Raw genomic sequence first — 57,671 nt, 5'->3', positions numbered from 1 at the left:
TAGACACATCTTTAACTCGCTCAGCCTGAACAGAAAACTGTACGCTAATTAAGCAAAGAGCAATAATGTATTTAAACCCATTCATGATTTGTATCCTCTAAAATGGGAAAATAGAACTGCTAAAGAAGCGAGTTAACCAACCCGCACTTTGCGCTTCTTGAAGTTGACCTTTACCTGAGTATTGAATGCGCGCATTCGCAACTCGGTTTGAAGTCACCGTATTATCTGCTGTCACATCTTGGGGACGCACTAAACCTTCAAGACGAATAAACTCTTCACCGGTATTTAAAGTAAGCCACTTTTCGCCACGGATCACTAAGTTACCGTTCGGCAAAACTCGCATAACATTAACTGAAATATCACCAAATAAGCTGTTCGATTGATTCGATTTAGAATCACCTTTAAATGATGAATCTGAACCAATACCAAATTGGATACTATCACCACCTATATTCACAGGATTGCCGCCTAAACCAATGACTGGGTCAAGGCTTGCGTCGGTTTCTTTATCGGTTTCGGTTTTCGCCGCTTTGGTTGCCTGAGTCGATTCTTGCAGTTTAACCGTGATGATATCGCCTGCCCGCAACGCTTTTTTATCTGAATACAGGTCATTTGATAAATAACTATCAAATAATGAACCAGTGGGTACCATTTGCTCTGCTGCAGGCTCTGGGTACATTGGCGCATAGTAAGGGTCATCCTGAACCACATGGTTATTTTGTGTTGCCATACAACCACCGAGCAATAACGCTGTTGATGTGACTAAGATAATGTTACGCATGCTGCCTCCTACCCATTATAACTGTTGGTTAATGTAACTAAGCATTTCATCAACAGCCGAAATCACTTTTGAATTCATTTCATAAATTCGCTGTGTTTCAATGAGGTTAACGAGCTCTTCTGTTACATTCACATTTGAAGTTTCAAGTGAACCTTGTACAACAGTTCCTAAACCATCAATACCGGGATTACCTTGCACAGGAGCCCCACTTACAGCCGTTTCGGTGTAAAGGTTTTGACCCATAGGCTCAAGGCCAGATGGATTGATGAAATCACTGATAGTTAGCTGACCAATAACAACATTGTCAGCTTGGCCTGAGATACGCACCGACACTTCACCATCTTGTGATACCGTAATTGATTGTGCATCGTCTGGCACATTCATCTCTGGTTGCACAGGAAAACCGGCTCCCGCGGTAACAATGCGGCCATCTTCATCGGTGGTAAATTGACCATTACGCGAATAAGCGATATTGCCATCTGGGAGTAAGACCTCAAAAAAGCCCGGTCCTGAAATCATCCAATCCAATGAATTTTCAGTGGTAAGCATGTTACCTTGTGAAAAGTTCTTTTGGTTAGCAACCACTTTCGCACCCGCGCCTAACATCAAACCTGATGGCATTTCAGTGTCTTGTGAGGAACGACCACCTGGCTGATTAATATTTTGATACAGTAAATCTTCAAATACGGCGCGGCTTTTTTTGTAACCGACCGTGCTGGCATTCGCGAGATTATTTGAGATCACCGAAATATCGGTTTGTTGGGCGTCAAGCCCGGTTTTACTGATCCACAATGCAGGATTCATAACTCTACCCTCTCAGTCATCTTAAACAATGCGTAACAGCTGATCTTGACGTTCATCAATTTCTTCCGCTGTTTTCATCAATTTAACTTGTAATTCAAATTGGCGTTGATTGCTGATCATATCGACCATTTCATGTACGGGGTTAACGTTGGACATTTCAAGGGTGCCCGAAAGCACTTTTACATTATTTGAAATGTCGCAAAACCCACATAAATCATTTACCAACATGTCTGGCTTTGGCCTAAATAAGCCATCATTGCCTTTTTCTAGTTGATTGTTATCGGCTTCGATTACCTTTAAACGATCAACCACTTCTAAAAAGTTTGCAGGTGCCCCTTGTGGACGCACCTGAATTGACCCATCAGAACTAAATTCAATCTTCTCGATTGGTAAAGGCAAAATAATGGGGCCACCTTCGCCAATAACTTGACGACCATGACTGGTCATCAATGCGCCATCGGGAGTAATATTCAGCGTGCCTGTTTTGGTATAGGCTTCATTGCCCGATGCATCTTGTACGCTTAACCAACCCCGATCACTCATGGCAATATCAAGTTCTCGGCCTGTTTCAACAAAACCACCCGACTCCATGTTAGAACCTGGGCGCTCTTGCATTGCGAATACACGCGATGGCAAGCCTTCGCCAAATGCTTGCATTGAGCGTGCTTGTGCAAAATCAGCTTTAAAGCCAGTGGTGTTTGCATTTGCTAAGTTGTTTGCCTTTAATTCAAGGCCACGCAAGCTTTGCTTTGCACCAGACATGGCAATGTAGACCATTTTGTCCATAACATTGACTCACTAAAAATACGATAACTATGAAATGCAATAAAAGTGCCAAAGTAAAATTGACGCGGAAATAAGAAAAGGAAAATAAAAAAAGGCTGCCAATAGAGGGGGCAGCCTTTCGTGTCGGATTAAGCTTAGAGCCGCTAAAATTAACGGATCTGTAAGATATTTTGTTGTAATGTTGAGTTAACTTCTAAGGCACGTGAGTTCGCCTGGAAATTACGCTGTGCGCTGATAAGGTCAACCAGCTCATTCGTTAAGTTAACGTTTGATTGCTCAAGTGCTGATGAGTTAATTGAACCCAATGTGCCTGAGTTGGGCTCACCCGCAATAGGCTCGCCCGAGGTTAGGCTTTTCTTCCAAGAAGTGTCACCTGCTTGTTGTAAGCCTTGAGAGTTTGAAAAGCGCACCATAGCCACTTGGCCTAAGAATGAAGTATCGCCATTGCTGTATGAAGCAACTACTTTTCCATCTGCACCAATATCAATGCCCGCTAAACGACCGACTGTCGCACCATCTTGCTCAAGTGCTTTTACTTCAAAGTTACTAGCGTATTGCGTAGGCACTTTATTAGCGGTGCCTGCTTCATCACGCCAATTAACCGTGATTTCATTCGGGAACTGTGCGCCATTACCAAGTAGTGTCGATAAACCTGTCGAAGCATCTGAAGGCAAAATAATGTCATCAAATGTGGTTTCTGGAGCGGTTACGTTCGGTAAACCCGCCGCCGTGAACTCAAGTGTATCAATTGGCGTGTGTGCACCTGTGCCCGTTGCAGCACCTGAAGCATCAAACGCTTGACCATCCATTGTGGCGTACACTTCCCACGTATTTGGCGTTGCTGTAGGGTCTTGCTTTACAAAAAATAACTGTACAACATGCGGCTCACCTAATGAGTCATAAACAGTTGTTGAAGTAGACGAGTTATAGCTCGTGCTATCAGTTGGATCAAAGGTTGTCGTTGTTGGCGTATCGACACGTGCGTCTAAATTCATTGAGCTGTAGATATTACTCGTATGACGAGGCGAACCTGAAGCATCAGGAATTTGAATCGGTGAAGTAGTACTTAAACTTACCGACGTCGTATTACCCGTTGATGGGTCAACAGGGAAACCTTGCAAGTAGTTACCATTGGCATCAACAACAAAGTTATCTGCATTTAATTTAAATGCACCCGCACGCGTATATGTAAAGTCTTGTGATGCGATGTCATCACTCATCGCAAAATAACCTTCCCCTGTGATTGCTAAATCAAGTGAGTTATTTGTGAATGATAACGACCCTTGGTGAAACTGTTGTGCAACCGTTGCTGTTTTAACACCGTCGCCGTTTTTTGTTTTACCAGAACTAAATACTGACGATGCGTACACATCAGCAAACTCAGCACGCGACTCTTTAAAGCCCGTTGTGTTTACGTTGGCAATATTATTTGCCGTTACGTCTAAATCTTTTTGTGCGGCTGCTAAACCTGTTAATGCAATATTGAAGCTCATAACTCACCTCTAACCTATCTCTTAGCCTAAGCTAACCCAAACCTTTTTAATTATGCGATTTCAGCTATATCAGTTAGCCTAACCGCACCCTCTTTTGTATTTACGATAATGCCGCTGCTGCCATTAATATTGACACTTTCAATGTTCTTAAAGGTTGCCAGAGGCATGCTGCTGTAGTCTCCATTTACGAAGCCTTCAGCGCTAATATTGTATTCGCCTTCAGGAAGAACATTGCCCTCACCATCTTTACCATCCCACTCGAAACGGTGAGCACCGGCAGATTTCGATCCTAAATCAATAGTGCGAACTAATTGTCCCGTCGAATCAGTGATTCTTAACGTAAGAGATTCAACAGTTGTTTCTGCCACAACGGAACCTTTAGCTAAATTTTCGCCATCAAAGTCAATAGTCTCTGACTCAAGCAATGCTTGCTTACCCACTAACGTTGACGCTTGTAATGCCGAATTTGATGTCATGGATGCAGTGAGTGACTCAAATTTTGTGTTTAAATTTGAAATACCTTCTGCCATGGTAAAGTTCGTCATTTGCGCAATCATTTGATCGTTATCAGCAGGATTGCTCGGATCTTGAAACGACAACTGCTGCGTTAACAACGAAAAGAAATCTTCTTGAGACAGTGTATTACTGTCTTCTTTTGCTGTTGGCGTGTTTGTCTCATTCCAACGCAAGCTATCCATATAGGATGATGATGCAGAGCTGATGTCGTTACTCATAACTTATCCTCGATTACCGTTGTCCTAACAACAGTGTTTTACTTAACATTTGCTTAGCTGCATCAGCAACTTGCACATTTGTTTGGTAAGAGCGAGAGGCAGAAATCATATTAGCCATTTCTTCTACAACGTTGACATTTGGTTTATAGATATACCCATTTTCATCCGCGCTGGGGTGATTCGGGTTGTATTCTATTTGTAGCGGCTTATCGCTCTCTACAATGCCTAATACTTTAACGCCAACAGAAGAGCCCTGCGGATTACTTTGCGATGCTGACGCTTTTGTAAGTTCAGCAGCAAACACAGGATGGCGCGCTCGGTATGTCTGGTCTTGGCTTGAGCTAATTGTATTTGCATTCGAAATATTACTTGCTGTGGTATTTAAGCGAACATTTTGTGCGCTCATACCCGTGCCCGAAATATCAAAAACATTATATAAACTCATGATTAAGCTCCTTGACTACCGAGGGCTTTTTTAAGGCCTTTAATTTTACTACTCATAAATTGCAGGCTTGCCTGATACTCTAATGAGTTTTGTACATACAAGTTTCGTTCCACTTGTATATCAACAGAGTTACCATCACCTGTATCTGCTTGATTTGGCGTACGAAACATTTCTGAATTACCAACAAATCGACTGCCACCGGCAAGGTGTTTCTCATCCGTTCTTACCATGCTATTGCCGCCGTGCTGGTTGCTTTTTGCCGCTTTTAATGCGGATGCAAAATCGACATCTTTCGCTTTATAGCCCGGCGTATCAGCATTAGCGATATTTGTCGCTAATAACTCAGCGCGTTGTGAACGGATCAACATGGCATGAGGATGCACACCGAATGCTTTATCAAAACTGATAGCCATAACCATCTCCAAAAATTTGACTCTCCTTAGCTAATGCAAAAGGTAAGCCAAAAATTAAGCATGATTATTTTATAATTAAGGTGTTGATATATAATGAAATTAGCAACCTAAGAACTAGGTTGCTAAGGAAAGATTACTTTTTCTGGTAGATGATACCCGGATTACATCGCACCATATCAAAACTGTCACTAAGGCCAGCCATTGACTCTGAAGCGCCTAAAAACAGGTACCCTTTTGGATTAAGTGCTTGCGCAAATTGCGCGATAATTTTTGCTTTTACTTCGGGTGCAAAGTAGATCAATACATTACGGCAAAAAATAATATCAAATTTACCCATCAAGGCATACGAATCCAATAAGTTTAAATGCCTAAAACTGACCATTTTCTTTATTGGATCAACTACTTGAGCCATACCGTTACCACTGTCTTTAAAAAACTTTTGACGTCTTTCAACAGACAGGCCACGTGCCAAAGCCAGTGAGTCATATTCTGCGTTTTTGCACATATCAAGCATAGTATTAGAAATATCTGTGCCGATAATTTGTGCGCCCATTTTTAAAACGCCAGGTTGCTTAGATTGAAACTCAGCAACCGACATGGCAATAGAATACGGTTCTTGACCTGATGAACTTGCCGCTGACCAAATTTTAATTGGACGACGCAATTCTTTGAATTCAGGGAAAAGTTTAGTTTTAAGCAATTCAAATGGGTATTGATCACGAAACCACAAAGTTTCGTTTGTTGTCATTGCATCAACCACTGCGGCACGAAGCTGCCTCTCGTGAGGACTCAAGGTTTTACTTACCAACTGTGACAATGACTCAACATTAAAACGCGCCATCAATGGCGCCAAGCGACTTTTCACTAAATAAAGTTTGTTATCGCCTAGTACAATGCCACATTGTTGCTCTAAAAAAGAGCGGAACTGATCGTATTCGCTTTGTTGTAAGTGCTTATTTTCCAAAGTAATACCACCTATAAATAATTAATCACAATGAACCCACTTTTTAACGGCAGTCGCTAATTCGTCTGGGTTAAATTTTGCAATAAAATCATCGGCACCCACTTTTTCTATCATCGCTTGATTAAAAACACCACTGAGTGATGTATGCAAGATTACATGCAAAGGTGATAATTTTGGATCGGCCTTAATTTCTGCGGTTAAGGTGTAGCCATCCATTTCTGGCATTTCAACGTCTGAAATTAACAAGCCAACTCGCTCAGTAATATTATTTACACAATCAAGTTCTGCTATTTCACGTAAGCGTATTAAAGCTTCTTTACCATTTTTAGCGAGTTCAGTTTGTACACCGAGAGGTTCTAACGCACGTTTTACCTGATTACGCGCAACGGCCGAGTCATCAGCAATAAAAACGATTCGCTCCCCTAAATCTTTTTGGATTTCTCCCTCACCAATCACATCCGCACTTACTTCAGTGTTAACAGGGCAAATTTCGTTAAGGATCTTCTCGACGTCTAAGATTTCTACCAGTTCGTTTTCTATTTCAGTGACCGCGGTTAAATAAGAGTAACGCCCTGCACCTGAAGGTGGCGGCATAATTTTTTCCCAGTTCATATTAACGATGCGCTCTACGCCACCGACTAAGAACCCTTGCACTGAACGATTGTATTCCGCAATGATAATAAAACTATCTTTGATATTTTCAATGGCAGGACCGCCAACAGCCATTGATAAATCGATAACAGAAATGGTTTGACCACGAATGTGTGCAACACCACGAATATAAGCATTCGATTTTGGCATGTTTGTAAGCGGTGGACATTGTAGAACCTCTCTTACTTTAAACACGTTAATACCAAAGCGTTGTCGCCCTCTGAGTTTGAATAATAGTAATTCAAGGCGGTTTTGCCCAACCAACTGTGTACGCTGGTTTACTGAGTCTAAAATGCCTGCCATTTCAATCTCCTAAAGATAAACAACCAGAGCCGGAACAATAATTGCTTACTTTGTGTTAAAGCTACATAAGGTTACGAAGCGTCTGTTTTTTGACGCAAAATATTTATACCTTGTTTTCAACAATAAGCATAGTCGAAACAATATGAGTTTGTTAAAAAAAAGCCGAAGATACAGTGTTTTTTATTTTCTTTCTAGCTTGTTATTTGCCACGCATCTACAAGCTGAAGTGTATAATAACGAGCAACTTCAACAAATCGCTATTGATTTTGTCAGCGAGCAGATCCCCGATCTCGATACGGCACCGCAAGTAAGTGCATTACCACTTGATAGCCGTATTCCAGAAAGATTGTGTGAATCGCCATTAAATAAAACATTACCGACAGAACCTCCTTTTAATCGGCAGGTTACCGTACAACTTAAATGCGATGACATAAATAGTTGGACTCAATATGTGCATGTTCGCATTATTGAGCTGGAACCCGTTGTTGTCGTAACAACCAATTTAGCACGCGGTGAAGTAATTAGAGCAGAGCATTTGCGCTTAGAGATGAAACCTAAGCAGTTTGTAAGAACGCAATATGTTCAAGAAAAATCAATGCTTGTCGGCAGTCGTAGCAAGCGCAATATTCGCAGTGGTGTGCCTATTGTAATGAGCCATGTTTGCATGGTGTGTAAAGGCGACAATGTGACTATTTATGCTTCACTGCGTGGCTTGAGGATCAAAACAACAGGTATTGCGCTTGAAGATGGCACATTAGACGAATTAGTACGTGTAAAAAACAAAAAATCAGGTAAAGTATTAAATGCACGTGTGGATGGTGTTGAGTCTGTGCAAGTGAATATTTAATTTTTTATATTTATGCTAAAGTATCCGCTGTGCCCGCCGATATATAGGCATATGTTGGGTAATGTATAGGTCAAAAATTATGGTAAGCAATGTCAATAATGGTCAACAACAAACTTCTGTGTTGACGAATACCAAGCAAAAAAATCTTGATTTACAAAAAGATAACGCTAACGCGGCAGCGGCAAAATCGACAGCGCCAAAAGCAAGTGCAGATTCGGTAAGCTTAACGCCTCAGGCTAAACAACTTAAATCTTTACAAGATAAAGCTGAACAGTCGTCTGGCTTTGATAGCAATAAAGTGGCTGAGTTAAAAAAAGCAATCAGCGAAGGTAAATACCAAATTGATGCTGAAAAGTTAGCTAAAAATATCGCCGCATTTGAGTTTGATGTGTATGGCTGATCATAATCATTTAATCGCCAGCAAATTAACACAACAAGTCACTTGTTTAGAGTCTATTGCTGTGCTTTTGGATGATGAATTAACAGCCATTGCTGCAAAACGTGGTGAGGGGCTAAAAAGTATTGCCCAACAAAAAGTCTCTCTACTACAGCAAATTCAGTTAATAGATAAAGAAGTGCAAACGCTGGTTAGCAAAAATGACTCGCCAGATGATGAAGTAAACGAACTCATTTCTAAAGTAAACTCTCTTCTTGCAGCCTGTAAAAAGAAAAATGATGTGAATGCACATGCAGCTCATCAAGCCCAGCTTAGTGTTAAGCAACTAAAAGATATCTTGATTGGCGCACCTTCATCGATGACCTACGATCAAGGTGGCAGTGTGATTCAAGGCGATAAAAAAATAGTGCATAACCTTAAAGCATAATGCCCGTTACTCGTTTCTAGCTACTCGTTACCCGTTTCTCGTTACCCGTTGCTCGTTACCCGTTGCTCGTTACCCGTTGCTCGTTACCCGTTGCTCGTTGCTCGTTACCCGTTGCTCGTTACCCGTTGCTCGTTACCCGTTGCTCGTTACCCGTTACCCGTTGCCCGTTACCCGTTACTCGTTTCTCGTTTCTCGTTTCTCGTTTCTCGTTTCTCGTTTCTCGTTTCTCGTTTTACAAACTACCCAATTCAAAAAGAAAGCGCGATAATTATCGCGCTTTTCTTATTTAAGCTTAACTATTTATCTAAATATCAATTGAGTTATTGCCTCCCTCAATGAGTTTTTTGATTAGCTCATCTGACTCACTTTGGATATTACTGGCAGGCTCTGACGTGACTTCTGAATTGCCTGTAAATGCTAAGCTCTGACTTTCACTGTTGCTATCAAGGGCAAGTAAATTACTTTGCTCACTATCACTTAAGACATCTTCGATAGTCACGTCAAGCGCAGCAATGCCACCACTTGAGGTTGGCTCTGGGCTTGCATCTAATAGAACAAGGCTGAGATCAATACTTTCTGCAGTTTGCTCGTCAGCCTCAATGCTGTCAGCTCCTAAGGCCATTTCTTCAGGCCCCGCACCACCAGTGCTTGCGGGCTCTCCATTAATTTCAATATCATTGCCGTTAATATCAACAACGCGCACATTACCAATTGAATCTGTAATGCTAAAGCGTGCATCTGCTAGGCCTAAACCCAATATATCAAGCAGGTTAATATCAACGATACCTATTGACCACTGTCCATTTTGTACAACCGAGCCGCCTTCACTTAATAAGGTGATCCCTAAAGCAAGGGCGTTATCTAATTGCACGATAGCCCCATCTTCTGCATCCGTTGTGCCGTCAAAGCCAGTAATGACAAGCCCTAAGTTTAGTAAAGAGTTAACATCTATATTTTCAAGTGTCGGCGGAATCGTATCAATTTCTAATCCTGAAATTGCACCTGTTGTTACGCCACTACTAACAATCGTTGCGGTTACCGTGTAAGTGCCATCCACTAACGCACTGTCTGGTGTTACACTCCAAGTGCCATCACTTAATGAGGTAACCGTTTTCGTTTGTTGCGTAGTGCCATTATCAAACACCACTTCTATTTCACTGTTTGGTGCAATTGATTTACCCGTAATGAGCGGGGTGTCATCGTTGGTTAGCTGTAACCCATCATCAATGGTTATAGTCAATCCAGCATCAATAATACCTGAGGCTGTTTGCTCTGTAGTGCGGTCTTCAGCATCTGTGACACTTGCCGTTACGGTGTAAGTGCCATCAACAAGTTCAGATAATACTTCCACTGACCAAGTGCCATTACTGTTCACTAAGGTCGTTAGCGTTTGTGAAGCACCATCGGCACCTTGCACAATCAGTGTCACAGTTTGCCCTGTTCCCACAGTACTTGTGCCGCTTATCACTGGCGTTGTGTCTGCTGAGATAGCGGGTACATCTAATGTCAATTCAGGGGCAGAATTGTCAAAAGTGTCTGTACTAATAGTCGTGGTATTACCGGCGGCATCTGTCGCTGTTGCCTCTACATAAGCTAAGTTCAATAATGACACCGACAAGTTCAATACTTGCCAATCACCATTGGCATCAACGGTTGCTGTATATGGCACACCAGCCACTCCACCGACGAGGTAGTTTGTTATCGTAATAACACTGCCTTCAGGTAAGTCAGATGTACCAGATAAAGAGACCAACAGACCTAATAGGAAAGATGGCACAATGGTGAGCTCTGGGGCTACGGTATCAACTTCGCCACCTGTTTTACTGTCTGTTCCGGTATTACCCGCAGTATCCGTGATACTTGCAGTAACAGAATAAACTCCATCGGCCAACACTTGATCTGCTGCTGCTTGCCAGTCACCGTTCGCATCGGTGGTCGTTGTAACACTGTGCTGTGCTCCACCGGCTGCGATAAAGGTGACTGTAATAGTGCTATTGGCCGCATCAGACGTACCACTAATAAGAGGGGTTGAGTCGTTCGTTAAAGTTAAACTACTTTGATCAATGCTAACGACAGGTGCTGTGGTATCAACCGCAGATGTCGTTGAAGCGCTGCCATTGTTTCCTGCGGTATCCGTCACGACTGCGGTTACCGTATACGCTCCCTCAGCAAGTGCTTGAGTCGCTTCAACTTGCCAATTTAAACTTGCATCTAGTGTCGTTTCGACACTGTGACTTACGCCGGAAGAGTCTACAAACGTAACGACGACTCGATTGCCTGCCACTGCGCCAGTTGCACTGCCCATTATCACTGGCGTTAAATCGGTTGAAACAGCCACAGTGTCAATGACCACATTCGCAGGTGTAATATCAATCACACCCGATGCAGAGGCTGAGCTGGTGTTACCAGCAGTGTCAGAAACGCTTGCTGAAATCGTGTAGGCACCTTCAGCTAATGCTGTACCTAATGCAACAGACCAAGCACCTGATGCGCCAACAACCGCAGATGCTGTCACAATATCGCCCGCACTGTCGGTGACACTTATCGTCACCACGCTACCCTGTGGTGCATCACTTGTACCACTGATTGTTGGTGTGGTGTCATTCGTGATTGCTGGAGAGTCAACTGTTAACGCTGGCGGAGTGAGATCGATGTCACCTTGACGACTTGCCGTACCAGTGAGTCCATCTTCAGACACACTTGCTGTAACAGTATAGTTTCCTTCACTGAGCGGCGTTGTTAAGTCTACAGTCCATGTACCGCTGCTAATAGTGGCGATAGCTGTTTGGCTATTACCAAGTGCATCGACAACAGTAATGGTCACTTGAATACCGTCAGCTGCATCACTTGTTCCCGAAATGGTCGGTGTGGTGTCGTTAGTGACTGCAAGAGCATCAATCGAAATTGTAGGTGCATTGGTATCTAGCGTTGCCGTGTCTGTTACCGTTGCCGTGTTGTTTGCAGCATCGGTAATTGTCGCTGTAATAGTCAGTAAGCCATCAGCCAATGCTGTTGGAACATCTGCTGACCATGACCCATCAGCCTGAACAGTTGCAGTAAAGCTGTATGTATTCCCATCATTTACCACACTAATATTTACGGTGCTGCCTGCAGGCTCATTGGTGCTACCACTAATTGTTGGTGTTGAATCATTAATAGTCCCTAAACCATCAAGAACCAACTCAGGTGTAAGAGTATCAATTGACCCCGTTTCGGTGTCAGTACCAACATTACCTGCAACATCTGTGATAGTCGCTGTGACACTATAATTGCCATCTGGCATAGTACTCGGTGTTACTTGCCATGACCCATCACTTTGGACGGTTGCCGATAATGTTTGTATATCGTTGTTGCTATCTGTCACCGTAACAGAAACCTGAGTACCTGTGGCTTCTGTCGATGTGCCCGAAATAACAGGCGTACTTGAGTTACCAAGTCCCAGTGTATCTATCGCCACAACGGGGGCGACGGTATCAACCGTTATAGATGCCGTTGCAGTTTGCGTATTATTAGCATCATCCGTTATGGTCGCCGTAATAGTGTAACTGCCATCGGTAATATCAACCGGTACTATAAACTGCCAAGTACCATCTGATGCTACTGTGGTGGTAATGGTTTGTCCTGCAACCTCAACGATAACTAAGCCGCCTATTTCGTTACTACTACCTGAAATAGTTGGACGCGCGTCAGAGGTGCCATCAACCGCGTTAACAACTAAGGTTGGCGCAATGCTGTCTAACACACCCGATGTTTGCTCTGTAGTTAAATTACCGACCTGATCCCTTACCGATGCCGTTACTGTAAAGGTCCCTTCAGCTAGCGCTGTGGGCACATCGACAGACCAAGTTTGGTTACTTTGCACAGTTGCAGTAAAGGTTTGTGAATCACCATTGGCATCTTGAACGGTGATGTTGATCACCGTGCCTTCTCCCATATCCGTTGTGCCCGAAATGGTTGGGGTTGTATCATTTGTTAATGCATCAACAGTAACCGTCAGCTCAGGCGCCACATTATCAAATTCTAATGTGCTCACAGTAGCAGTGTTACCCGCCGCATCTGTGCCACTTGCCGTAACATAAGCCAGGCTAATAAGTGGGACAGTAATGTTGGCAAGCGTCCAATTACCATTTGCATCAGTCGTGGCGGTATAAGTCGCACCTATTAAGCCCCCTACTAAATGTTCAGTAATTGTGATCACACTGCCTTCTGGCAAATCTGATGTGCCCGATAAGCCAACTAAATTTCCTAATAAGAATGAAGGAATAATACGGATATCTGGTGCAATTGTATCAACTACACCACTGTCTGTGGCGCTGCTGTTATTACCGGTTGAATCGCTGATACTCGCTGTCACACTGTAGTTACCATCGGCCAATGCTTGCGCTGCATCGACACTCCAATTACCTGACGCATCGGTGGTCACTGTCACTGTGTGGCTGGTGCCATTGGCATCAGTAAAGGTCACATCAAGATTCGTATTGGCTAAGTCGGATGAACCTGTCACCGTTGGCGTGTTGTCATTGGTTAGCGCTGGCGCATCAATGGTGATGGTTGGCGCGGTCACATCAATTGTGCCAGTTTCGGTGTCGGAGCCTGTATTACCGGCGGCATCACTCAGTGTCGCAACAACGGTGTAGTTTCCTTCCGCCAGTGCTGAGCTCAGCTCGACTGACCAACTGCCATCAGCCTGCACAATGGCTGTGGCGCTTTGTGTCACCCCGTCACTGTCAGTCACGGTTAACAAGACTTGAGAGCCTGCTGCCGCACCACTGCTTTGGCCACTAATAACAGGGGTTACATCGTTGCTGTCAGCAATCGCATCAATACTAACAACAGGCGCGGTGATATCCACTTCACCGGTAGCACTTGCTGATGCTGGGTTACCAGCTTGATCGCTGACTGTCGCGGTAACGGTGTATTCGCCTTCCGCTAGAATCGTGCTGGCTGCCACTGACCAACTACCATCACTTTGCATGGTGGTGGTCACGGTGTGACTGTTGTTGTTTGCATCGGTGATCACCACGGTGACTGTGCTGCCTTGTGGCGCACTGGCTGTGCCGCTAATCGTCGGGGTGGTGTCGTTTGTAATACCCAGTTCGTTAATGTCAATCGCTGGCATGGTGGTATCAATAATACCGGTGCGTGTGGCGGTGCCAGTGTTACCATTTTCGAGCACTGAGGCGGTCACGGTAAACTCACCTTCTGGTAATGCGGTCATCGCTGTGACACTCCACGTGCCCCCACTGACGGTGGTGGTAATTGTTTCGACAGGGTTTGTCCCATCATCAATCACAACCGTCACCACACTGCCATTCTCTGCATCACTGGTGCCGTTGATGGTCGGTGTGGTGTCATTTGTTTCACCAATCACATTAATCGTGACACTTGGGGCCGTGGTGTCAAGCAGTGCACTGTCGCTTGCGGTGGTGGCGTTGCCTGCCGCATCGGTAATGCTGGCATCAATCGTGAAGGTGCCATTATCCAGTGGGCTAGGGACATCGGCGCTCCAAGTGCCATCCGCTAATACTGTCGCGGTGAAGGTGTAGGTGTTGGTGCCATCAGAGACACTTAAGTTCACCACACTGCCCGCAGGCTCGTTAGACGTACCGCTAATGGTTGGGGTGGTATCATTCACCGTTCCCAAGCTATCAATTGCTAAGCTAGGCGGTAAGGTATCAATGCTGCCGGTGCCTGTGTCTGTGCCAACATTGCCCGCAGCATCGGTGATGGTTGCCGTCACAGTGTACGCACCATCTGGCAAGCTGCTTGATGTGGCTTGCCATGACCCATCAGCTAAGACTGTCGCGGTCAAGCTGTGTGAATCACCATTGCTATCAACAATACTAAGGTTCACGACCGTGCCAGCAGGCTCGGTTGAGGTACCACTTAAGGTTGGTGTACTGTCATTACCTAGGCCATTGTCATTTACAGTAACAACGGGGTTGGTGGTATCGATATTGCCTGTGGCGGTAACGTTGCTGGTGTTGCCTGCATCATCACTGATGGTCACGGCAACCGTGTAGCTGCCTTCGGCTAGGGCTGTCGGTACTTCAACGCTCCAATCACCACTGCTATTTACGGTGGCGGTGAGTGTTTGCTCTGCCCCATTGCTGTCGGTGACTGTCACAGTGACGGTGCCGCCCACTTCATTACTACGACCACTGAGTACCGGCGTGACATCACTGCCCTCACCCACACCGGTTAAGGTTAGTGTTGGCGCAAGGGTGTCGATAACACCGGTCACGGTTTCTTCGCTTAAGTTACCAACCCCATCGCGGACACTGGCTTCAACGCTAAACTGACCATCGGCTAAGGCGGTGGTTGGGCTCACGCTCCAATTACCATTGGCATCAACAATGGCAGTCAGTGTTTCTGTTGCACCGTTGGCATCGGTGACAACCACGCTGACTTGTGCCCCTTCACCGGCATCGGTGGTCCCGCTAATAAGTGGGGTGTTGTCGTTTGTCAGTGCATCCACGCTCACGGTTAAGGTCGGCGGTGTACCATCAAAATCGGTTGAGGTAATCGTGCGTACATTACCAGCTTCATCAGACGCACTTGCGGTGATAGACGCTAAACTGGCCAGTGGCACAGTTAAGCCGGTCAATGACCAATCACCATTGGCATCAGTTGTCGCGGTGTATGTCACTACGCCACCACCTACCAAGTTTTGGGTAATAGTGACCGTGCTACCAGCTGGTAAATCAGAGGTACCGCTTAAAGTAACCAATTGACCCAGTAAGAAGGTTGGCACAAAGGCAAGCTCTGGTGGAATTGTATCAACTACACCACTGTCTGTGGCGCTGCTGTTATTACCCGCTGAATCGCTAATACTCGCTGTCACACTGTAGTTGCCATCGGCCAATGCTTGCGTCGCATCGACACTCCAATTACCTGACGCATCGGTGGTCACTGTCACTGTGTGGCTGGTGCCATTGGCATCGGTAAAGGTCACATCAAGATTCGTATTGGCTAAGTCTGATGAACCTGTCACCGTTGGTGTGTTGTCATTGGTTAGCGCTGGTGCATCAATGGTGATGGTTGGCGCGGTCACATCAATTGTGCCGGTTTCGGTGTCGGAGCCTGTATTACCTGCGGCATCCACAATGGTTGCAACAACGGTGTAATCACCTTCGGCGAGTGCCGTTGCTGCTTCAGCTGACCAACTACCATCGGCTTGTACAGTTGTTGTTACTGTTTGAACATTACCCGCACTGTCGGTGATGGTTAACGTAACAAGCGTCCCCGCAGGCACGCCTGTACTTTGGCCACTAATTGCTGGTGTTACATCGTTGCTGTCGGCAATCGCATCAATACTGACAACTGGCGCGGTGATATCTACATTACCTGTCGCATTGTCTGTGCCTGTGTTACCAGCAGCGTCTGTAACAGAAGCTGTGACTGTAAATGTACCTTCGGCTAATATAGTCGAAGCGGCAACAGACCAACTACCATTGGCTAATACTGTCGCGACAACTGTTTGTGTATTTCCAAGAGAGTCAGTAATAGTCAAGGTGACTAAACTGCCTGCACTTGCGTCTGTCGTACCGCTAATTGTTGGAGTGGTATCATTGGTGTCGTTAATATCATTTATGGTGATACTAGGCGCAGTAAGATCGACTGTTCCTGTGCGTGTTGCCGTGCCATCAATAGTATTAACTGTCACCGTTGCGGTAACTGTAAAACTTCCTTCTGGTAACGCATTGTTTGCTGTCACAGACCAAACCCCGCCGGTGACCATTGTGGTTAATGTTTCTACCGGATTGACACCATCATCAATCACAACTGTCACCGTGCTGCCATCAGCGGCATCAGTTGTGCCCGTAATCGTAGGAGTTGGATCGTTAATTTCACCAATAACATCTATCGCAATGCTTGGCGCAGAGGTATCGAGTGTAAAGCTTTCAGAGGCTGTTGCGGTATTACCCGCAGCATCTTCAACCGTTGCCACAACCGTGTAATCATCGTTTGTTAGTGACGGTGAAGTAACAGACCAGTCGCCATTTCCATCAACCACCGCTGATAAGTTCAGCGTATTTCCGCTTGAATCAGTTACAACTAAAGAAATAACTGTGCCAGCCGGTTCTGACGAAGTCCCACTGATTGTTGGCGTATCTGTATTGACCGTCCCTAGATTATTAATGGTTAATAATGGTGGCGTTGTATCAATACGACCCGTGCCTGAGTCTGTGCCAACATTGCCTGCTGCATCGGTGATCGTTGCAGTAATAGTATAATCGCCGTCAGGTAATACAGAGGCATCTGTTTGCCACGACCCATTGGCAGCTACAGTCGCGGTAAAGTTATGTGTATCCCCATTACTGTCAATAACAATAATACTGACCAGTGTTCCCGCAGGCTCGGTTGAGGTACCACTTAAGGTTGGTGTATCGTCGTTACCTAGGCCATTATCATTCACAGTAACAACCGGGTTGGTGGTATCAATATTACCTGTTGCAGTCACGCTGCTGGTGTTACCTGCATCATCACTTACTGTCACCGTGACGGTATAATCCCCCTCAGCAAGACCATTAGGAACTTCTCTACTCCAGGTTCCGTTGCTGCCAACAATGGCAGTAAAAGTTTGTACTGTGCCGTTGCTATCCGTGACAGAAATAGTAACCGTCGCACCAATTTCATTACTGGTACCACTTAACACCGGAGTGACATCACTGCCCTCACCCACACCGGTTAAGGTTAGTGTTGGCGCAAGGGTGTCGATAACACCGGTCACGGTTTCTTCGCTTAAGTTACCAACCCCATCGCGGACACTGGCTTCAACGCTAAACTGACCATCGGCTAAGGCGGTGGTTGGGCTCACACTCCAATTACCATTAGCATCAACAATGGCGGTCAGTGTTTCTGTTGCACCATTGGCATCGGTGACAACCACGCTGACTTGTGCCCCTTCACCGGCATCGGTGGTCCCGCTAATAAGTGGGGTGTTGTCGTTTGTCAGTGCATCCACGCTCACGGTTAAGGTCGGCGGTGTACCATCAAAATCGGTTGAGGTAATCGTGCGTACATTGCCGGCTTCATCAGACGCACTTGCGGTGATAGACGCTAAACTGGCCAGTGGCACAGTTAAGCCGGTCAATGACCAATCACCATTGGCATCGGTTGTCGCAGTGTATGTCACTACGCCACCGCCAACCAAGTTTTGGGTAATAGTGACCGTGCTACCAGCCGGTAAATCAGAGGTACCACTTAAAGTAACCAATTGACCCAGTAAGAAGGTTGGCACAAAGGCAAGCTCTGGTGGAATTGTATCAACTACACCACTGTCTGTGGCGCTGCTGTTATTACCCGCTGAATCGCTAATACTCGCTGTCACACTGTAGTTGCCATCGGCCAATGCTTGCGCTGCATCGACACTCCAATTACCTGACGCATCGGTGGTCACTGTCACTGTGTGGCTGGTGCCATTGGCATCAGTAAAGGTCACATCAAGATTCGTATTGGCTAAATCGGATGAGCCAGTGACTGTGGGCGTGTTGTCATTAGTCAGCGCTGGCGCATCAATGGTGATGGTTGGCGCGGTCACATCAATTGTGCCGGTTTCGGTGTCGGAGCCTGTATTACCTGCGGCATCCACAATGGTTGCAACAACGGTGTAATCACCTTCGGCGAGTGCCGTTGCTGCTTCAGCTGACCAACTACCATCGGCTTGTACAGTTGTTGTTACTGTTTGAACATTACCCGCACTGTCGGTGATGGTTAACGTAACAAGCGTCCCCGCAGGCACGCCTGTACTTTGGCCACTAATTGCTGGTGTTACATCGTTGCTGTCGGCAATCGCATCAATACTGACAACTGGCGCGGTGATATCTACTTCGCCTGAGGCCGTGTCGTTTCCTGTGTTACCAGCAGCATCTGACACCTCAGCGTCAATGGTATAACTGCCTTGCGCTAATGCTTGAGATACAGCAACTGACCAACTACCGTCGGCTCCCGTTGTTGCCACCAGCGTTTGCACATTGCCCGCACTGTCTGTAATTGTCAGCCTAACTTCGGTGCCGGTTGGCACACCTGAGGTTTGTCCGCTAATGACGGGGGTTGTGTCATTTGTCACAGCTTGTGGGTCGATGACCACTGTCGGTGCTGTGATATCAATAAGACCTGTTTCGGTGTCTGTACCTTGATTTCCGGCTGCGTCTTGCACTGTTGCAACAACGGTGTATTCACCTTCAGCTACCGCATCTAACGCCTCTACAGACCAACTACCATCGTTGTTAACGGTTGCAAAGAGTGATTGCTGTACGCCTTGGCTGTCTGTGATCACTATACTGACAACAGTGCCCGCAGGAACTCCTTCTGCCATACCACTGATCACAGGTGTTACATCTGAACTTGGTGCAAGTGCATCCACCGTGATAGTAGGTGCGGTAGTATCCACAACACCAGTCGCGGTATCAGTGGCTGTATTACCTGCCGCGTCACTTACTGTTGCTTCAACGGTGAATGCGCCTTCGGCAATAATCACATCAGCCTCAACTGACCATGAACCATCTGCTAAGGTAGTCGTAATCAGGGTTTGCGTATTACCGTTACTATCTGTCACCAAGAGGGTAATTTGTGAGCCTGCGGGTACGCCCGTTGTTTGACCAGACAACACGGGCGTTACATCATTTGTGTCGGCAATATTATCAATGCTGATTGTTGGGGCTGTTAAATCAATAATGCCTGTTTCGGTGTCTGTTGCTTGATTACCTGCACTGTCGGCAACCACCGCGGTTACTGTATATTGACCCTCGGCTAAGTCTGTACTTGCCGCCACAGACCACGAACCATCTTGTGCCACCGTCGCTGAAACAACCTGCGAATCCCCATTACTGTCTGTAATGGTCACGGTTACAATACTACCCGACACTAAACCCGATGTTTGGCCTGAAATTAATGGCGTAACATCACTGGTATCTGCAAGTGCATCAATAGTGACTGTCGGAGGGGTTATATCAATTAAACCCTGTGCACTGGCATCGCTGGTTAAGCCATCCACAGTGACCGACGCCGACACAGTGAAACTCCCCTCACTAAGTGCTTGTGTTGGTTCTACACTCCATACGCCATTTTGCACTGTCGCAGTAACAGACTGGCTATTGTTATCACTGTCTTCAATGATGACTGTTATTAGCGTGCCATCAGGGGCATCAGACGTACCGCTAATTGTCGGTGTTGTATCATTGGTATCATTAATGGCATCAATCGCAATACTCGGTGCAGAGCTATTAAGAATAAAGGCGCTGTTAGCTTGCGCTGAATTACCCGCCGCATCGGTCACAGTAGCAGTAACACTAATATTACCATCTTCTAACTGAGCAGGTACATCGCCTGACCAGCTGCCATCGGCATTCACAATTGCTGTAAATTCATAACTTGCGACACCATCAGTGACCACCACAGTTACGATGCTGCCCGCAGGTTCATTTGTTTGACCACTGATCGTTGGCGTGGTGTCATTCACTGTGCCCAGATTATCAATCGAAATGGTCGGCGCAGTGATATCAATCACCCCAGTATCCGTTACTTGAGTTTGATTACCTGACTCATCCGCGACACTGGCTGTGACTGTAAATGCGCCCTCAGCCAAAGGCGTATCAGGGCTGATAGACCACGTACCATCAGCAGCTACAACAGCCGAAAGAGTTTGCGTCGTTCCATTGCTATCTGTAACAACAACCGACACAACCGTGCCAGCAACTGCATCTGTAGTACCCGAAATAAGTGGGGTTGTATCATTTGTAAGCGGATCGAAATCAAGCGTTAATAGCGGACCCACACCATCAAAGTTACCAATTTCGGTATCTGTGCCTGTATTACCCGCATTATCAGTGATACTGGCCGTCACTGTAAATTGCCCTTGCGCGACTGCACTGGTTACAGGCACAGACCAATTTCCATTGGCATCTACTGTGGTGGTATACACTTGGCTATTATTTTGCGAATCAACCACTGTCACAGTCACTGTACTGCCATTCACGGCACCTTGTGATGTACCCGAAATCACTGGTGTGCTGTCGTTTATTGAGCCTATCGTATCAATTGTCACGCTAGGAGCCGTAATATCAATCACCCCTGTAATTGAGTCGCTTGCTGTATTACCAAATTGATCTGTCAGCGTTGCATCAACGGTAAACTCACCCTCAGCTAACGCTTGCGATACTGTAATGGTCCAATTACCATTTGCATCAACCTGTGTGGTAAAGGTTTGAGCCACGCCAGATTCAGGCGTAATCACCACGGTGATTTGATCTCCCGCTGTCGCGTTTAATGTAGACCCTGAAATAGTGGGGGTTATATCATTTGTCTCACCGACAGCGTCTATTAAAATAGTCAGTGAAGAACTATCGATTTGACCTGTTTCAGTGTCAGAGGCTTGGTTGCCTGCATCATCTGCCACCAAGGCTGTTACGGTATACTCACCTTCAGCAAGGCTTGTAGGCACATCTGCACTAAAGCCACCATTACTGTTGGTTACCGCTGTAAATGTTTGACTATTACCGTTGGAGTCAGTGACCACGAGCGTGACTGTTGTTCCAGCATTAACACCTTGTACCGTACCTGTAATGGTCGGGGTGTTGTCGGCACTGCTCCCTAAGGGGTCAAGATCAATAATTGGCGCGGTTAAATCGATATTACCCGTTGCGGTATCAAGCGCTTGATTGCCAGCTTCGTCTGCCACCGAAGCAGTTACCGTGTATTCACCCTCTGCTAGGCCGTTTGGTACATCCGCACTAAAGCCACCTGCGCTGTTGGTTAAGGCCGTGAACGTTTGGCTATTGCCATTAGAGTCAGTGACCACAAGCGTGACGGTTGTACCCGCATTAACGCCTTGCACCGTCCCCGTGATAGTCGGGGTGTTGTCTGCACTGCTTCCAAGGAAGTCAAGAGCAATAATAGGAGCCGTTAAATCAATAACGCCTGTTGCTGTATCAATTGCTTGATTACCAGCAGGGTCACTCACCGTGGCGGTGATTGTAAACTCACCTTCTGCTAAGACCTGATTTGCACCGACTTGCCACGTGTTGTCAGCATTTACAACCGCAGTTAAGACCTGTTGATTGCCATTGCTATCAACAAGCGTAATAGTGACTAAAGTGCCGGGCTCAACGCCCGAAACAACACCCGATATAACGGGTGTAACATCATTTGAATCCGTAAATTCGTCTATCGCAATGCTCGGAGCGGTTAAATCAATAACACCTGTTTCAGTATCTTCAGCACTATTACCCGCTTTATCCTGTGTTTGTGCAACAACCGTAAATTCACCTTCCGCTAATTCATCAGTGACTGTAACTGACCAGCTACCATCGGCATTAGTAATTGTTGTGAATGTTTGTGTACTGCCTGCACTGTCTGTCACACTTACCGTGACTGTCGTTGCTGCATCAAGTCCTTGCGTCGTGCCTGATATTGTCGGCGTTGTGTCGTTACTATCAGCCATTGTATCAATGTTGATAATAGGCGCGGTCAAATCGATAGTACCTGTTGCAGTGGCGGTGCTGGTATTCCCGGCTTCATCACTGACACTTGCTGTGACAGTGTAATCGCCTTCGGCTAATTCGCTGGCAACATCGACCTGCCAGTTACCTTGCGCATCGGTTGTAGCTGTTAGTGTTTGCGTTACTCCATTGCTGTCTGTCACAAGCAATGAAACGGTAGTACCTGCGGGTACATCAAGTACTGACCCTGAAATTGTTGGCGTTGTGTCATTGGTATCATTAAGGGGATCAATGAAAATAGTTGGATCGGTTAAGTCAATTTCACCAATTTCACTGGCTGTGGCCGTGTTACCCACCTCATCCGTAACGGTTGCCGTGACGGTAAATTGGCCTTCGACCAGAGGAATGGTGGCCTCTACAGACCAATCACCATTTGCATCAGTAATAACCTGTATTGTTTCTGTCGCGCCATCACTGCCTATAAAGGTCACGGTGACCACTGCGCCCGGGGCAACATCTTGGGTCGAACCCGATACACTGGGGGTTGTGTCATTGGTATCAATAATAAAGTTAATACTGACTGTTAGGTCAACATTACCGATTGCAGTAGCTTGCGCTTCGTTACCTTGTGGGTCTAGCACGGTTGCTACAACAGTAAAATCCCCCTCAGGAAGAGGTTGAGTCATTTGAATAGACCAACTTCCGTCAGCTTGTGTAATTGCTAATAAATTAAATACGCTACCATCACTTGCTGTAACAGACAGCATGATAGTTGTGCCCGGCGCAACTCCCTCAGTTTGACCACTTAGTAATGGCGTGGTGTCGTTGCTATCTGCAATAGAATCGATCGTGATTGAAATAGGCGAAAACGCCACTGTCCCAGAAGTATTAGCCGTCGCAGAATTTCCTGCCGGATCTGATACTGTTGCAATCGCAGTAAAACCGCCTTCAGGTAATGCTGTGCTCGCCTCCACACTATAGCTGCCATCAGCTAACACAAACGCTGTAAGCGATTGTGATTGGCCATCACTACCCACAACTTGAATAGTCACTTGTGTGCCTTCTGGCACACCCTCAACACGACCAACAAACACAGGCGTGGTGTCATTCGTATTGGCAATGGCAGTTAAGGTGATGTCTGGTGCCGTTAAGTCAATCACCCCTGTTGCGCTATCCTGTGCTTGGTTTCCTGCCAAGTCGCTGACAGTTGCAGTCACCTCAAACGGCCCTTCAGCCAGTTCACTTGGAACATCGAGAGTCCAATTACCATTAGCATCGGTGAGGGCGGTTAAAGTCTGTACTTGGCCATTTATATCGGTTACCACAACCGTCACAACGCTACCTTCAACCACACCGACTACATTACCGGTTATGGTTGGCGTGGTGTCTTGCGTATCATCAATTGGGGTAATATTTATTATCGGGGCGGTTACATCAATAATACCAGTGGTGCTTGCTTTTGCTTCGTTACCCGCTGCGTCTAAAACAGTGGCTGTGACGGTAAATTCGCCTTCAACCAACGCAACTGGCACATCAATTGTCCAGCTACCGTCGTCAGCAACAATCGCTATCACGGTTTGAATAGCGCCATCGGCTGCAGTAATCACCACCGTGATCTCACTGCCAACAGTCACCCCACTCACATTGCCTGAAATCGTGGGGGTTGTGTCATTAGTTTCACCAATTGGGTCTATGTTTATCACCGGTGCCGTTAAATCAACGAGTCCATTTTCTGTATCGGTGCCTTCGTTACCTGCCGCATCTACAGCCGAAGCCAATACGGTATATAAACCTTCAGCAAGCGCTTCTGTGGTAATACTCCAATTACCTTGCTCATCAACTTGGGTGACAAATGTTTGTACTTGGCCTGCGCTGTCTGTCACCGTAATTGTGACATCATCACCTGCGCTAATGCCTGATACAGAGCCATTAATCACCACCGTTTGTGACGCAGAGTCGGGCAATTCATTAATGGTAACAACAGGCGCGATGGTATCGATATTCGCACCAATCGTGTCACTCACAGGGTCGCCATTCGGGTCAATAGCAACCACTTCAATCACAATAGGGCCATCAGGCAGTGGATCCAAAGGTGGAGTCGTAAAGGTACCATCGGGTTGAACAACCACCGTAACCACTTGGTTATTACCATTCACATCGGTGACAGTCACGGTGACTGTTTCACCAACAAGATTTTCAGTGGTTCCTGTGATCACAGGTTGAGAGTTATTTATAACACCTGGGTCATCAATACTAACCGTTGCCGTTAAGGTGTCTGTTGGGACAACACCATCGGTTGTATCACGCGGCGAAAAAATACCACTGCTATCGCTATTAAAACTATCATCAAATGCGAGACTTGAAGGGTCAATGCCCTCTGCAATACGTGCTAATTCTACAAATGAAGTACCGCCACCTGAGGTCGCTCCCCCTGTACCACCAGCGGCAGTGGCTTCTAAACTATCGAGAATATCGCCACCGCCTTCAAGCGCATCTAAAAAGTCGCTTATGTCACCACCTTGCTGCGGGTCTGGGGTTGTTTGATTTGGTTGATTCAAGCTTGCAATGGCGTCGTCAATACTGTCATCAAACACCGTATTTTCAGAGCTATCTTTGACCTCTTTTGCGAGTAGGTCCGGCGTAATGGTGACCTTTTTATTAGCAGGAATAGATAAAGACTCACCTTGCACGTCAATTAACAATGTTGACTTATCCGCAGTGATAACGGTATCACCCACAGTGATAACATCACCCACACTCAGTGCTTTAATTGACCCATCGGCTTGAATAATACCGGCAGAGCCTTGTACATCAATAACTAATAATTGGTTCGCATCCATTTGCTATTCCTCAACATATTTAAATTGCACGCGTATAACGTAAATCTAGTAGAGAAACAGCACTTAGTTACTGGACTATGGTACAGGTTTTACATAAAGCTAATACTATAGAACTAAAGTACGGGTACACGAAAAATGTGATCAAACACCCGCAAAATAATACAAAAGAAGTATTTGCAGTATCTAAATTTGTTGACTAAAACTAACTTAGCGTGAATTAAATTTAGTCGATAAAAGAGGATGATATGACTATTAGCGAAAAGTTCACTACCAAGAAACTCTCTGTATTTTTCACTTTTATTATTTGCTGCAAACGGCAGCTTTTTTAATGCTAATGCAGAACAAGTTTCAGTGATGCCGCTAAATTATGTGGCAGATAAAGCAATTTCAACCAACCCTGAAGTGCAACAAGCTTGGCATGCATTTAAAGCATCTATGCATGGTATTGATGCGGCACGTTCTGGCTATTTACCCACAGTGGATGTGTCGGCCAGTGCTGGGTACGAAAAGCGCAATTACGGTATTGAAGAAGAATATAACCGTAACACTGCCGAATTAACGCTCGGGCAAATGCTTTACGATGGTTTCAGAACCTCAAATAACGTAAAACGTTTTGAACGAATCCAATTAATACGTTATTTCGAGTTATTAGATCAAGCCGAAAAAACAGCACTCGCTGCAAGTATCGCTTATTTAGACGTACAAAAGTTTACCGAGCTTGTTTGAACTTGCTGAAATTAACCTTAAAGAACATGAATCGGTTTATCAGCAGATTGAACAAAGTGTGGGAGCTGGCGTTGCGCGTGCTGCCGATCTTGAACAAATTAGTGGTCGTCTGTCATTAGCGCAGTCAAACGTGATGACAGAATATGAAAACTTGCATGATGTCAGTGCACGCTATTTGCGTATTATTGGCGAGCTTCCGACTCAAGGTACGGTAAAGGCAAAGTTGAGTGATGACGCAATCCCCATCACAATAAATCAAGCCCTTGATATCGCCTATAAAAACAGCCCAAATTTTTATGCATCGCTTTACAATATCGAAGCACAAAAAGCCAATGCAGACTCGCAAAAATCTGCCTTTCATCCGAATATTGATTTATCTGCACGCTACGGCATGCAAGACCGAGACGAGTTAGGGTTAAACGAAACCCGCTCTGAGGCACGTGTTGGTATTGACGTGAGATACAACCTCTATAACGGCGGACTCGATAGCGCAAATCTAGACCAAGCCTATCAAGAAGTGAACGTTGCTAAATATCAACGCGATCAAACATGTATAGAAATAAGGCAGAACTTACAAATCGCCTACAACAGTGTACAAGTTCTACAAAGTAAAATACCTTCGCTCGCTAACCATAAAGAATCGTCGCAAAAAGTTAAATACGCCTACAAAGACCAATTCGATATTGGTCAGCGCACATTGCTCGATGTACTTGATGCAGAGAATGAATCATTTCAATCTAATCGCTCTTACACTGCAGCCCTTTACGATAGACAAGCAGCCATACTAACGATGCTAGCCGAAATGGGGAAATTACTTGAAACCCTCAATGTAAAATCAGATAAATTCCCTGCAATCAGTGAGCTAACCGACGACCCTATCGCACTCAGTGCTGACAGTATTTGCCCTAAATTTGATGTTGCAGCGACCTTGAGTCGACAAGCCTTTTTACAAAAAAAGAAGCAACAAGATAACGCGTATATGAGTGTGACAGCCATGCCGAGTTATCTCACCATTCCAACAACACCCGCAAGCACCTTCGTTGACGATGACAACGACGGCGTTGCTAACGAAAATGATGATTGCCCATCAACTCCTGCTTTTACGGAGGTCGATGAAAGAGGCTGTACAAAGTACCGTAGCAACACTAGCAATGTCGAAATAGGTATTCCCTTTCTTGCCGACTCTAGTGTTGTACGCCCTGAATATATGCAAGAAATTGCAAGACTGGCAGACTTCTTAAAAGAACACCCCAGTAAAAATGTCGAAATCCAAGGCCATGCTTCATTAGAAGGCCCTGCTCTTTACAATAAAAAACTGTCAGAAAAACGTGCTTTTTCGGTCGCTGAAATACTCATTCAACAATACGGTATCTCACCAACAAGAGTGAAGTCATTAGGCTATGGAATTGATCAGCCAAGAATAAATGAGATTTCTGTTCGCGCAAACGCAGCAAATCGTCGCATTGAAGCGGTAATAACCGAAAAAGGTAATCGCCCACCCGCCATGAAAGACGGCTGGTCTTAAACTTTAGGTTTATTAATAATGGACATTTTATGCAAGAGAACGATGTACTCGACCACGGCGGCAGTCTTGTAGACTGCCTAGAAATTTTATGCCGCTATCATGATCGAGAGTTTTCTCGTGAAACACTGCTTAGTGGGCTTCCCCTTGAGGATGGCTTATTAACGCCATCGGGTTTCTCGCGAGCAGCAAAACGTATTGGTTTTAAAACCAAGGTTGTGCGCAAAGCACTTTGCGACTTAAACGTTGCTTTGTTACCCGCCGTATTAATTTTGCAAGGGAATGAGGCTTGCGTCATTACAAAACTCGACACTCAAAATGATAAAGTCGAAGTGATCTACCCCGAGATGCCAGACTCTGCTGTGACATTAAGCCTTGAAGAGCTTTATAAAACCAGTACATCGATGATCATTTATGCACAACCCGAGTTTGCCTTTGATGCGCGCTCCCCCGTACTGCAAAAACTGTCGAAAGACGGCTGGTTTTGGGGTGTCATTAAAGAGTGTCGAAGCTTATACAAAGATGTCATTATTTCTGCCATTGCTTTGGGCATTCTTTCCATTGCAATGCCATTGTTTGTCATGAATGTTTATGACCGCGTTGTGCCTAACCATGCCACTGAAACGTTATGGGTGCTTGCCACAGGCGTACTAATTGCCCTTACCGCAGACTTTATTCTCAGACTCGTGCGCAGTTATTTTGTAGAGCTGGCAGCCAGTCGTATTGATGTCAAAGTGTCGGCAGTGATCATGGAACGCGTGTTGGGTATGAAGTTAAAAAACCGTCCTGCGTCAGCAGGCTCGTTTGCCAGTAATATTCAATCATTTGAGGCAGTGCGCAGCTTTTTTAGCTCCATTACTTTAATTGCCCTTGTCGATTTACCTTTCGTACTGCTTTACCTCACAGTCATCGCGATTATTGGCGTTGAATTAAGTTTACCTATTATCGTTGGGGCACTGCTATTAATGAGTTACGCGCTGGCTGCCCATCGAAAACTCGAGAGCCTCTCAGAACAAACCATGAAAGCAAGCTCTATGCGCAATGCTGTTTTGGTTGAAAGCTTAACAAACATTGAAGATGTCAAAAGCTTTCACAGTGAATGTAAAACCCAGTCAAACTGGGAAAAATCAACGATTTTTATAGCCCGAGTCAATGCCCAAAGTCGCTTAATATCATCTTCTATAGCCAATGCTGGCTCGTGGGTTCAGCAATGTGTTGGTGTGGTGATTATGTTAATAGGTGTACACCTAATTATCGAAGGTGATTTAACCCAAGGGGGGCTAATTGCCGCTTACTTATTGTCGTCACGTACTATGGCTCCTATTAGTCAATCTGCGGCTGTACTCGCGCAATTTCATCATGCCGCAATTGCAATGCACTCGTTAAATGAAATCATGGAAAAAGACGTTGAGCGCCCCACAGGCAAACATTGGTTAAGTCATCCAGTGTTGCTTGGCGACATAGAATTTAACGACGTACGCTTTAAATATACCGATGAAAGCAACGAAGCGCTCAGTGGTGTTAGCTTTAAAATAAAAGCCCGGTGAAAAAGTAGCTATTTTAGGGCGCAATGGCTCAGGGAAAAGCACCATAGAAAAACTAATTTTAGGTTTGTATGAGCCAACAGCGGGCACTATTTCAATTGATAATAACGACATCCACCAAATAGACCCCCGCAGAGCTTAGGCACAACATTGGGTATGTGCCCCAAACCATTTCATTATTTTTTGGTTCGTTAAAAGACAACATCACCCTCAGTGCGTGGCACGCTAAAGATGAGCAAATACTTTCGGCATGCCAGCAAAGTCAGTTATTTGAACTTATAAACTCTCACCCCGATGGGTTCGACATGCAAGTTGGTGAGCAAGGCCGATTACTCTCTGGGGGTCAACGTCAGGCGGTTGGTATTGCCCGAGCACTGTTAAATAACCCGCCAATACTGTTGATGGATGAACCAACTTCGGCGCTTGATCACAACAGCGAAACTAAGATCATTAATAACATCAAACGCAGTTGCCAAGAAAAAACCTTAATCGTTGTAACTCACAGAACCTCGTTACTCGAACTGGTCGACCGTGTCATTGTGCTCGATAACGGTAAAGTGGTTGCCGATGGCCCTAAATCTCAAGTGTTATCAGCGTTAAATCATCAAACAGTAGGAAAAGTATCATGAGCGATAACAACCTACCTATTGAACAGCGCTCGTTTGAGCGCTTAAACAAAGCACTTGAAAAACAAAAAACAAAACGCCCTTCGATCTTTTCAAAGTTATTTTCAGGTTGGTTATCACCCCCAACCAGTCAAGACTGGGTTGTAGATGCACAATGGGAAAAAATGCAACAGCAACCTGCTAGCGCTAAAGTACTGCTTTATATTATTTGTTTCAGCCTGTTAGCCTTAATTATGTGGGCCGCATTTGCGCACCTCGACGAAGTAGCTCGGGGCGAAGGACGCGTTATCCCGTCGCATAAACTACAGGTCGTGCAGTCTTATGATGGCGGCATGATTGAGCAAATCTATGTCAGAGAAGGCCAAATAGTTAACGAAGGCGATGTATTAATAAAGATAGATCCAACACGCTTTATTTCTTCATTTAGAGAAAACCAAGCAAAAATACTGTCGTTAACAGCAAAGGTAGAACGCCTTAAAGCGTTAACCCAAAAAAGACCTCTCGCGTTTGATCCAGAAATTATAGAAAAAGCCCCTGAGGCAATCGCCCACGAACAAGCCATGTTTGAGAGCAGTAATCAAGAACTCGAACAGCAAGTTACTATACACAAGCGGCAATTAGAGCAACGCCGTCAAGATTATGCCGAAGCAAAAGCAGCACTTCAGCAACATACTAACTCGTTAAGTTTGGCCAATCGTGAGTTGTCTGTCACCCGCCCATTATTACGCTCTGGTGCCGTTTCTGATATTGATATTATTCGCCTAGAGCGCCAAATAGTAGAACACACAGGCGAAATAAACAGAACCAAAGCCGCCATAAACCGCACCATGTCAGCCATTAACGAAGCTAAAAACAAAGTGACCGAAGTTGAGCTTGCCATGATCAACCGCTGGAGCAACGAGTTATCAGAAGCTTTACTTCGTCTTGATGCTGTAAAAGAAACCGAATCAGGGCTTGCCGACAAAGTAACACAAACCGAAATTCGCTCCCCCGTGAATGGCACGGTTCAACGTTTACTGGTTAATACCGTCGGGGGCATTTTACAACCGGGCAGTGATGCTCTTGAAATTATTCCACTTGATGATCAGCTCGTTGTCGAAGCAAAAATTTTACCGAAAGACATCGCTTTTTTACGTCCAGGCCAAACTGCGATGATCAAATTCAGTGCCTATGACTTCGCTATTTATGGCGGCTTAGAAGCCGAAGTAACACATATCAGTGCTGATACCGTCACCGATGAAAGAGATAATACGTTTTACATTGTGCAGTTAAAAACGAACCGCAATCATTTTTCAGAAAACCTGACCATTATTCCGGGCATGACCACTCAGGTAGATATAATAACCGGCAAAAAAACCGTACTAGAATACCTTTTCAAACCCATTTTACGTGCAACGTCTTTAGCGATGACCGAAAGGTAAGACGAGATAATTACAGCATTTTTACGGAGTATTCATGCGCCGCAGTATTTTTATTACACAAGATAAATTGCAATCGCCTCATTGGCAAAGTGCGTTTCCAGATTGTGCCGTTCATACCTCGTCGCCCAAGCAATTAATTGCAGACACATTAATTTGGTTGTTAGCCGATGGACCTGAGTGGCCGTCTCTCGTTGAGAAGTACAGCGCCCAACGCATACCCGTTATCGTAATGACCACACAACTTGATATAGCCCAGTTGTGTCAAGCACTTCAACTTGGTGCACGTGGCTACATAGAGGCATTTGCGAGTAAGGTGATTATCGAGCAAGTAGCAGAAACCGTGTGTTCAGGCGGTATTTGGTTACCGGGGCAGTTACTGTCGAATCTGGTCGGTGTTTTGTCAAACCAACCTATTAGCTACCAACATCAATGCGATTTGAGCTGTTTAACTAAACGTGAAAAACAAGTTGTTGATCACGTTGTCACTGGCGCAACCAATAAACAGGTTGCGCAAACCTTACATATTACAGAGCGGACTGTAAAAGAGCATATGAGCTCTATTTTTAATAAATTAAAAGTACGCGATCGTATGCAATTAATGTTGGCCGTAAAAGGCCATTAACCAACACGTTCCTCAATTGCGACTAAGCCATCAAATCCTAAACTGTGCAGTATGGCTTGGTCACTCGGGTTTTTAACTCCCTCTGCAACCACTTTAATACCTAAAGAATGAGCTAAAGAGCATACGCCACGTAAGAACGTTTGGTTATCTTCACTAAAACTAATATTGTGGCAATAAACCGTGTCAATTTTAATCATCTCAAGGCCAAGTTCTTGTATTTTAGTGAGCTTAGTAAACTCAGCCCCCACTCTTTTCAGCGCAACTTTGGCGCCAATACAGTGTACTTGCGAACAAAAGCTTCTAAACAAACTAAACTCTTTCACTGCAAAACCCGCTCTTACCTCAAAACATAAGCGTTTAGCTAAATTCGGGTAAGCAGAAAGCCCTGTTAAAATAGAGGCCACTGCCATGTCATCTCGCAAAGTATCGGCGCTCAGCTCTATGGCAAGTATTGATTCATCCTCACTATCACCATATTCAAGGATCATCAGTTTCATTAAACTCCAATCAAGCCTTGCTAATAAGTGCAAGCGATGTGCCCATTGGTAGTAAAATCCAAAGCGGTATTTTTCACCGTTTAACAGTAAACTCAATGAAATTTGCTGCTGGAGTAACGAGCCACTAAAGCTACTGACCGGGTATAAGGCAATTTCAAGTTGATTCTCTTTAAGTGCAGTTTCGATTGTTGTGCGCCATTGGTCGGCATCAATATGTTCTTGATGGACCGGCACATTGTCGTTAATGCATGCATTACATCCTGGCTGGGCAATAGCAATTTTTAATAGCTGATCAACGCGTGTTAGTAACTCTCCTCGAGTATCATCGGCTTTAATAAGGCTACAACTATGAGACACCCCAAGCTCCACTTGAGCAAACTCTGCCACTAACTGTTTGTGTATATTTAGCACATTATCGCTGAGTGTTTTTAGCTCGCTGACATCACTAAATAACACTAAAAAATCGACATGCGACATACGTGCAATTTGGCTCTCACGAAAACTGTCTTCATTTGATTCTAAAAACACCACTAACGACTCTGAAAAACGGCGTAAAAATGACACCATTTCAACTCGCCCCACTTGGTCAGATAATGCATCAAGATTAATCACTCTAAACAAAAATAAAGCACCGTGTGCTTGTGAGTTTTGTAAAAAGGTATCGAGTGTTGCATTAAAATACTCACGATTAGCAAGCCCCGTTAAATCGTCGTGCTGACTTTTAAAGCGCATTTCTTCTAGGCGTCGGCGGTCTTCTTTGACTGTGCGACTAAAGCGAGATGATAATTGGTTCATTGACGTGACAAGCTTGGCAAATTCGTAGGTTCTTGGCACTTTTGATTTAATAAAGCGCTTTTCACCCAGCGCCACCGCTTGTTTCATTACATCGCTCAATGGGCTTAATATTTTTGATAAGAAATAAGCACCAGCAATGCATGCAGACACCGCAACCGCTAAAAAGCTATAAAATAAATTTACGGCGCTCTGCCACAGTGCATCTTGCGTATATTCGCTGTGGCTTTCGACATATAACGTACCAAATTGTTGCCAGCCATCGCTAACTTGTGCGATGCCCGGCGCCACATTTAGCGAATATAAATGCCGAAACCAACGGGGGGCATTTAGAGTTAGCTCACCACTGTATGTGCGTTTTATTATGGTGTCGCCTTGGGGGTCTTTGAGCTCAATACGATGGTAGTAACCGGTATCAAAAGTAGCCGAAATAAGTAACTCTATTTCCACCGGATCTTTATTCATTTGACTCAGCATTAATGCCAACGAGTTAGCATTATCGACATTTTTCATTCTAAGCTCAGTGGTAAAGTATTCTTTTGCCGAGCTGGTACTAATCAGCAAACTACTTACAAAACCAATAATGATCACCGTTAAAATGGCAATCCACAATTCCTGTTTTAAGGTAATGGTTTTATTTCTTTTGCGTTTTAACACTTTAAATACGCTCACCATTTAACTCCTTCTTTACGCGTTTGCTCTAAAATATGACGCCAACGCGATAGTCTCGCGGTTGGATCTGCCACACTTTGCGTCGAATTATTTGCCCAAAGGCCTTTACTATTAAAACTAAAAACGGGACTAAGATCGGTGCGTTTGGCTGCAGGCAGCACCTTAACAATCAAACTGTCTAAAATAAGGGGTTGGGTATTAGGCTGAGTAAAATAACCGAGCACCATATGCGCTTGGGTTTGCCGAGTACCGGGGAGTTGGGCTTTAACATAAATAAGCCTAAGTTTGTCGTCACTGATACCCAGCGCACGTAAACTTACATACTTGGCAATCGCATAATCTTCACAATCCCCCAACCCTTTGCCCATGGTCTCGAGAGGGGTCGCCCAATAGTCGTTTTGCTTCCAAAGTTCTATATCAGTTTGATAACGAAGTGTGCGGGCAAAAAAGTCATTCACAACTAAAATTTGCTGCTGCTCGGGTAAGCCTGCAGCATGTTGCAGCATGCCCTGCCACTGTCTGGCGACAGTCACTCGGTTAGCACCATAACGCTGTTGCATTTGTTGGATAAAGGTTGAAAACTCAATCACCAAACGCTCAGCAAGCGCGACGCTTGTTAAGCATAAAACCAAAAAAAAGAGGATCGAAAAAAAGCGATAGCGCCAAGCAAAGCGGCATGCACTCACAATGCCTTTACTGAGCATAGGCCATGCCAAAGAACAGAACAGCTTGGTTTAAGTAACGTGTTATCACCAGTATGCTTTTATTAAAACCTACAGTCTTAAAAGCATAGCACCCAAGCTGCAACTATGAGAATTTAACGGTTAATAATAAGTCACTTTTTTTACTTCACGCGGCTTAATTTCACCAATATATAGGTCGTGAACGCGTTTCATATCTAGCTGTAATTCGGTTGCATACGTATCGCCTACAGCGTAGCTTTTGATCACCTGAGCGCCTTTGATCACCCCTTGCACTTGGCTTTGCAATTGATCGTTGTGTGCAACACTATTTTGCACCGTGGTGCCGGCGGAAATTTTTTGCCCATAAACTTGCTCAGCCAGCTCTCGGTAGGCTTCAAGCTTAGAGGCTTTAATTGCAAGCAGCGCTCGTTGCGATTCACTGCCGCCTGGCTGCGCACTAATAGGCGCGTAACCCACCGCTTTTAGTATTGGGTAGTCATCTGGTTCAATGTAAGTATACTCAACATGCTTATCAAAAATACTGCTACAGCCCGTTAATGCTGCGCAGGTAACAAGCCCAATAAATAGAAGTGCTCGCATAATTTGCTTCCGCTTAAAACTCATTTGTCACAAATATGCACGTTTAATGCCACTTCTGGTACATTCCTTGCTCGTTTAGGCTAATCAATAGTTATCGGTGCTAGGTGTCAGCATGAAACGTAAAATTATAGCCAGTTTACAAGGTATCGGATTAGCCTTCACAATTGTGTTTTCAAACAATAGCTTAGCTCAATGGTTTGAGTCTACAGGGCATGCCGTAGTGAAAAATGGCGACACGAGTCAGGCAAAATCAGCCGCCATTAAAGATGCGATCACCCAAGCATTGGTGTTTTCAGGAGCCCGTGTAACGTCTGTTCAAACCCTTGTTGACGGGGTTTTGACACAAGATCAGTTGAAGATCAGCAGTCATGGCGAGATCCAAAAAATAGAGTTAATCAGCGAAGACCGTCATAACGACACCTATGCCATTACACTTCGCTTAGATATATTCCCTCAAGCCGAAGAATGCCCTGCAAATCAATACACTAAGTTTATCGCGGTTACACAAAGCCAATTAGTAAATCGTGAACAGGCAAGAATGGGCCAAATTTTTGACGTTAATAAAGCGATCAGTGAGCAACTGTATGCCAGTTTAAGTAATACGCAAATGGCAGCCAAGCCAACAGCCTATTACAACGTGCCTCTTAGGGTTGATCACTTTTTTACCCAACAATACGATTACAGTAATGCCCTACTTGAAGAAATAACCAGTCGCAGTAATTCGCAATACGTGTTGCTTAGCCGTATTCGCGACCTGTCGGTTAATCAAAAGCTCAACAACGACTATGCATTTTGGCAGGACGACAGCTTTAAACGTGCTTACAAAGTCGATTATGTTTTATTTGATGGCACAACCTATGAAAAACTGTGGGAGAAAAGCTATCAAGCAGAAGGGGTCTGGCCGTACAAAAAAACCGATATCATCGATGTTTACAGCGATAGATTTTGGGCAACCGATTATGGCCAAGCAATCAGTGATGTAAACCAAACTCTGACCTACGACTTGCAAGCAGCCATGGCGTGTTTGCCCACTCAAGGCAAGATCTTACATATTGAAAACGACACGCTCATTATTAACTTGGGCAAAGCTCATGGCCTGCAACAAGGCCAAATTTTAAATATTGCGCATCACAACTACATTACAGATGCACAAGGTAATAAGCTGCCACACAAAATTACCACTTTAAACCAAGTGAAAGTAACACAGCTGTATCAGCAGTCAGCGGTTGCTACCAGTATCGATAAACAACCTTTGCCCGCGATTCAAATTAACGACATTATAGAATTAGCAGGCGCTGAGTAAGCGTTCATGTAAGCCCTTATGAGCATTTAGCCATGCGGCTAATTGCTCTACCCCAGCGATATGTGGGTAATGTTTTCGTGTAGCAATTACAATTTGACGCTGCTGATTAGGCGCAATAGACACATAGTTGATACCCGCTCTGGGTGAACACGCCAATTTTGGCACAAAGGTCACGCCATCATCCATCGCCACCAGCGCAAGCAAGGTTTCTAAACTGTTTCCTTTATATTGATTAGACACTTCAACCCCTGCCGAAAAGCAAAACTGCTCAGCTTGCTCTTTAAAACAGTGCCCTTCATTAAGCATCAGTAACTCGCCGCCATTTAACTGTTTTAATGCAACCTCATTATGGCTTGCCAGCGCGTGCTGTTCAGATACCGCAAGTAAAAAGTCTTCTTTGTACAAAGCCGATTTGTGATAACTCTCTAAGTCTGGCACATCTGCAACAATCGCAATGTCTATTTCGCCCTTGTCGAGGGCGCTTAATATTTGTGCTGTTTGCATTTCTATAAACGAAAACTGTGTTTTAGCGAATGCATGCTTCATTGAGGTCAGTAAAGTAGGTAATAAATAAGGCGCTATGGTAGGAATAATACCCACATTAATTTTACCTTGAAGGGGGTCATGTGAACTCGCGGCCAGTTCTTTTAACACTTGAGTTTGCTCAAGTATTACAATAATTTGGTCAACTAGCCGCTGCCCTTGCGCTGTTATAGTAACGTGCTTGGTTGAGCGGTCAAAAATAGTCACGCCAAGCGCTTCTTCAAGCTTTTTTATTTGCCCACTTAACGTAGGCTGGCTGACATAACATGCATCGGCCGCTTTACGAAAGTGCTGAAATTGGGCAACGGCTTTAACATATTCAAAGTCTTTTAAATTCATATCCGTCTCAAAATGATTAAGCATTATTACTGATTGGTATTACCTATCGTATCAATACAAACAAACGATTGGAACTATTAAGAGCAAAACGTCACAATAGTACTCAACAAATCAAGAGGAATTAAAAACAATGTTAAACAATATCGAAGGTCAAAAAGTACCAAACGTTACATTTGCAACACGTGTAGGTGAGCAATGGCAGTCAATCACCACTGACGACATTTTTAAAGGTAAAACCGTGGTGTTATTTGCCTTACCAGGTGCGTTTACACCCACTTGCTCATCAACTCACTTGCCTCGCTATAACGAGCTTGCAGCCGTATTTAAGAAAAATGGGGTAGATGACATCGTATGTATTTCGGTAAACGATACATTTGTAATGAACGCATGGGCACAAAACCAAGAAGCACAAAATATTACCCTGCTTCCAGATGGTAATGGCGAATTTACTGACGGCATGGGTATGTTAGTAGATAAAAACGACTTAGGTTTTGGTAAACGTAGCTGGCGTTATTCAATGCTTGTTAAAGATGGCGTGATTGAAAAAATGTTTATTGAGCCACAAAAGCCAGGTGACCCATTTGAAGTCTCTGATGCTGATACCATGCTTGATTACATCAACCCAGCGCAAGTTAAACCAGAACCTGTGAGCATTATTACTAAACCTAATTGCCCATTTTGTATAAAAGCAAAAGCATTGCTAGACAGCAAAGGCCTTGTGTACGAAGAAATTGTATTGGGGCAACATGCGTCACTTACGAGCTTAAAAGCCTTGTCTGGTCGTGAAACTGTTCCACAAGTATTTATTGGTGGTCAGCACATTGGCGGCTCAGACGACTTAGAAAAACATTTTGCATAAGCAACGCAAAACTTCCTTTAAGGGCTACTTTGTAGCCCTTTTGTATTTGCGCTATTTAATCGTTATAAACCGCGCTGAATAAACCTTAAATAAAACCTTTAACGATTCTGCCCATTAGAAATCGCGGCCTATGTACCTTACGAACTTTTCCCCTGCTATTTTTAGCACCTTCATACCTAAACATTACTCATATTTATATTGGATATACCTACATTTTTATTACTTCTTTGTTACAAAAAGTACAAAAAAAATCTAAAATAGCCACCGCTTCACACAGTAAATACCGTCGACTCTAAATATGACTAAATGGAACACACAATGAACAAACTGATACTAGGACTCCTGCTCTCCTTGGTAGGATTCAGTAGCCAAGCTTACGCTGAAACAACAGCCGCTATTGACCTACTTAACCACCCCGTCGGCATTATCTGTGTCGCTATTTTTATTTTTGCCTATGTACTCGTTATTCTTGAAGAAAAAATCCATTTACGAAAATCAAAACCGGTTCTTGTCGCTGCCGGTATTATTTGGACCTTAATTGCCTGGCAATACAGTGCCCAAAACATGTCTGACTTAAGCACCAATGCATTTCGTCATGCGTTGCTTGAGTTTTCTGAGTTAATGCTCTTTTTACTGGTCGCGATGACGTACATTAACGCGCTTGAAGAGCGCCGCCTATTTGACGGCCTGCGTAGCTGGTTAGTCGCACGCGGTTTTAGTTATAAACAATTATTTTGGATCAGTGGCGTACTCGCTTTTTGTATTTCGCCTGTGGCAGATAACTTAACCACCGCATTGCTGCTATGTGCCGTGGTAATGAAAGTAGCAACCGATGATAACCGCTTTATTGCAATGTCGTGCGTTAATATTGTTATTGCTGCCAATGCGGGCGGTGCATTTAGCCCATTTGGTGACATAACCACACTTATGGTCTGGCAGGCTGATGTTGTTGCCTTTTCTGAGTTCTTCGTTTTATTTTTACCCGCGTTAGTCAGCTATATTATTCCTGCTTTAGTTATGTCTTTCTTTATTAACAATAAACACCCACAAACAGCCGATGAAGATGTGGAACTAAAACGCGGTGCTATCCGTATTTTATGCCTATTTTTACTTACCATTCTTACGGCTGTGGTACTTAAAACAGCGTTTGGTTTACCCCCTGTTGTAGGTATGATGATGGGGCTTGGTTACTTACAATTCTTTGGTTATTTCTTACGTGTAACCCTACCGGGTTCACTGGCAAGAAAACGTGCTATGGCAGAGCGTGAAGGTGATAAACAACGTTTAGAGCGCTTAGGAAATGTGGTGCCATTTGATGTATTTAGCCGCGTATCTCGCGCAGAATGGGATACCCTACTGTTCTTCTATGGCATTGTAATTTGTGTGGGTGGTTTAGGGTTTATCGGATACTTAAGCTTGTTGTCTGATTTGCTTTATAACAACTGGTCAGCAACAGGTGCAAATATAATCTTAGGTTTAATGTCGGCAGTGGTAGATAACATTCCTGTGATGTTTGCAGTACTGCAAATGATGCCAGATATGTCTCATGGTCAATGGCTATTAATTACCCTCACCGCTGGCATTGGCGGCAGTCTATTGTCAATTGGTTCAGCTGCGGGTGTGGCTCTTATGGGGCAAGCGCGTGGTATATACACCTTTAATAGCCATTTAAAATGGACACCGGTTATTTTGCTCGGCTATTTTGCAGGGGTGGTCACACATTTATACCTAAATACAGGTTATTTTAACTAACTCAGTAATACGCCCTCGGTAAAGCGCCGAGGGCTTACCTCTTTATTTGCCGCTTAAAAGCACGAGGCGACAGCCCGAACCAGTGTTTAAAACTGCGACTAAACACCGAGAACTCTGCATAACCAAGGTTCAATGCCAAGGTGGTCATCGACATATTACTCATTTCGAGGGTACGTAACGTAATTGATTTTCGTGTTTCATTTAACACTTCCCGAAAGCTTGTTCCGGCTTCTTTGAGCGATCGCTCTAACTTTTTAGGGTGCATACCAAGGTTTAAAGCCACGCTGTCTTTATTGCATTCACCTGTCGGTAATAACATTGTAATGCTGTGCTTAACTAAATCGCTAATAGGTAGCACTACAGATGCACTGTTTAGTTGAAATTGCTGATTAATAATGTCGGTAATTAAATTATCTGGACGAATTGGTTTTTTCATCAAAATATGCGACGAAAACAATAAGGCATTATTTTGAGCCTGTGGCACAACTTCACATTGAAACATCTTACGGAGTATTTTTTGCTGTTCGTGGCTAATGGCTTGCTGTAAACAAATACACTGAAGCTCAAAATCAGCCCCCGCCATATCACGTAAAATACGGTAAATAAGCGCAATGCTTAATTGCACGACTTGTGTGCTGCGGCTTAACTCGTTTATCACTAAACTTATTTGCAGCTCGCATTGTTTTGCCGTCAAATGTGTTAGCGCTAGCTGCGCCCCTTGCACATGCATAAATGAATATTTACGTGCAATACTCAGGGCTGTCGCAATATTTTCTTGCTGCGCCATATGTGCGCCAATTAATCCTAACGCGCGGATCCCTTGGCGTAATCCCAACTTAAAACCAAATAAAGGGTCGGCCAGCTGCAGCGCCGTTAGCTCTAATAAGTGCGATACTTTTTCGTATACAACCATGTTATCAGCGTCACGCAAGTGGCTAGGTAAAAAACCCGCTTGTTTTAATAAGCTAATAGGGTTTGCACCCAGCTCATTCACCAACTCTTGATACCCAGCTAACGAACCTGCACGTACACAATAGTCCATGTTAATGCTCTTATTACTTTGTTATGTCGCAATTTATCATGTTTTTGTCGTAAAAAGTCAAGATATACCCTGCCAGTTTACTTAGTGTAGATAGCACACAAGGTGAAAACCTTTCCCGTTCAATTGAGGATACACATATGAGCCAAATGAATTCGGTCGCTATGCAAAATGGCCAACTACATGTAAAACAAATAGCCATTCCAACACCTGGGCCTGGACAAGTACTTGTAAAAAGTCTTGCGTGTGGAATTTGCGGATCAGACATTCATATTACTCGCCATACGAGCGATGTATTTGATATTTATAAGAACCTTGGCATCATGGATAAAAGCGCAGGGAACGATCAAGAAGTATTACTCGGCCACGAATATGCCGCTGAAATTGTTAGCTACGGTCCAGATACAAAAGGCGAGCTTACTGCGGGCACTCGCGTAACATCGGTGCCTATTTTAATGTCGGCAGGCGGTGCAGGAGTTGGAGTAACACCCGGTATATATGGTGCTTATTCAGAGTACTTTATTGTTGATGAAGCGCTATTATTACCTATTCCTGATGGCGTGCCGTCAGAAGCGGCCGCCATTACAGAGCCTCTTGCTGTGGGCTTGCATGCCGTTAATCGCGCAAACATGAATAAAGATGATGTCGCCGTTGTCGTAGGTTGCGGACCTATTGGTCTTGCCGCTATTGCCGCTCTAAAACTGCAAGGCGTAAAACATATTGTTGCCTCTGACCCGCAAGAGAGTAAAAAACAAATCGCCCTTGAGTTTGGTGCAACACACTACGTAAACCCCATGGCCGATGACGAAGTAACAACAGCGGCCACACTCGCAGGCGATCACAAGGTAGTAATTTTTGAATGTGCAGGTGTAAGCCGCCTACTAAACGACTATATTTTGCGTGCGCCAGCCAAAGCAAAAATTATTGTAACAGGCATTCATACCGCACCACTCGAAGTGAACTTTGCGTATGCAACCGTAAAAGAGCTCGACCTTATTTTCTCTTATTACTATCAACCTGAAGAGTTCGCGCAATCACTTGAGAATATTGCCTCAGGCAAAATAGCGTGGCAAAAAATGCGCACCGGCAAAGTCGGCATCGACGGTGTACAAGGCGCATTCGACACCTTATTTAAACCAAACGACCACATTAAAATTATCATCGAACCATGGCGCACAGGTGCATTAGAAAAGGTAACAGATTAGTCATCACAATGACTAAAACGGGGGGTTATTCGGGTTGATATGCAACTTGGTAGCCCCTAAAACCAGCAAACAGATATTCTAAAAAACCGATAAGTAAAAACCCTTGTTACCCGCTTTTATCCATGGCGTTTAGAAAAACCTAACTCAATCACTTTAAATAGCTAAAGTCCTATTATACGGTTTAGCTACCCGCTTGCAGAATGGCAAGAAAGCTCTAACTTGGAGTTCTGTAAATAACTGTACTATATAGTGATTTAATAAAACGATATTTAACCTGTTTTTATTAAATTTATTGCAATGCTTTTCTAAATTATGTGTAATGGTACAGTAATTGTATGCGTTGCAGGGAGAGCTAATCGCTAAACAATTTATTTAAACCTCTCACCTGCCAAAACTGGTTTCATGAATTAACTAAATTAATCACTCTACATGGTTAGAAATAGGCAATTTAATGTAACCACTAACAAGCTTGTTTTAAGCCTTAATCTCAAAAGATGGATCCAGAATGAGAATAGAGAAAATAGAGTTTAATGGTTTCAAAGCTGATGACAGAATAGCTACTGTTGATATGTCAGCAAAAAATGTAACTGTAATTTTCGGTGATAATGGTTGTGGAAAAACAACATTTTTAAAAGCAATTAATTCATTTTTATCACAGGATGATGAAGCTCTTTTAGCAATAGGTATAAGATCAATTAACTGTGATGTATTTGATGGTCATAAAGAAACAAGAGTCTCTGTTGTATTATCAGAGCATGGCTATGATTGGGCTAGTTTCGATGAGAGCCCTCTATCTAGCTCTAAATCTTTATCTTTAGGTGTAGAGAGGGGTATTAGCACACAATCCATGAAAATTGAGCCTGACGTTCTACTTGATTTTTTTATGCACCCCAAATGGCAGAGCCAATTTTTTGGTCGAGAAAGAGGTATTAGTTATTCCCGTAAAATGATAATTGAACTCTCTGAGGAATTATCTTATTTCCTTAGAAGAAAAAATGCAGTCAGAAATAGAAACAGAAGACCCGAAATAGATTTCAACAAAAGTCACTTGTACCTACAAAGTATAAAAATTGAAAATATTGAAGAGTTATTACTTCAGCGATACAGAATTGCAAGATTCACAGCAACTAAAAAAATACAAAGTGCTTTATTTGACACTTTGTCTGTAGCAATTGACGTTGAAAATAGCTCACCGCGTCAATTTCACCCAGAACGTCAAAACCTCGGCCCCCGAATTTTAGAAAGCAAAGACAGAATAATAGAGGCTTTAGATGATGGCGAGGATAATAATTTCAAAACTCGCATAGTTAACATTTTAGGTAAAATCAACCAAAAAGGAGAACTAGAAAAAATATTAGAACACTCATTACTTAGTGAATTATTCCAAAATATGATTGATGAACTGGAAGTCGAAAAGTTAATTTTAAGCGCTATAAATTTACTTGTTGAACGCTTCAACGCTTATTTAATTGGTGACAAAAAACTTGTTGTGAATGGTCAAGAGGTTTTTGTCCGAATTGATGGTGAGCGACATTCCGTAAACGAATTATCTAGTGGTGAAAGACATATTCTAACTTTCTTAGCATTAGTGTTATTTGAGGGTCAAGATAGAAATTTCTTAATTATAGATGAACCTGAAATCTCGCTAAATATAAAATGGCAAAGAGAGCTAATGTCAATTTTTTCAGAGCTACTACCCAAAACTCAGATAATTGTTGCTTCTCACTCTCCTGCACTTGCAAAAAGAAATCCAGACTATCTTTCTAAGCTTTTGGTTAGGAGATCTTAAGTGGAGAGTTGTTTTTATGAAATCGATGAAATACTCAATGAAGCAATTATCACTGGAGTACCAGCTTTAATTGTAGAAGGTATAGATGATATTTCAGTCTATGATAATTTAGCACCTGATGTCGAATTTAACTATGAAGTATATTCAATTGATAATATTGATGGCTTTGGTGAGGGATGTGATCAAGTTATACGTGCAATAGAAGAGCTAAATTCTTTAAAAAGTGAAACCCATAGATTAGATGAGCACATCTTAGCAATAATAGACAAAGATGTTAGAGACTTCAGGTTAGAGCTACCTGAACTTGAGCCAATTTTAGTATTAAATTATTATTCAATTGAAAGTCATTTTATAGCTAAAGAAATTGTTCAAAGAATTCTGAGTATATGTTGTAAAGCGAATAGAGATCTTATTACAGATGAGCTTTGTAAAAAGGTCATGGATGAAGTATCAAATAAATTACTCGATCTTTATTACTTTTCACTCGAAGCACTGAAAAAAGCTTTAGAGCCTGAATATGAATCATGTTTTTCTTATTCATATAACTATGGCCGAACAAAAGATCCAAAAATTAGACAAGAACTTGAAAATAAAAAAGAGGCTTTAAACTTATTTGCGAATGAGAAAAACCTTACTAACTCGTTAGAAACTTTAAAAAGAATTACCAAAGGTAAATGGTTACTTGATTTATTTGCAATAGAGCTATTAAGAGCAATTAATGATTTGCAGTCAAAATGCCATGATAATGAAATATCTAACTGTAAGCCTTGTAAAACTGGAGCTTATGATAAATGCCTGTATCGGATTAATGACGGTTACACCAATAAGTCGTTAAAAAGTCTAGCATTATCTCAGCCTTACTTCGAGGATTTAACGTATATAGTTGACAGAATAAAACAAATCAAAAAGAGTAGTTTGCACTCTTAATGACAGAGTATCATTTCAAGTCATGGTGCCTTCAGTGCCATGACTACAATATATAAAGAACTCCTTTCATCAATACTTGGCAATATCAACAGATAAACCTTAATTTATTTAATCGGGCATGGCCCCTGCTACAAATATGCTACAAATATGCTACAAATATGCTACACATAAAATGAAACACAAAGAGTTAGAATGGCAACTAATTGATTTTATTGGTAGCCCCTACAGGAATCGAACCTGTAACTGCCCCTTAGGAGGGGGCCGTTATATCCATTTAACTAAGAGGCCACGTTTGCGCTGGTTTTTCTAGTGACGGTCACTAGCGGTATGCAACTCGTAAAATTATAACGGGCTAAGGCTTTGGTAATCAAGAGATTATACCAACCGACTACGGTTTTAGCCGGTTGGTATTAATTTTTGTTAGTTTAGCTGGGCTGTTGCCGACTGTATCGACTCATTTTGCAGCACAAAGTACGGGATTACTTTGTTTGAGGTGGCGACAACTTGCTTGGTGGTTAAGTTGATCACGCGGGCATTCACTTCAACGCCACTGGGGCGATAAATTAAGGTACCCGCTAACACATGGCTTGCAATTCGGCGCTTGGTTAATTCGTTGATATCGCGTGAAAAAACAAAATCACCTGTTTTATCAATAACCACACTATCGCGCGTCTTAAAATCAATAACACCGTAGCCAAATTTTTGCAGTTGATGATACAAGGTTTCTGCCACTTGATTACCAAGTTGGTTACTTTGTTGTAGGCTTTCATTTAAATCGACAAACGAGGTCACGGCTATGCCAAGCTCGGACTCTTGTTGCATGGTGTCGGCTATATCAAGCGCCATTTGTTCAACGTAATTACCTAACGTTTTATAATGCTGATAAGGCTTAAATTGACGACTATTGGTTTGTAACTCTGATTCATTTTGCTGCTGAGCAAGTAGCATCATGGTGTTTATATCATAGTTAGTTGGTGCGTTGCTCGCAGTCTGGTTGCTTGGCTCAGGCGCTTGGCTAAGTAACTCACACCCAGATAAACTGAGTGTCATAGCGGCGGTTAATGCAACAAGTTTAAACTTGCTCATAGCTTACCTCACTCACTCGCTTGTTTAAGCATAATACCGTCGGTACGGTTGCTACTATCAAGAGCATCAACCACTGACTGCGGAATAAAGCCTTGTGCCGAGCCAACCACAGCTTTGCTGGCAAGCCCAATAATACGTGCATTTACCAACACACCACCTTGGTGGTTTACTAACGTGCCTGCAAGTACGTAATTAAAGTTTTGATCTTGACTCAACTCTAAATAATCACGGCTAAACACAAAATCACCGCTTGGGGTTACACGAATGTAGTCTGTGGTTTTAAAATCAACAACAGGCACACCAAACGTATGCAGTTCGTGCATGAAGCTTTCGGCAATTTGATTACCTAGTAAGCTCGATGTGTTGTATTGATCATCTAAAAAGATGAAACTCGATACGGCAAGGGGTGTTTTATCACTAACGTATTGAAGATTTTGTGCCATGTCTTGCATTAATCCACGTACATAATGATTTATATTTTTGCGCGTAGGGGCTGCGGTAAAGGTGGTGTTATTTTTAACGGCCTGACTACTTTGATAAACCGACACATTTGTTTGTGGTGCGGCAACCGCGCGCTCACTGCGGGTAAGCTGTGGCTCTTTGGTGTCTATCGTTTGTGAGGGTGACATCATTTGTGCGCAGCCGAACCCTAATGGTAAACATAAGCTGAGTAGTAAACGTCTCATGAGTGGACTCCTAATTAGTATTCACTGCGGTAGATCATGCCACCGCGCTGCTGAACTTTTTCACTTCCCCACATTACATTAATGGGGATCTCGGTACTGGCTGCAGACACGATCCGCTGATCGGCTGCATCCACTAAACGGGCATTAACAATATAGGCATGTTGTTGCCGCGTTAAGGTGCCGGTGATCACAAAGTCAATATTCTGACGTTGGCGCAAATTTTTTGTATTTCTGCTTAACATACTATCGGCAGATGATTGTAAATTTAAATTATTTTCTAATCGGTACTCAATGGTATGGTAACCAAGCTGAGCAAATTGCGTCATTAAGCTTTCTTGAATTTGTTGACTAAGCCCTGCCCCCTGACCTTCTGCAAGGCCCGAATCAAGTGCATCAGCCAAGTAAAAGCTGGTTACAGCAATGCGTGCATTACTTTTAAAAGCCCCTTGAATTCGGCTTAATTGCGAACTTAAATCAGCCACATACTGGTGTACCGTATAAGGCGCCATTACGGCTTTTGGTGCTGCTGTACTTACCACAGGTTTTGGCTCTTCAGAGAGCTTACAACCCGCTAAGCTTAAAAATATTAATGACACTAGTAGACGCATAATTGCCATCCCATATCGAACATGGTTAATTAAAAGCAATAACTGTGCCTACTTAGTATAAATCGTTTTAGCGACGTGATAAGTCGAGTGGTTCGCCTAAAAAAGGCGCAGTTAAACAGTGCTGTTGTAGCTGTTTAGCAAGGTAACAAAACACGGTTGCTTCGTTGTAGTTGGCAAACGGGCCAACACGCAGTGCATACCGTGTTTGTGATTTTGTGGGGCGTTCTAAAAATACAAACTCTAGTTTATCAAATGCACCGGGATACTGTTTTTTCATTATTAACACTTGGCGCTTAATTTGGCTTGGGTCTAAATACACTCCAAGCTGAGCCCCAGCAGGCGCCTGAGCATTTCGCGCTACGGCATCATTGTAGGTTATTGACGCGTTATCGGAATGAGTTTGATCACTCTCAGATGCTTCAGAGAGCGTTTGCACGTCTGGCTTACTATTGAGTTCGGCCGTCATAATGCGTAAATCATTTTCCATTTCGGTTAAACGGGCAATACTTTGCTGCTGTGATTGATATTGAGCCGCAAATTGCTGTATTTGTTGCTCTGAATATAGCGGCTCTGGTTGCTGTTGCAGCAACATACATGCAGGCAACAGACTCACACTGGCAGTAATTAATAAGTGTTTGAACAACGTTGAAATTGGCATATTTATCATCAGCTAAAAAAACAGAGCTTAAGCACAGCAAATAAAATGCCAGCTTTTAGCCTTTATATCAGCACGCTATAGGTAAATGCGATTATCGGTATAATTACTTACCCAGCAATCAAGCCCTTGACGCTTAATGGCTTCACAATCAGCGGTTGCGTTTTTAAGGTATTTATAGCCACCAAATTTTAAACGGTAATAGGTGTTTTGATTAACATCAGCCACTTCAACATTTAATAGCGGTTTGCCCTGAAATACCTCGGGGGCTAAGGCTTTCATTTTTTTAAATGTAATGGCTAAGTTTTTTTCTGAATTTACTGCAACAAGCTGTAATGCAAAACTGTATTCAGGTTTAACCTGTTCGCTGCTCTTACGCTCGTCTGATTTAGCCATAGAATCTGGCTCTTCTTTAGTAGGCAGCCCAGCTGCAGGTAACGCGCTATCTGTGCTCTCTGTGCCATCTGTGCTTAGCTCAGGCAGCGATTGCACGTTTGCTAATACGCTTTGCTCATTGGCCTGAACATTCATTGACTGAAATAGATGACTAAACGACAAAAAATTAAATAATGTGGTAGGTAATGAATGGTTACTACAACCCGATACAACAAACAGCACCATTAGGCACGCGCTGTAACGCAACGGTTTTAAGCAATATTTCATAAGCAGGATTCTTAAACGTACCATTATATATTTGCTTCTTAATCTGAGAAGACCGTTTGTTAGTACTTACCTGCCTGTAAAAAGCCTGAAATATCGTTTAGATATTAAACAAGAAAACACTAACAAATTGCTTTTTTATTATTATATTTTCAGTACAGTGCTTCTACTAACTGCAATAAAAACTTAGTAGCACCCTCAGCTTAAGTTTTCATATACGACAACCTAAAGCAGTAAAAATCCGTTTCATTATAGGTATTTTTATGAGTATAGCTTAATTAGCTATTCTACAGTGGGTAACTAAGCACTTTTCTGTAATAACTATCTTAGCAATCTGCTAATACAAAGGTATATCAGAAAAGTCCTTAATTAGGTAATAATCGACAATTGTGCATGACATGTAAATAACAAAAAAGTGCCATATAGACACTTTTTTTACATCATTTTTAACTAATCAAATAGAATTGATTATTTAACCAGCGTTTTTATGAAGTCGGTGAGCTCATCTTTAAATTCATCGCGTCGTAATGAAAACTCAACAATCGCTTTTAAATAGCCTATTTTGCTTCCACAGTCATGGCTTTTCCCTTTCATTGAGTAGGCATCAACGGTTTCTTTTTCCATTAACATTGCAATCGCGTCTGTTAACTGAATTTCATCGCCTGCCCCTGCTGGGGTTTTTGCAAGAAGTGGCCAAATGTTTTTACTTAATACATAACGACCAACCACGGCGAGGTTTGAAGGCGCTTGATCAATTGGCGGCTTTTCAACCATATTTAAAATAGCGGCACTTTCACCTTGTTTAATTTTCGCATCACCTAGGTCAACCACACCAAACTTATCAACTTCGTTAAGTGGCACAGGCTCAACCATAATTTGGCTTTGACCAGTACTTTCAAAGCGTCCAATCATCTCTGCAAGGTTGTCTTTTTTTAGATCGCTCGCCACATCGTCAATAATCACATCGGGTAAAATAACCACAAACGGTTCATTACCAATGATTGGCGCTGCACAGTTGATTGCGTGGCCTAACCCCTTCGCTTCACCTTGGCGTACTTGAATAATAGTGACATCTTTAGGACAAATAGACTGTACTTCTGCGAGTAGTTGACGTTTAACACGCTTTTCTAATGTTGCTTCTAACTCAAAGCTCGTATCAAAGTGGTTTTCAATAGAGTTCTTACTTGAATGCGTCACTAATACGATTTCTTTAATTCCCGCTGAAATCGCCTCATTAACCACATATTGAATCAAAGGGCGGTCAACGATAGGTAACATTTCCTTTGGAATCGCTTTTGTTGCAGGCAACATACGCGTGCCAAGACCAGCAACTGGGATCACTGCTTTCATTGATTTCTCCTTAAACTTTTTTCTTTTTACACTGAAAACGGATACTTAATTGCATCGTGACACTGATAACCTTCTACTTCAAAATCGTCTTTTGTGACCCAAGTTTCAATGTCTTCAAGTGATTTAATATTTGGATTTATTTTAAGTGTAGGTGATGCAAATGGCTCACGCTTAAGCTGTACATCACGCATTAACTCTAACTGATTTTCGTAAATATGTGCATTTGCTATTTTATGATACGCCTTTCCGGGCTTGTGTCCGGTGATTTGTGCAACCAACGCTAATAACACAAAACATTGAATTTGATTAAAATTCAAACCCAGTGGGACATCACAACTACGTTGATACGAGGTTAAGTATAGAGTATCACCCAGTAATGAAAAAGTGTGCGTATGCATACACGGACGTAAACAACCTAGTTCAAACTCGCCCGGATTATAAAACGTGACAATTTCACCTCGGTCATCAATGCCGTTAGATAAGTTAGTAATTACCTTTTTAAGTTGATCAAGGTGTGTACCATCTGGGCGCTGCCAGCTACGGCCTTGTACGCCGTACACACGGCCCATATCATCTTCACCACGTCGATGCGGGTTTTCGAGCCAAGCTTTATTTTCGTTCGCGTTGGCATTCCATGTCATGCAACCGATATCACGAAACTGTGCCGCACTGTCGTAACCACGAAGGTAGCCTAACAACTCTGCAATGGCTGCTTTATAAAAGCTTTTACGTGTTGTTATAAGCGGAAACTTATTGTTTGCTACATCGTACTCAAGGTCAGCATTAATAACGGTTAAACATTTGGTGCCTGTACGCTTATTTTCGACCCACACGCCTTCATCAACAATGCGTTGACATAAATCTAAATACTGTTTCATTGACTTGCTCTAATTATGCTTTGCTTGCAACGCGTCGTTGCGGCTTCATGTAGGCCCATATTAACAAACCAAGGCCCCCAAATACCATTGGCAGCGAGAGTATTTGTCCCATTGAAATCACACCTGCAAATAGGCCTAAATGCGCGTCTGGCTCACGGAAATACTCAACAACAAATCTAAATACGCCGTAGCCTAATAAAAATAAACCGGCGACACTCCCTGCTGGGCGTGGCTTTTTAATAAACCATTGCAAAATTAAAAATAGCACCAAGCCTTCTAAAAATGCTTCGTATAGTTGTGACGGATGGCGTGGTTCTGGCCCACCGGTAGGGAAAATAAACGCCCAAGGTACATCGGTTACGCGTCCCCATAACTCACCATTAATAAAGTTACCTATGCGGCCGGCTAGCAGGCCCAATGGCACTAATGGCACCACAAAATCACCGACCTCTAACAATGATTTTTTACGTGTCCAGGCAAAGACCATAATTGCGGTAATAACCCCCAGTGTGCCGCCATGGAATGACATGCCACCTTGGTCGATTCTGAATAAATAAAACGGGTTTTCAATAAAATAACTAAACTGATAAAACAACACATAGCCAATACGCCCACCGAGTATTACCCCGAGCATACCGTAAAATAATAAGTCGCTTACTTGCTCTTTCGTCCACCCAGAATTAGGTTTTGCAGCTTGACGGTTTGCCAGCCACATAGCTAAAGCAAAACCAATTAAATACATTAAACCGTACCAACGTACGCTGAGCGGTCCTACCGAAAAAATAACCGGATCTATCTCTGGAAATTGAAGAGCCATAAAAATAAAAACCTTTAACTAAACACCATTTTAAGCGCAATTATGACAAGTAATAGCGCGAATACTTTTTTTATTGTTGCCACAGGTAAATAATGCGTCGCTTTTGCACCATAAGGAGCAATTAATGACGACGTGATAACGATGCCGACTAATGCGGGTAAATAAACAAATCCGGCAAAACCATCACTAAAGGAGGTTACTTGCCAACCTGCAGACACATAACCAACCGAGCCAAACAGCGCAATGACAATACCACATGCTGCGGCACAACCAATGGCCTTTTTAATATCGACAGAGAAATAATGCAGCAAAGGCACAATAAGTGCACCGCCACCAATACCAATCAGTCCTGATAACGCCCCCATTATTGCACATAAAAAGCCAATTACGGGACCTGAGGGCAATGGTTTTTCACTTGCAGCCTTGGTACGTGTAGATAACACCATGCGTAACGCGATAAACACCACACTCGTGGCAAAAACTAAACGTAATAACTGCTCAGGAATAAAACTCGCCGCAAAGCCACTCACGAGTGCACCAATACCTACACCGGTCATGACCCAAGGAGCAATTTCCCACGGCACATTAGCATTACGATGATGAGCCAACGCTGAAGAGGTAGACGTAAAAATAATGGAAGCAAGTGAGGTGGCTATGGCAATAACTAATACATGGCTTGAGTCAGCAACATTAAATGATACCAACATGGCGCTCAGTACAGGCACAATAATTAAGCCACCACCAATGCCAAGCAGACCGGCTAAAAACCCTACTACACTGCCTAAAATAGCGCAGTACACCATTAAAAGTATTACGTCATGCATAGCACACTCATATATTCAGTTTGTTATATGTATATACTAAACGAATATATAAACGCTTCACAGTACAATTTACTCTCATGCTTGCCCTTGGCTAGGGGTGTAAAATAACTCACCCAATTGGTGCTCTATCATAAAGTTACGTGTGAGCCTCAATACTTGCTTAGCGGTAGGCTGCAATAAACATTCGCTAAGCAGCTCCTCCATATCGCTTACTTTTAAGCGACGCAGTACAAATTTAATTTTACTGATTGATGAAAGGTTCATACTTAAGCGACGATACCCCATGGCGATTAGTAATAATGCCCCTTCTGGGTCACCACCAAGCTCACCACATAAACTAAAGGGTAATTCATGGTTTTGGCACTCTTGAGCAACTTTAAGTAGCACTCGCAGCACACTAGGATGATAGGGGTTAAAGAGCTCTGCAACACGCGCATTAGAGCGATCAACGGCCAGCATATATTGAGTTAAATCATTGCTACCCACAGAGCAAAAGTCGACTTTTTGTGACCACTCTTCGAGCATGAATATACTTGAAGGGACCTCTAACATAATGCCAACTTCTGGGCGGTCAATGGCTTGCTCTGGGTATTGTTCTTCTAGTTCGAACAGCGCTTGTTCAACTAACTTAATTGACTCGTCGACTTCTTCAGAGCCACTGATCATGGGTAACATTATTCTAAGGTTACCTAAACCGATATTGGCCTTTAACATCGCTCTGAGTTGATCTAAAAATAGTTCAGGATGATCCAAGGTGACGCGAATACCCCGCCACCCTAAGAAAGGGTTCTCTTCTGTGATATTAAAGTAGTCTAATACTTTATCACCGCCGATATCTAAGGTGCGCATTACCACAGGATTCGGGTGATAGCTGGTAAGCACTTCTCGGTACCACTTTTCTTGCTCCGACTGCGAAGGAAATTGCCCCTTTTGCATAAACCAGGCTTCGGTACGATACAAACCCACTCCATCACAAAACAGTTTGTTGTCTTGCTCTGTGTTTAATTCAAGGCCTGCATTTAACAATAAGCTAATGTGCTCGCCATCTAAGGTGACCGCATCTAGGTTCTGCTCTGCGACGAAACGATCATTCAGTAATGTTTCTTGGTATTTTAATTGGCTGTATTCATCGTGGAGCATTTGCGAAGGTGAGATATATAAACGCCCTGCGTAGGCATCTAAAATCATCGGCTTACCTTCAAATTGCAGTAAGGGAACGTCTTCAATACCCCAAATAGCGGGTATCCCCATTGCTCGCGTTAATATTGACGCATGGCTGTTTGCTGCCCCATTTACACTAACCACCCCCGCTAAATGCCCTTTGGGCACTTCGGCAAGCATGGCAGGTGTTAGCGTACTGGCAATTAAAATGGTGTCTTTAGGGTAAGGTTTTGCCGCATGCTCGGTATTAACTAAGTGGTGTAAAACACGCAAACCAATGTCTTTAACATCTACTGCGCGCTCTTTTATGTATGGGTCTTGCATGGCGTTAAACTGCGCCACCAGCTTTTCGATAACTATTTTTAATGCGCTTTTTGCACTCCAGCCTTGTTGAAGTTGCTCTTCAACATTTTTGCCTAGGCTTTTTGCATCAAGTAGTTGCTGATACACATCGAATACCGCAAGCGCTTCTTGCGGAATCGAATCACTTAATGTCATTGATAACGTATTAAACTCGTTGCGTGTTGCCGCAACAGCCTGCGTAAATAATTTACGTTGCGTACTTATGTCATCGTCTTTTTGCAACTCAATCGATTTAAAATCGAGTTTAGGCAACACCACAAAAGCTTCACCAATGGCAATACCCGGCGCGCTCGATACCCCTTTGAGTACCGAAGTCTGATGCGAGAATTCATCAAGCCTTAAAATCTCTTTGATCTCGGCATGCGCAAGCTGCGATGCAAGTTGTGCCGAAAGTGTAATTAAAAAAGATTCTTCATCGGGACTAAAAACACGCGCTAACTTTTGCTGAACAACAATAACGCCCAGCACTTTTTTTTGATGCACCACAGGCACAGATAAAAACGCGTTATAGCCTTCTTCATTAACTTCTGGAGAGAGTTTAAAGCGAGGGTGTGATTTAGCGAACGCTATATTAATTGGCTCTTCGCGTTGCGCCACTAAGCCAACTAAGCCTTCGGTAAAACCAATTCTAAACTTACCCACAGCATCTGGGTTAAGTCCTTGCGTGGCCATTAATACAAAGTTGTCTTGGCTGTAATCAGCAAAGTAAATTGAGCAGCACTGTGTTTGCATGGCATCTTTTACCATTTGCACAAAACACGCTAAGGCACTGTTTAAGTCCGCTTGTTGCGACACAGCCTCAGCAATTGATCTGAGCGTGGCTAACATGATGCTGCTCCTTTCATTTAGTTGATAAAGTTGCCCTTATCGCTTTTGTCGCCAATTATCTTTATGTTGTTCTCGTTTATTAAACGGCATTGCAAACGGGGCAAACTCTTTCATTACACGACGGTAAACCTCGCGCTTGAATGACACAACTTGCCTCACCGGATACCAATAGCTCACCCATCGCCAGTCATCAAACTCTGGATGATGAGTTTTAAGTAAGTTTACATCTTCGTCTTTACAACGTAATTTCAGTAAAAACCATTTTTGTTTTTGCCCAATGCACACAGGACTTGAGTCTCTGCGAATTAAACGCTTGGGTAATTTGTAGCGTAACCAATGTTTTGAACTTGCGACGATCTCGACGTCTTCAGGAAGCAAGCCCACTTCTTCGTGTAATTCTCGGTACATGGTTTGCTCTGCTGTTTCACCATCGTCGACACCACCTTGGGGAAATTGCCAAGAGTGCTGACCATAACGTCGAGCCCAAAATACTTGTCCCTGATTATTGCAAATTACAATTCCGACATTGGCACGAAAACCTTCGGCATCAATCACCTTAGTGCCTCATTTGTAAGTCGATTTTTATTGATTGTTCCACATAACCTGCGATACAGCAAACACTTTACACCTTCGCCGAAACCAGATTTGAAATTAGCATTTTAACAAGCGCTTTTAATCAATATGTTAGAAAGCAATTATTACGAAAATACGCGCTTTTAATAAAATAGTAGTTTACAACCGTATTTTTCTCACCTTACCCACAGCTTGTGCATAACTTTTGTAAATCATGCTTATTTTGCAAACAAATCCACAATAGTCAGTTCAAAAAAGCACTTTCTCCACAGAAACTGTGGATAAACATGTTCATATATCTGTATTTATACAAACAACTGTCTAATTAATACAACAGCCAAAAATCAAACATCGACAAAAGTCATTAAATTTCAATATATTAAGATGTTATTCCCACAAAACAAATTGACTGTTTTTAACTCACTTTCAACATGCGCAAAAAACACCCAAATACAAAGATATCCACGGCAATGCGCATTTGCTATCATGTTAAGGTTAATAACACAATCAAATAAACGCCGTATGCGACCACTAAAACCAAGCTCAATCAACGAATTAATGCAACGCGTGAATGCAATAGCGGGGCTTACACTCGGCCAGCTTGCAGAGCAGTACCAATTTAAAACACCCGATGACTTGCTGCGTGAAAAAGGCTGGACCGGTCAGCTTATTGAATATGTATTAGGGGCAACCGCGGGCTCGAAACCCACTCCTGATTTTGAAGAGCTTGGTATTGAGTTAAAAACCTTGCCTATTTCGTTTAAGGGTAAACCCTTAGAGACAACTTTTGTCTCTGTTACGCCGTTATTGAACGTAACAGGTCTTACATGGCAGCAAAGTACGGTGCGTAAAAAGCTCAATCATGTGTTGTGGTTACCGATTTTGGGAGAACGCGAAATTCTGCCATTTAATCGTACCATTGGCAGTGGTTTTTTATGGCAACCCAGTGCTGAGCAAGATGCACAGTTGCAACGTGACTGGGAAGAGCAAATGGAACTTATCGCGCTGGGTCGTATCGATGAAATTTCGGGACACTTGGGTGATGTCATGCAAATAAGACCAAAAGCGGCTAACAGTAAAGCGCTTACTGATGCTATTGGGCCAAATGGGCATGTGATCCAAACCCTGCCTCGCGGCTTTTATTTAAAAACAAGCTTTACCGGCGAGATTTTAAAACGCCAATTTCAGCTGTAAGGGTCGCAACTCTTTGTATTTATAAGCGGTTTGTCGTGCTAACTCGTAAAAAAGCCGCGATGATGGTCGTCGCGGCTTTGTTCTAACTTGAATTCTTAACGTATTGTTATTTCCAACTTTTCATCTTATGGCCTTTAAGAGCATAAAATAAAATGAATAGATAACTTGGGATCATAACAATATACGCACCTTGCGCGCCCAGCCCTGCTACGTTACCTAAACCAATCAGCAGCGGACCTAAAGCACCACCTGCAATACCCATGATCAACAACCCCGATGCAGTGCCAGTTAAGCGGCCTAAACCCGCCAATGCTAATGGCCAAATTGCAGGCCACACCATCGCATTAGCAAAACCAAGTAGCGCGATACACAATAAAGGATCAGGGAGTTCAGGGCCTCCAAATGGCACAAGTAATAGATTAGAAATAATAAACGAGTCATTGCTACCAAATACCACCAGTAGCACGGTGATTATGCCAGCGATACCCGACATTAATAGTGCTGTTTGCTGGCTCATAAAACGTGGGATAGTTGCAATACCTATCGCGTAGCCAATCAACATACACGCCATTGTGTACGAAGTCATAACGGAGTAATCAGCAACGCCAATTTGCAAAGCGTAAGAGCCAATCGTATCGGCAGCAATCACTTCAACTGCGACATACAAAGCAATGCCCACAACACCTAGAACAAGGTGCGGATGAGCAAGTGTTTCTTTTAACTCACCTTTACCATTTGATGACTCGCCTTCGTCAAACACTAAATCAGGAAGAGGCGCAAATTTTGCGAACGCAGCAAATAACATAATAAGACCCGCAATTAATACATACGGCATAATTAAGCTATTGGCCATAATGTCTTTTTGCTCTTGCGACAGTTTACCCGCACCATCGACTACACCGCTTACAACGACCGCAGCAAAGATCACCGGTACGATAACTCCAGCAAACTTATTCAATAAGCCCATAATACATACACGCACCGCGGCTGATTTTTCAGAGCCCATTTTTACTACATAGGGGTTAACAGCCGTTTGAAGAATTGTTTGACCTACACCTATCATAAGCTGTGCAAATAAAAATATTTCGATCATTTGCAGTTTCGCGGCAGGAATATACATTAACGCCGACAGCGCCATGACAGCACAGCCAATCGCCATTCCATTTTTATAACCAACGCGTCTTATGAGCATCGCTGAGG

45 protein-coding genes and 1 tRNA gene (2 of these 46 running past the window's edge) are annotated in these 57,671 nt (G+C 43.5%); 17 read left to right on the top strand and 29 right to left on the bottom strand.

The annotated features are described in order from the left end of the window. The 10 genes from IT970_RS04505 to IT970_RS04460 form a co-directional block, all read right to left on the bottom strand. Positions 1–85: the 5' end (the start) of a flagellar basal body P-ring protein FlgI gene (locus tag IT970_RS04505; RefSeq protein ID WP_036970188.1), read on the bottom strand. 1,010 nt of this gene lie to the left of the window's left edge; 85 of the gene's 1,095 nt are visible here — the first part of the coding sequence; the start codon lies at positions 83–85; its stop codon lies off the left edge, out of view. Positions 86–97: 12 nt separating this feature from the next. Then, positions 98–781 carry a flagellar basal body L-ring protein FlgH gene (gene flgH / locus IT970_RS04500; RefSeq protein WP_036970191.1) on the bottom strand — a complete coding sequence of 228 codons (684 nt, stop codon included), beginning with the start codon at positions 779–781 and terminating at the stop codon, positions 98–100. 15 nt (positions 782–796) lie between these two features. After that, complete coding sequence (gene flgG / locus IT970_RS04495; protein WP_036970195.1) at positions 797–1,585, bottom strand: flagellar basal-body rod protein FlgG; 789 nt, start codon at positions 1,583–1,585, stop codon at positions 797–799. A gap of 21 nt (positions 1,586–1,606) precedes the next feature. Next, positions 1,607–2,371 carry a flagellar basal body rod protein FlgF gene (locus IT970_RS04490; protein ID WP_036970198.1) on the bottom strand — a complete coding sequence of 255 codons (765 nt, stop codon included), beginning with the start codon at positions 2,369–2,371 and terminating at the stop codon, positions 1,607–1,609. Between the two features lie 149 nt (positions 2,372–2,520). Beyond that, complete coding sequence (gene flgE / locus IT970_RS04485) at positions 2,521–3,864, bottom strand: flagellar hook protein FlgE (protein ID WP_074988697.1); 1,344 nt, start codon at positions 3,862–3,864, stop codon at positions 2,521–2,523. A 50-nt stretch (positions 3,865–3,914) separates the two neighbouring features. Continuing rightward, on the bottom strand, positions 3,915–4,598 hold the full coding sequence (locus IT970_RS04480; protein ID WP_074988698.1) for a flagellar hook assembly protein FlgD: 684 nt from the start codon (positions 4,596–4,598) through the stop codon (positions 3,915–3,917). A gap of 13 nt (positions 4,599–4,611) precedes the next feature. Continuing rightward, positions 4,612–5,043 carry a flagellar basal body rod protein FlgC gene (flgC, locus tag IT970_RS04475; protein WP_036970207.1) on the bottom strand — a complete coding sequence of 144 codons (432 nt, stop codon included), beginning with the start codon at positions 5,041–5,043 and terminating at the stop codon, positions 4,612–4,614. Positions 5,044–5,045: 2 nt separating this feature from the next. After that, a complete protein-coding gene (gene flgB, locus IT970_RS04470) occupies positions 5,046–5,456 on the bottom strand; it encodes a flagellar basal body rod protein FlgB (RefSeq protein WP_036971676.1) in 411 nt (136 codons plus the stop codon). A gap of 133 nt (positions 5,457–5,589) precedes the next feature. After that, a complete protein-coding gene (locus tag IT970_RS04465) occupies positions 5,590–6,420 on the bottom strand; it encodes a CheR family methyltransferase (protein ID WP_036970209.1) in 831 nt (276 codons plus the stop codon). A 21-nt stretch (positions 6,421–6,441) separates the two neighbouring features. Then, entirely contained in the window at positions 6,442–7,374 is a 933-nt protein-coding gene (locus IT970_RS04460) for a chemotaxis protein (RefSeq protein ID WP_036970211.1), read from the bottom strand. Between the two features lie 142 nt (positions 7,375–7,516). Between IT970_RS04460 and flgA the strand changes: the two genes are divergently transcribed. The 3 genes from flgA to flgN all read left to right on the top strand — a co-directional run bounded on the left by flgA (position 7,517) and on the right by flgN (position 9,045). Continuing rightward, positions 7,517–8,221, top strand: coding sequence for a flagellar basal body P-ring formation chaperone FlgA (flgA, locus tag IT970_RS04455; protein ID WP_036970214.1), 705 nt, complete (start codon positions 7,517–7,519; stop codon positions 8,219–8,221). Positions 8,222–8,300: 79 nt separating this feature from the next. Continuing rightward, a complete protein-coding gene (flgM, locus tag IT970_RS04450; RefSeq protein WP_036970217.1) occupies positions 8,301–8,621 on the top strand; it encodes a flagellar biosynthesis anti-sigma factor FlgM in 321 nt (106 codons plus the stop codon). After that, the gene (flgN, locus tag IT970_RS04445; RefSeq protein ID WP_036970220.1) at positions 8,614–9,045 is read left to right on the top strand and encodes a flagellar protein FlgN; all 432 of its coding nucleotides are present in this window, start codon (positions 8,614–8,616) and stop codon (positions 9,043–9,045) included. Before flgM ends, flgN begins: the two co-directional genes overlap by 8 nt. 304 nt (positions 9,046–9,349) lie before the next feature. Here the strand turns inward: flgN and IT970_RS04440 are convergent, their stop codons facing one another. After that, positions 9,350–25,327, bottom strand: coding sequence for an Ig-like domain-containing protein (locus IT970_RS04440; RefSeq protein ID WP_196857640.1), 15,978 nt, complete (start codon positions 25,325–25,327; stop codon positions 9,350–9,352). Positions 25,328–25,681: 354 nt separating this feature from the next. On the opposite strand from IT970_RS04440, the gene IT970_RS16025 reads away from it, so the two are divergent. Genes IT970_RS16025 through IT970_RS04420 form a run of 7 tightly spaced genes read left to right on the top strand, consistent with a single transcriptional unit; the run spans position 25,682 to position 31,788 of the window. Continuing rightward, positions 25,682–26,053, top strand: coding sequence for a TolC family protein (locus tag IT970_RS16025; protein ID WP_231387317.1), 372 nt, complete (start codon positions 25,682–25,684; stop codon positions 26,051–26,053). Then, positions 26,046–27,578 (top strand): TolC family protein, encoded by a 1,533-nt coding sequence (locus IT970_RS04435; protein WP_231387316.1) that lies wholly within the window; start codon positions 26,046–26,048, stop codon positions 27,576–27,578. The genes IT970_RS16025 and IT970_RS04435 overlap by 8 nt, the downstream gene beginning before the upstream one ends. Positions 27,579–27,607: 29 nt before the next feature. Further along, positions 27,608–29,122: an ABC transporter transmembrane domain-containing protein gene (locus IT970_RS04430; protein ID WP_442960257.1), complete on the top strand. Its 1,515-nt coding sequence runs from the start codon at positions 27,608–27,610 to the stop codon at positions 29,120–29,122. Between the two features lie 10 nt (positions 29,123–29,132). Further along, positions 29,133–29,261 carry an ATP-binding cassette domain-containing protein gene (locus IT970_RS16130; protein WP_442960258.1) on the top strand — a complete coding sequence of 43 codons (129 nt, stop codon included), beginning with the start codon at positions 29,133–29,135 and terminating at the stop codon, positions 29,259–29,261. A gap of 16 nt (positions 29,262–29,277) precedes the next feature. Then, positions 29,278–29,748, top strand: coding sequence for an ATP-binding cassette domain-containing protein (locus IT970_RS16125; protein WP_442960256.1), 471 nt, complete (start codon positions 29,278–29,280; stop codon positions 29,746–29,748). Further along, the gene (locus IT970_RS04425; protein WP_074989852.1) at positions 29,745–31,166 is read left to right on the top strand and encodes an HlyD family type I secretion periplasmic adaptor subunit; all 1,422 of its coding nucleotides are present in this window, start codon (positions 29,745–29,747) and stop codon (positions 31,164–31,166) included. The genes IT970_RS16125 and IT970_RS04425 overlap by 4 nt, the downstream gene beginning before the upstream one ends. A gap of 34 nt (positions 31,167–31,200) precedes the next feature. Then, positions 31,201–31,788: a response regulator transcription factor gene (locus tag IT970_RS04420; protein WP_036970232.1), complete on the top strand. Its 588-nt coding sequence runs from the start codon at positions 31,201–31,203 to the stop codon at positions 31,786–31,788. Here the strand turns inward: IT970_RS04420 and IT970_RS04415 are convergent. From IT970_RS04415 to IT970_RS04405, 3 genes are all read right to left on the bottom strand, one after another. Then, positions 31,785–33,752, bottom strand: coding sequence for a bifunctional diguanylate cyclase/phosphodiesterase (locus IT970_RS04415; RefSeq protein WP_182396183.1), 1,968 nt, complete (start codon positions 33,750–33,752; stop codon positions 31,785–31,787). The two genes, IT970_RS04420 and IT970_RS04415, sit on opposite strands and share 4 nt — an antisense overlap. Further along, positions 33,746–34,453, bottom strand: a complete 708-nt coding sequence (locus IT970_RS04410; RefSeq protein ID WP_196857639.1) for a transglutaminase-like cysteine peptidase — start codon at positions 34,451–34,453, stop codon at positions 33,746–33,748. The genes IT970_RS04415 and IT970_RS04410 overlap by 7 nt, the downstream gene beginning before the upstream one ends. 120 nt (positions 34,454–34,573) lie before the next feature. Further along, the gene (locus tag IT970_RS04405) at positions 34,574–35,032 is read right to left on the bottom strand and encodes an LPP20 family lipoprotein (protein WP_036970235.1); all 459 of its coding nucleotides are present in this window, start codon (positions 35,030–35,032) and stop codon (positions 34,574–34,576) included. A 112-nt stretch (positions 35,033–35,144) separates the two neighbouring features. Here IT970_RS04405 and IT970_RS04400 point away from each other — a divergent pair, with 112 nt between their 5' ends. After that, positions 35,145–36,335, top strand: coding sequence for a flagella assembly protein FlgT (locus IT970_RS04400; protein ID WP_196857638.1), 1,191 nt, complete (start codon positions 35,145–35,147; stop codon positions 36,333–36,335). Here IT970_RS04400 and IT970_RS04395 read toward each other — a convergent pair. Continuing rightward, complete coding sequence (locus IT970_RS04395) at positions 36,318–37,217, bottom strand: LysR substrate-binding domain-containing protein (RefSeq protein WP_196857637.1); 900 nt, start codon at positions 37,215–37,217, stop codon at positions 36,318–36,320. The genes IT970_RS04400 and IT970_RS04395 overlap by 18 nt on opposite strands. Positions 37,218–37,347: 130 nt before the next feature. On the opposite strand from IT970_RS04395, the gene IT970_RS04390 reads away from it, so the two are divergent. Then, positions 37,348–38,076, top strand: a complete 729-nt coding sequence (locus IT970_RS04390) for a glutathione peroxidase (protein WP_036970241.1) — start codon at positions 37,348–37,350, stop codon at positions 38,074–38,076. A 318-nt stretch (positions 38,077–38,394) separates the two neighbouring features. Beyond that, entirely contained in the window at positions 38,395–39,828 is a 1,434-nt protein-coding gene (gene nhaD / locus IT970_RS04385; protein ID WP_036970244.1) for a sodium:proton antiporter NhaD, read from the top strand. Between the two features lie 34 nt (positions 39,829–39,862). Here the strand turns inward: nhaD and IT970_RS04380 are convergent, their stop codons facing one another. After that, positions 39,863–40,870 carry an AraC family transcriptional regulator gene (locus IT970_RS04380; protein ID WP_196857636.1) on the bottom strand — a complete coding sequence of 336 codons (1,008 nt, stop codon included), beginning with the start codon at positions 40,868–40,870 and terminating at the stop codon, positions 39,863–39,865. 137 nt (positions 40,871–41,007) lie between these two features. Here IT970_RS04380 and IT970_RS04375 point away from each other — a divergent pair, with 137 nt between their 5' ends. The 3 genes from IT970_RS04375 (at position 41,008) to IT970_RS04365 (ending at position 44,788) form a co-directional block, all read left to right on the top strand. After that, positions 41,008–42,072: a zinc-binding dehydrogenase gene (locus IT970_RS04375; protein ID WP_196857635.1), complete on the top strand. Its 1,065-nt coding sequence runs from the start codon at positions 41,008–41,010 to the stop codon at positions 42,070–42,072. Between the two features lie 505 nt (positions 42,073–42,577). After that, complete coding sequence (locus IT970_RS04370; RefSeq protein WP_196857634.1) at positions 42,578–43,861, top strand: AAA family ATPase; 1,284 nt, start codon at positions 42,578–42,580, stop codon at positions 43,859–43,861. Then, complete coding sequence (locus IT970_RS04365) at positions 43,862–44,788, top strand: DUF4435 domain-containing protein (protein ID WP_196857633.1); 927 nt, start codon at positions 43,862–43,864, stop codon at positions 44,786–44,788. It begins immediately after the preceding gene. Between the two features lie 213 nt (positions 44,789–45,001). On the opposite strand, the gene IT970_RS04360 is transcribed toward IT970_RS04365, so the two are convergent. From IT970_RS04360 to rppH, 12 genes are all read right to left on the bottom strand, one after another. Then, a tRNA-Arg gene (locus IT970_RS04360) sits at positions 45,002–45,076 on the bottom strand. Positions 45,077–45,208: 132 nt separating this feature from the next. After that, on the bottom strand, positions 45,209–45,874 hold the full coding sequence (locus IT970_RS04355) for a FlgO family outer membrane protein (protein ID WP_118844075.1): 666 nt from the start codon (positions 45,872–45,874) through the stop codon (positions 45,209–45,211). Between the two features lie 8 nt (positions 45,875–45,882). Further along, positions 45,883–46,560 (bottom strand): FlgO family outer membrane protein, encoded by a 678-nt coding sequence (locus tag IT970_RS04350; protein WP_036970388.1) that lies wholly within the window; start codon positions 46,558–46,560, stop codon positions 45,883–45,885. A 14-nt stretch (positions 46,561–46,574) separates the two neighbouring features. Then, positions 46,575–47,168, bottom strand: coding sequence for a FlgO family outer membrane protein (locus tag IT970_RS04345; protein ID WP_036970392.1), 594 nt, complete (start codon positions 47,166–47,168; stop codon positions 46,575–46,577). 67 nt (positions 47,169–47,235) lie between these two features. Next, complete coding sequence (locus IT970_RS04340; protein WP_196857632.1) at positions 47,236–47,826, bottom strand: hypothetical protein; 591 nt, start codon at positions 47,824–47,826, stop codon at positions 47,236–47,238. Positions 47,827–47,901: 75 nt separating this feature from the next. Continuing rightward, on the bottom strand, positions 47,902–48,486 hold the full coding sequence (locus IT970_RS04335) for an SPOR domain-containing protein (RefSeq protein ID WP_196857631.1): 585 nt from the start codon (positions 48,484–48,486) through the stop codon (positions 47,902–47,904). 465 nt (positions 48,487–48,951) lie between these two features. Next, positions 48,952–49,833, bottom strand: a complete 882-nt coding sequence (gene galU, locus IT970_RS04330) for a UTP--glucose-1-phosphate uridylyltransferase GalU (RefSeq protein WP_065978397.1) — start codon at positions 49,831–49,833, stop codon at positions 48,952–48,954. A gap of 26 nt (positions 49,834–49,859) precedes the next feature. Beyond that, positions 49,860–50,711: a thymidylate synthase gene (locus IT970_RS04325; RefSeq protein WP_036970397.1), complete on the bottom strand. Its 852-nt coding sequence runs from the start codon at positions 50,709–50,711 to the stop codon at positions 49,860–49,862. A 13-nt stretch (positions 50,712–50,724) separates the two neighbouring features. Beyond that, the gene (gene lgt, locus IT970_RS04320; RefSeq protein ID WP_036970400.1) at positions 50,725–51,528 is read right to left on the bottom strand and encodes a prolipoprotein diacylglyceryl transferase; all 804 of its coding nucleotides are present in this window, start codon (positions 51,526–51,528) and stop codon (positions 50,725–50,727) included. Positions 51,529–51,542: 14 nt separating this feature from the next. Continuing rightward, positions 51,543–52,352 (bottom strand): sulfite exporter TauE/SafE family protein, encoded by an 810-nt coding sequence (locus tag IT970_RS04315; protein ID WP_074989477.1) that lies wholly within the window; start codon positions 52,350–52,352, stop codon positions 51,543–51,545. 75 nt (positions 52,353–52,427) lie between these two features. After that, positions 52,428–54,704: a phosphoenolpyruvate--protein phosphotransferase gene (ptsP, locus tag IT970_RS04310; RefSeq protein WP_074989476.1), complete on the bottom strand. Its 2,277-nt coding sequence runs from the start codon at positions 54,702–54,704 to the stop codon at positions 52,428–52,430. Between the two features lie 36 nt (positions 54,705–54,740). Beyond that, positions 54,741–55,259 carry an RNA pyrophosphohydrolase gene (rppH, locus tag IT970_RS04305; RefSeq protein WP_196857630.1) on the bottom strand — a complete coding sequence of 173 codons (519 nt, stop codon included), beginning with the start codon at positions 55,257–55,259 and terminating at the stop codon, positions 54,741–54,743. A gap of 540 nt (positions 55,260–55,799) precedes the next feature. On the opposite strand from rppH, the gene mutH reads away from it, so the two are divergent. Next, positions 55,800–56,471 carry a DNA mismatch repair endonuclease MutH gene (gene mutH, locus IT970_RS04300; protein WP_036971710.1) on the top strand — a complete coding sequence of 224 codons (672 nt, stop codon included), beginning with the start codon at positions 55,800–55,802 and terminating at the stop codon, positions 56,469–56,471. Positions 56,472–56,577: 106 nt separating this feature from the next. Here the strand turns inward: mutH and nagP are convergent, their stop codons facing one another. Beyond that, positions 56,578–57,671, bottom strand: the 3' portion of a protein-coding gene (nagP, locus tag IT970_RS04295; protein WP_036970411.1) for an N-acetylglucosamine MFS transporter NagP. Its footprint extends 211 nt past the window's final position; only the last 1,094 of its 1,305 coding nucleotides appear in the window; the start codon falls outside the window, past its right edge; its stop codon occupies positions 56,578–56,580.

This window comes from Pseudoalteromonas sp. A41-2 (genome assembly GCF_015767615.1).
In the GTDB taxonomy this organism is placed as follows: domain Bacteria; phylum Pseudomonadota; class Gammaproteobacteria; order Enterobacterales; family Alteromonadaceae; genus Pseudoalteromonas; species Pseudoalteromonas lipolytica.
The sequence above is the reverse complement of the archived record's forward strand: the minus strand, read 5'-3'. Positions and strand labels throughout refer to the sequence as shown.

Excerpts from the sequence above, each read along its gene's own strand:
- flgH (WP_036970191.1), bottom strand. The coding sequence starts at position 781 with ATGCGTAACATTATCTTAGTCACATCAACAGCGTTATTGCTCGGTGGT.
- flgG (WP_036970195.1), bottom strand. The coding sequence starts at position 1,585 with ATGAATCCTGCATTGTGGATCAGTAAAACCGGGCTTGACGCCCAACAA.
- IT970_RS04490 (WP_036970198.1), bottom strand. The coding sequence starts at position 2,371 with ATGGACAAAATGGTCTACATTGCCATGTCTGGTGCAAAGCAAAGCTTG.
- flgE (WP_074988697.1), bottom strand. The coding sequence starts at position 3,864 with ATGAGCTTCAATATTGCATTAACAGGTTTAGCAGCCGCACAAAAAGAT.
- IT970_RS04480 (WP_074988698.1), bottom strand. The coding sequence starts at position 4,598 with ATGAGTAACGACATCAGCTCTGCATCATCATCCTATATGGATAGCTTG.
- flgC (WP_036970207.1), bottom strand. The coding sequence starts at position 5,043 with ATGAGTTTATATAATGTTTTTGATATTTCGGGCACGGGTATGAGCGCA.
- flgB (WP_036971676.1), bottom strand. The coding sequence starts at position 5,456 with ATGGCTATCAGTTTTGATAAAGCATTCGGTGTGCATCCTCATGCCATG.
- IT970_RS04460 (WP_036970211.1), bottom strand. The coding sequence starts at position 7,374 with ATGGCAGGCATTTTAGACTCAGTAAACCAGCGTACACAGTTGGTTGGG.
- flgA (WP_036970214.1), top strand. The coding sequence starts at position 7,517 with ATGAGTTTGTTAAAAAAAAGCCGAAGATACAGTGTTTTTTATTTTCTT.
- flgM (WP_036970217.1), top strand. The coding sequence starts at position 8,301 with ATGGTAAGCAATGTCAATAATGGTCAACAACAAACTTCTGTGTTGACG.
- flgN (WP_036970220.1), top strand. The coding sequence starts at position 8,614 with ATGGCTGATCATAATCATTTAATCGCCAGCAAATTAACACAACAAGTC.
- IT970_RS04440 (WP_196857640.1), bottom strand. The coding sequence starts at position 25,327 with ATGGATGCGAACCAATTATTAGTTATTGATGTACAAGGCTCTGCCGGT.
- IT970_RS16025 (WP_231387317.1), top strand. The coding sequence starts at position 25,682 with ATGCCGCTAAATTATGTGGCAGATAAAGCAATTTCAACCAACCCTGAA.
- IT970_RS04430 (WP_442960257.1), top strand. The coding sequence starts at position 27,608 with ATGCAAGAGAACGATGTACTCGACCACGGCGGCAGTCTTGTAGACTGC.
- IT970_RS04425 (WP_074989852.1), top strand. The coding sequence starts at position 29,745 with ATGAGCGATAACAACCTACCTATTGAACAGCGCTCGTTTGAGCGCTTA.
- IT970_RS04420 (WP_036970232.1), top strand. The coding sequence starts at position 31,201 with ATGCGCCGCAGTATTTTTATTACACAAGATAAATTGCAATCGCCTCAT.
- IT970_RS04415 (WP_182396183.1), bottom strand. The coding sequence starts at position 33,752 with ATGGTGAGCGTATTTAAAGTGTTAAAACGCAAAAGAAATAAAACCATT.
- IT970_RS04410 (WP_196857639.1), bottom strand. The coding sequence starts at position 34,453 with ATGCTCAGTAAAGGCATTGTGAGTGCATGCCGCTTTGCTTGGCGCTAT.
- IT970_RS04405 (WP_036970235.1), bottom strand. The coding sequence starts at position 35,032 with ATGCGAGCACTTCTATTTATTGGGCTTGTTACCTGCGCAGCATTAACG.
- IT970_RS04400 (WP_196857638.1), top strand. The coding sequence starts at position 35,145 with ATGAAACGTAAAATTATAGCCAGTTTACAAGGTATCGGATTAGCCTTC.
- IT970_RS04395 (WP_196857637.1), bottom strand. The coding sequence starts at position 37,217 with ATGAATTTAAAAGACTTTGAATATGTTAAAGCCGTTGCCCAATTTCAG.
- IT970_RS04390 (WP_036970241.1), top strand. The coding sequence starts at position 37,348 with ATGTTAAACAATATCGAAGGTCAAAAAGTACCAAACGTTACATTTGCA.
- nhaD (WP_036970244.1), top strand. The coding sequence starts at position 38,395 with ATGAACAAACTGATACTAGGACTCCTGCTCTCCTTGGTAGGATTCAGT.
- IT970_RS04380 (WP_196857636.1), bottom strand. The coding sequence starts at position 40,870 with ATGGACTATTGTGTACGTGCAGGTTCGTTAGCTGGGTATCAAGAGTTG.
- IT970_RS04375 (WP_196857635.1), top strand. The coding sequence starts at position 41,008 with ATGAGCCAAATGAATTCGGTCGCTATGCAAAATGGCCAACTACATGTA.
- IT970_RS04370 (WP_196857634.1), top strand. The coding sequence starts at position 42,578 with ATGAGAATAGAGAAAATAGAGTTTAATGGTTTCAAAGCTGATGACAGA.
- IT970_RS04355 (WP_118844075.1), bottom strand. The coding sequence starts at position 45,874 with ATGAGCAAGTTTAAACTTGTTGCATTAACCGCCGCTATGACACTCAGT.
- IT970_RS04350 (WP_036970388.1), bottom strand. The coding sequence starts at position 46,560 with ATGAGACGTTTACTACTCAGCTTATGTTTACCATTAGGGTTCGGCTGC.
- IT970_RS04345 (WP_036970392.1), bottom strand. The coding sequence starts at position 47,168 with ATGCGTCTACTAGTGTCATTAATATTTTTAAGCTTAGCGGGTTGTAAG.
- IT970_RS04340 (WP_196857632.1), bottom strand. The coding sequence starts at position 47,826 with ATGCCAATTTCAACGTTGTTCAAACACTTATTAATTACTGCCAGTGTG.
- IT970_RS04335 (WP_196857631.1), bottom strand. The coding sequence starts at position 48,486 with ATGAAATATTGCTTAAAACCGTTGCGTTACAGCGCGTGCCTAATGGTG.
- galU (WP_065978397.1), bottom strand. The coding sequence starts at position 49,833 with ATGAAAGCAGTGATCCCAGTTGCTGGTCTTGGCACGCGTATGTTGCCT.
- IT970_RS04325 (WP_036970397.1), bottom strand. The coding sequence starts at position 50,711 with ATGAAACAGTATTTAGATTTATGTCAACGCATTGTTGATGAAGGCGTG.
- lgt (WP_036970400.1), bottom strand. The coding sequence starts at position 51,528 with ATGGCTCTTCAATTTCCAGAGATAGATCCGGTTATTTTTTCGGTAGGA.
- IT970_RS04315 (WP_074989477.1), bottom strand. The coding sequence starts at position 52,352 with ATGCATGACGTAATACTTTTAATGGTGTACTGCGCTATTTTAGGCAGT.
- ptsP (WP_074989476.1), bottom strand. The coding sequence starts at position 54,704 with ATGTTAGCCACGCTCAGATCAATTGCTGAGGCTGTGTCGCAACAAGCG.
- mutH (WP_036971710.1), top strand. The coding sequence starts at position 55,800 with ATGCGACCACTAAAACCAAGCTCAATCAACGAATTAATGCAACGCGTG.